The 57,671-nt window shown below is 68.4% G+C and carries 44 protein-coding genes (1 of these 44 running past the window's edge); 26 read left to right on the top strand and 18 right to left on the bottom strand.

The window, feature by feature from the left end; genetic code table 11:
• The 3 genes in view from BO221_RS57505 to BO221_RS44920 are tightly spaced (at most 36 nt apart) and all read right to left on the bottom strand, a layout consistent with a single transcriptional unit that may run on beyond the window.
• Positions 1-1,164, bottom strand: the 5' portion of a protein-coding gene (locus BO221_RS57505) for a zinc-ribbon domain-containing protein (RefSeq protein WP_143196053.1). Its footprint begins 1,134 nt before the window's first position; the window shows 1,164 of its 2,298 coding nt (coding positions 1-1,164); it begins with the start codon at positions 1,162-1,164; the stop codon falls past the left edge of the window.
• A 36-nt stretch (positions 1,165-1,200) separates the two neighbouring features.
• A complete protein-coding gene (locus BO221_RS44925) occupies positions 1,201-1,584 on the bottom strand; it encodes a helix-hairpin-helix domain-containing protein (protein WP_073567093.1) in 384 nt (127 codons plus the stop codon).
• A 3-nt stretch (positions 1,585-1,587) separates the two neighbouring features.
• Entirely contained in the window at positions 1,588-2,817 is a 1,230-nt protein-coding gene (locus BO221_RS44920; protein WP_073567092.1) for an aspartate kinase, read from the bottom strand.
• A 156-nt stretch (positions 2,818-2,973) separates the two neighbouring features.
• Here BO221_RS44920 and hutH point away from each other — a divergent pair, with 156 nt between their 5' ends.
• From hutH to BO221_RS53185, 4 genes are all read left to right on the top strand, one after another.
• On the top strand, positions 2,974-4,500 hold the full coding sequence (hutH, locus tag BO221_RS44915) for a histidine ammonia-lyase (RefSeq protein ID WP_073567091.1): 1,527 nt from the start codon (positions 2,974-2,976) through the stop codon (positions 4,498-4,500).
• A gap of 224 nt (positions 4,501-4,724) precedes the next feature.
• On the top strand, positions 4,725-5,957 hold the full coding sequence (locus BO221_RS44910; RefSeq protein ID WP_143196052.1) for an AAA family ATPase: 1,233 nt from the start codon (positions 4,725-4,727) through the stop codon (positions 5,955-5,957).
• A 6-nt stretch (positions 5,958-5,963) separates the two neighbouring features.
• Positions 5,964-6,764, top strand: a complete 801-nt coding sequence (locus BO221_RS44905) for a hypothetical protein (RefSeq protein WP_073567089.1) — start codon at positions 5,964-5,966, stop codon at positions 6,762-6,764.
• A 23-nt stretch (positions 6,765-6,787) separates the two neighbouring features.
• Entirely contained in the window at positions 6,788-7,372 is a 585-nt protein-coding gene (locus BO221_RS53185) for a hypothetical protein (protein WP_083682439.1), read from the top strand.
• Between the two features lie 10 nt (positions 7,373-7,382).
• Here the strand turns inward: BO221_RS53185 and BO221_RS44895 are convergent, their stop codons facing one another.
• Positions 7,383-8,363 carry an MBL fold metallo-hydrolase gene (locus BO221_RS44895; RefSeq protein ID WP_073567088.1) on the bottom strand — a complete coding sequence of 327 codons (981 nt, stop codon included), beginning with the start codon at positions 8,361-8,363 and terminating at the stop codon, positions 7,383-7,385.
• Positions 8,364-8,578: 215 nt separating this feature from the next.
• Here BO221_RS44895 and BO221_RS56785 point away from each other — a divergent pair, with 215 nt between their 5' ends.
• The gene (locus tag BO221_RS56785) at positions 8,579-9,883 is read left to right on the top strand and encodes a hypothetical protein (protein ID WP_233166548.1); all 1,305 of its coding nucleotides are present in this window, start codon (positions 8,579-8,581) and stop codon (positions 9,881-9,883) included.
• A gap of 15 nt (positions 9,884-9,898) precedes the next feature.
• On the opposite strand, the gene BO221_RS44885 is transcribed toward BO221_RS56785, so the two are convergent.
• Positions 9,899-11,182: a hypothetical protein gene (locus BO221_RS44885; protein ID WP_073567087.1), complete on the bottom strand. Its 1,284-nt coding sequence runs from the start codon at positions 11,180-11,182 to the stop codon at positions 9,899-9,901.
• Positions 11,183-11,323: 141 nt separating this feature from the next.
• Here BO221_RS44885 and BO221_RS44880 point away from each other — a divergent pair, with 141 nt between their 5' ends.
• The 3 genes from BO221_RS44880 to BO221_RS44870 all read left to right on the top strand — a co-directional run bounded on the left by BO221_RS44880 (position 11,324) and on the right by BO221_RS44870 (position 13,797).
• Positions 11,324-11,572 (top strand): mersacidin/lichenicidin family type 2 lantibiotic, encoded by a 249-nt coding sequence (locus BO221_RS44880; RefSeq protein WP_073567086.1) that lies wholly within the window; start codon positions 11,324-11,326, stop codon positions 11,570-11,572.
• Positions 11,573-11,638: 66 nt separating this feature from the next.
• On the top strand, positions 11,639-12,811 hold the full coding sequence (locus BO221_RS44875; protein WP_073567085.1) for a macrolide family glycosyltransferase: 1,173 nt from the start codon (positions 11,639-11,641) through the stop codon (positions 12,809-12,811).
• A complete protein-coding gene (locus BO221_RS44870) occupies positions 12,808-13,797 on the top strand; it encodes a HEAT repeat domain-containing protein (protein ID WP_073567084.1) in 990 nt (329 codons plus the stop codon). The genes BO221_RS44875 and BO221_RS44870 overlap by 4 nt, the downstream gene beginning before the upstream one ends.
• Positions 13,798-13,802: 5 nt before the next feature.
• Here BO221_RS44870 and BO221_RS44865 read toward each other — a convergent pair whose 3' ends face one another.
• Positions 13,803-15,785 (bottom strand): hypothetical protein, encoded by a 1,983-nt coding sequence (locus BO221_RS44865; protein ID WP_073567083.1) that lies wholly within the window; start codon positions 15,783-15,785, stop codon positions 13,803-13,805.
• 205 nt (positions 15,786-15,990) lie between these two features.
• On the opposite strand from BO221_RS44865, the gene BO221_RS44860 reads away from it, so the two are divergent.
• From BO221_RS44860 to BO221_RS44850, 3 genes are all read left to right on the top strand, one after another.
• The gene (locus BO221_RS44860; protein WP_073567082.1) at positions 15,991-16,362 is read left to right on the top strand and encodes a VOC family protein; all 372 of its coding nucleotides are present in this window, start codon (positions 15,991-15,993) and stop codon (positions 16,360-16,362) included.
• A 130-nt stretch (positions 16,363-16,492) separates the two neighbouring features.
• Positions 16,493-17,854 (top strand): cytochrome P450, encoded by a 1,362-nt coding sequence (locus tag BO221_RS44855; protein ID WP_233166547.1) that lies wholly within the window; start codon positions 16,493-16,495, stop codon positions 17,852-17,854.
• Positions 17,855-17,866: 12 nt separating this feature from the next.
• Positions 17,867-18,439, top strand: a complete 573-nt coding sequence (locus BO221_RS44850; protein WP_073567081.1) for a GNAT family N-acetyltransferase — start codon at positions 17,867-17,869, stop codon at positions 18,437-18,439.
• A gap of 38 nt (positions 18,440-18,477) precedes the next feature.
• On the opposite strand, the gene BO221_RS44845 is transcribed toward BO221_RS44850, so the two are convergent.
• Positions 18,478-19,584: an MBL fold metallo-hydrolase gene (locus tag BO221_RS44845; protein WP_073567080.1), complete on the bottom strand. Its 1,107-nt coding sequence runs from the start codon at positions 19,582-19,584 to the stop codon at positions 18,478-18,480.
• A gap of 14 nt (positions 19,585-19,598) precedes the next feature.
• Positions 19,599-22,016, bottom strand: a complete 2,418-nt coding sequence (locus tag BO221_RS44840; protein WP_073567079.1) for an ABC transporter permease — start codon at positions 22,014-22,016, stop codon at positions 19,599-19,601.
• 291 nt (positions 22,017-22,307) lie between these two features.
• On the opposite strand from BO221_RS44840, the gene BO221_RS44835 reads away from it, so the two are divergent.
• The 6 genes from BO221_RS44835 (at position 22,308) to BO221_RS44810 (ending at position 29,287) form a co-directional block, all read left to right on the top strand.
• The gene (locus BO221_RS44835) at positions 22,308-22,853 is read left to right on the top strand and encodes a hypothetical protein (protein ID WP_073567078.1); all 546 of its coding nucleotides are present in this window, start codon (positions 22,308-22,310) and stop codon (positions 22,851-22,853) included.
• A gap of 52 nt (positions 22,854-22,905) precedes the next feature.
• Positions 22,906-25,065, top strand: coding sequence for a polyphosphate kinase 1 (gene ppk1 / locus BO221_RS44830; RefSeq protein ID WP_073567077.1), 2,160 nt, complete (start codon positions 22,906-22,908; stop codon positions 25,063-25,065).
• Between the two features lie 167 nt (positions 25,066-25,232).
• Positions 25,233-26,159 carry a hypothetical protein gene (locus tag BO221_RS44825; protein WP_073567076.1) on the top strand — a complete coding sequence of 309 codons (927 nt, stop codon included), beginning with the start codon at positions 25,233-25,235 and terminating at the stop codon, positions 26,157-26,159.
• A 46-nt stretch (positions 26,160-26,205) separates the two neighbouring features.
• The gene (locus tag BO221_RS44820; RefSeq protein WP_073567075.1) at positions 26,206-26,709 is read left to right on the top strand and encodes a type IV pilin protein; all 504 of its coding nucleotides are present in this window, start codon (positions 26,206-26,208) and stop codon (positions 26,707-26,709) included.
• Between the two features lie 68 nt (positions 26,710-26,777).
• Positions 26,778-27,479, top strand: a complete 702-nt coding sequence (locus BO221_RS44815) for a YebC/PmpR family DNA-binding transcriptional regulator (RefSeq protein ID WP_073567074.1) — start codon at positions 26,778-26,780, stop codon at positions 27,477-27,479.
• 11 nt (positions 27,480-27,490) lie between these two features.
• The gene (locus BO221_RS44810) at positions 27,491-29,287 is read left to right on the top strand and encodes a tyrosinase family protein (RefSeq protein ID WP_233166546.1); all 1,797 of its coding nucleotides are present in this window, start codon (positions 27,491-27,493) and stop codon (positions 29,285-29,287) included.
• A 13-nt stretch (positions 29,288-29,300) separates the two neighbouring features.
• Here the strand turns inward: BO221_RS44810 and BO221_RS44805 are convergent, their stop codons facing one another.
• Positions 29,301-29,864 carry a hypothetical protein gene (locus BO221_RS44805; RefSeq protein ID WP_073567072.1) on the bottom strand — a complete coding sequence of 188 codons (564 nt, stop codon included), beginning with the start codon at positions 29,862-29,864 and terminating at the stop codon, positions 29,301-29,303.
• 33 nt (positions 29,865-29,897) lie between these two features.
• Between BO221_RS44805 and BO221_RS44800 the strand changes: the two genes are divergently transcribed.
• Complete coding sequence (locus BO221_RS44800) at positions 29,898-31,124, top strand: MFS transporter (protein ID WP_073567071.1); 1,227 nt, start codon at positions 29,898-29,900, stop codon at positions 31,122-31,124.
• A 3-nt stretch (positions 31,125-31,127) separates the two neighbouring features.
• Here the strand turns inward: BO221_RS44800 and BO221_RS44795 are convergent, their stop codons facing one another.
• The 4 genes from BO221_RS44795 to BO221_RS44780 form a co-directional block, all read right to left on the bottom strand.
• The gene (locus BO221_RS44795) at positions 31,128-31,625 is read right to left on the bottom strand and encodes a tetratricopeptide repeat protein (RefSeq protein WP_143196050.1); all 498 of its coding nucleotides are present in this window, start codon (positions 31,623-31,625) and stop codon (positions 31,128-31,130) included.
• A 125-nt stretch (positions 31,626-31,750) separates the two neighbouring features.
• Complete coding sequence (locus tag BO221_RS44790; RefSeq protein ID WP_073567069.1) at positions 31,751-32,035, bottom strand: hypothetical protein; 285 nt, start codon at positions 32,033-32,035, stop codon at positions 31,751-31,753.
• 54 nt (positions 32,036-32,089) lie between these two features.
• Positions 32,090-32,401 carry a hypothetical protein gene (locus BO221_RS44785; RefSeq protein WP_073567068.1) on the bottom strand — a complete coding sequence of 104 codons (312 nt, stop codon included), beginning with the start codon at positions 32,399-32,401 and terminating at the stop codon, positions 32,090-32,092.
• A 229-nt stretch (positions 32,402-32,630) separates the two neighbouring features.
• Positions 32,631-34,772 carry an alpha-amylase family glycosyl hydrolase gene (locus BO221_RS44780; protein ID WP_073567067.1) on the bottom strand — a complete coding sequence of 714 codons (2,142 nt, stop codon included), beginning with the start codon at positions 34,770-34,772 and terminating at the stop codon, positions 32,631-32,633.
• 80 nt (positions 34,773-34,852) lie between these two features.
• Between BO221_RS44780 and BO221_RS44775 the strand changes: the two genes are divergently transcribed.
• Positions 34,853-36,226, top strand: coding sequence for an SET domain-containing histone-lysine N-methyltransferase (locus tag BO221_RS44775; protein WP_233166545.1), 1,374 nt, complete (start codon positions 34,853-34,855; stop codon positions 36,224-36,226).
• Between the two features lie 6 nt (positions 36,227-36,232).
• Here the strand turns inward: BO221_RS44775 and BO221_RS44770 are convergent, their stop codons facing one another.
• Both BO221_RS44770 and BO221_RS44765 read right to left on the bottom strand, forming a co-directional pair.
• Positions 36,233-37,945 (bottom strand): hypothetical protein, encoded by a 1,713-nt coding sequence (locus BO221_RS44770; protein WP_369866136.1) that lies wholly within the window; start codon positions 37,943-37,945, stop codon positions 36,233-36,235.
• A gap of 122 nt (positions 37,946-38,067) precedes the next feature.
• A complete protein-coding gene (locus BO221_RS44765) occupies positions 38,068-39,591 on the bottom strand; it encodes a serine/threonine-protein kinase (RefSeq protein WP_158080027.1) in 1,524 nt (507 codons plus the stop codon).
• Between the two features lie 284 nt (positions 39,592-39,875).
• On the opposite strand from BO221_RS44765, the gene BO221_RS44760 reads away from it, so the two are divergent.
• Positions 39,876-44,978, top strand: coding sequence for a hypothetical protein (locus tag BO221_RS44760; protein ID WP_073567064.1), 5,103 nt, complete (start codon positions 39,876-39,878; stop codon positions 44,976-44,978).
• A gap of 42 nt (positions 44,979-45,020) precedes the next feature.
• On the opposite strand, the gene BO221_RS44755 is transcribed toward BO221_RS44760, so the two are convergent.
• On the bottom strand, positions 45,021-45,938 hold the full coding sequence (locus tag BO221_RS44755; protein ID WP_143196049.1) for a hypothetical protein: 918 nt from the start codon (positions 45,936-45,938) through the stop codon (positions 45,021-45,023).
• Between the two features lie 245 nt (positions 45,939-46,183).
• Between BO221_RS44755 and BO221_RS44750 the strand changes: the two genes are divergently transcribed.
• From BO221_RS44750 to BO221_RS44730, 5 genes are all read left to right on the top strand, one after another.
• Complete coding sequence (locus tag BO221_RS44750; RefSeq protein WP_073567062.1) at positions 46,184-48,007, top strand: AAA family ATPase; 1,824 nt, start codon at positions 46,184-46,186, stop codon at positions 48,005-48,007.
• A gap of 287 nt (positions 48,008-48,294) precedes the next feature.
• Positions 48,295-48,573 (top strand): hypothetical protein, encoded by a 279-nt coding sequence (locus tag BO221_RS44745; protein ID WP_073567061.1) that lies wholly within the window; start codon positions 48,295-48,297, stop codon positions 48,571-48,573.
• Between the two features lie 100 nt (positions 48,574-48,673).
• On the top strand, positions 48,674-49,045 hold the full coding sequence (locus BO221_RS44740) for a hypothetical protein (protein ID WP_143196048.1): 372 nt from the start codon (positions 48,674-48,676) through the stop codon (positions 49,043-49,045).
• Positions 49,046-49,724: 679 nt separating this feature from the next.
• Entirely contained in the window at positions 49,725-51,284 is a 1,560-nt protein-coding gene (locus BO221_RS44735) for an MDR family MFS transporter (protein WP_083682433.1), read from the top strand.
• The gene (locus tag BO221_RS44730; protein ID WP_073567059.1) at positions 51,281-53,701 is read left to right on the top strand and encodes a PEP/pyruvate-binding domain-containing protein; all 2,421 of its coding nucleotides are present in this window, start codon (positions 51,281-51,283) and stop codon (positions 53,699-53,701) included. The genes BO221_RS44735 and BO221_RS44730 overlap by 4 nt, the downstream gene beginning before the upstream one ends.
• Positions 53,702-53,932: 231 nt before the next feature.
• Here the strand turns inward: BO221_RS44730 and BO221_RS44725 are convergent, their stop codons facing one another.
• A complete protein-coding gene (locus tag BO221_RS44725) occupies positions 53,933-55,159 on the bottom strand; it encodes a hypothetical protein (protein ID WP_143196047.1) in 1,227 nt (408 codons plus the stop codon).
• A 96-nt stretch (positions 55,160-55,255) separates the two neighbouring features.
• On the opposite strand from BO221_RS44725, the gene BO221_RS44720 reads away from it, so the two are divergent.
• A complete protein-coding gene (locus tag BO221_RS44720) occupies positions 55,256-57,139 on the top strand; it encodes a WD40 repeat domain-containing protein (protein ID WP_073567057.1) in 1,884 nt (627 codons plus the stop codon).
• A 78-nt stretch (positions 57,140-57,217) separates the two neighbouring features.
• Here the strand turns inward: BO221_RS44720 and BO221_RS44715 are convergent.
• The coding region (locus BO221_RS44715) for an Ig-like domain-containing protein (protein ID WP_233166544.1) at positions 57,218-57,671 on the bottom strand (454 nt) is incomplete at its 5' end.

The following is a 57,671-nucleotide window of genomic DNA, read 5'->3' as shown; positions in this document are numbered from 1 at the left end:
CCCCGGCGGCGCTCCCGCCACGGAGGCCCTGTTCTCTTGAGCCTGAGCCGCCTCCGTCCTCAGCTCATCGACCGGGCGGTTCAGCTGCTCGAGGATCTCCTCGGGAAGCTCGATGGGCGTGTGCGCGGCGACCGCCACCATGGGCTCGGCCGCGGGCACAGGCGCGGGTGCGGGGGGCGCCGGGACCGCGGGGGTCTCCCGGGACGGAGCCCGGAGCTGGAGGCCCGGAGGATGCGCGGCCACGGGCGGCGGCTCCATCACCGCGCCGAACACCTGCGTCGCCCCGGTGGGGGCCGGGCCCGCCGCGGGCCTGGCCACGGGAGCCCTCTGCGGTTGGGTGCCGAAGGGCGGCGTCGTCGAGGCGGAGGGAGGCCGGGCCGGCTGGGGACGCGGAGCGGCCTGGGGCTCGGGCATTTCGATGTCGAGCTCCAGGAACTGCGCCGTGGAGGGAGCCGGCTGCTGAGGCTGAGGTTGCGGCACCGCGCCGAACACCTGGGTCCCCGTGGTGATGGGAGGAGCCGCACCCGCCGGAGTCTTCGCGGCGGGAGCGGGCTTCGCGGCGGGTGGCGGCTTCGCGGCCGGCGCGGGCTTCGCCGCGGCGGGGGCGGGCTTCGCGGCGGGTGGCGGCTTCGCGGCCGGCGCGGGCTTCGCCGCGGCGGGGGCGGGCTTCGCGGCCGGCGCCATGGGCGGCACCTGGGGCACCGCGCCAAACACCTGCGTCGTCATGGCGGACGGAGCTGGCCCCGTGGCCGGTGCGGGCTTCGCCGCGGGCGCCATGGGCGGTACCTGGGGCACCGCGCCAAACACCTGCGTCGTCATGGCGGACGGCGGCATCCCGGCGGCGGGGGCGGGCTTCGCCACGGGCGCCATGGGCGGCACCTGAGGCACCGCGCCAAACACCTGCGTCGTCGAGCTGGGCGGCGTGCCACCCTTGTGATCGCCGTAGATCAACGTGGCGTTCAGGTTCGGCTGGGTCGCCGGGCGAGGCTGCTGCACCGCGCCAAACGCCTGAGTGGCCTGGGGAGCCGGAGCAGCCGCCGAGGCCGGCGGAGTGGCGATGAAAACGTGGCTGCAACGGGTGCACTGCACCGGTACACCCCCGGGCGGAAGCAACCGGGGGTCGAGCGCGTACTGCATCGAGCACTGGGGGCAGGCGATCTCCACACACGGTATCTACCACACGCCCTGGGGCGCTGGCGCCTACCGTAACTCCGTTGTCGCCTGGAGGGCTTCCAACCGGGCCGCGCCCACGCCCGGCACCTCCGCCACCTGTTCCCAGGACGCGAAGCGGCCCCCGGCCTCACGGGCCCGCACGAGGCGCCCGGCGAGTGAGGGCCCCACTCCGGGCACCTTCGCGAGCTCGGCCTCGGAGACCGCGTTCAAATCCAACCGTTGCCCCAGCAGCAGGCGCTGCGGGGCGGAGGGCACCGTACCCTCTCCGCACACCGCGACACCCTCCACCACACGCACCGCGCCGGGCTCACAGTCCAGCGCGGGCGTGGAGTCCGGCCAGCGGCCGCGTGCCAGCACGCCCAGGCCCAACAGCCCGAGCGCTGCCACCGCGAGTGCCCCCGTCCGGTTCACCGCTCAGCTCGCCGCGGGAGTCTTGTCCAGCCCGAACGCCGTGTGCAGCGCCCGGACGGCCAGCTCCGTGTACTTCGATTGGATGAGGCAGGACACCTTGATCTCCGAGGTGGAGATGAGCTGGATGTTGATGCCCTCGGCCGCGAGGATCTGGAACATCTTGGCCGCCACGCCCGAGTGGTTGCGCATGCCCACGCCCACGATGGAGACCTTGGCCACGTCGCCGTCCGTCTCCACGCTGCCGGCATTGACCTCGCGGGCCACCCGCTCGACGACTTCCTTCGCCTTGACCAGGTCCGTCTTGCCCACCGTGAAGGACAGGTCCGTCTTGCCCTCCCGGGAGGCCGTCTGGACGATCAGGTCCACCACGATGTTCTGCGAGTCGAGCGCCCCGAAGATCCGCGCGGCCACGCCCGGCACGTCCGGCACGCCGCTGATGGCGAGCTTCGCCTCGTTCTTGTCGTAGGCGATGCCGCTGACAACCACGTTCTCCATCGACTTGTCCTCCTCACACACCAAAGTTCCCGGGTCGTCCGTGAAGGAGGACTTCACCCAGAGCGGCACCTTGTACTTCATCGCGAACTCGACCGAGCGGATCTGCAGCACCTTGGCGCCCACGCTCGCCAGGTCGAGCATCTCCTCGTAGGAGATGCGATCCAGCTTGCGCGCCGCGGGGCACACGTTGGGGTCGGTCGTGTAGACGCCGTCCACGTCCGTGTAGATCTCACAGGCGTCGGCCTTGAGCGCCGCGGCGAGCGCCACCGCCGTGGTGTCCGAGCCGCCGCGTCCCAGGGTGGTGACGTTGCCCTGCTCGTCCTGGCCCTGGAAGCCGGCCACCACCACGATGTGCTTCTGTTTGAGCGCCTCGACGATCTTCTCGGCGTCGATGCGTTTGATGCGCGCCTTGGAGAAGATGCTGTCGGTGACGATCTGCACCTGGTAGCCGAGGAAGCTGGTGGCCAGGCCGCCCTGCGCCTGGATGGCCAGGGCCACGAGGCCGATGGACACCTGCTCGCCGGTGGCCACCACCACATCCTGCTCACGCTCGCTCGGCCGGTCGGTGATCTGCGCGACGAGTTTCAACAGACGGTTGGTCTCTCCGGACATCGCGGAGACGACGACGACCACGTCGTTGCCCGCTTTCTGGGCCGCGATGCAGCGGCGCGCCACGTTCTTCATCCGATCGGTATCGCCGACCGAGGTTCCGCCGTACTTCTGGACGATCAAGGCCACGTTGGCTGGTTCCTCCTGGAACGGCGCGTCAAGCTAGTGAGGTGGCCCCCGGCTGTCAAAAGCTCCCTGAGCGGACGGGCTGCACACCGCCACCTGTTGGGGTATAGGGGTGCGCTCTTGGCCGTACCGCCGCACCCGTAGCCTGGAGCTCCCGACATGTACCGCCCCCGCCTTCTCATCGATGGTGACACCCTCCGGCTGGAGGACATCCTGCAGGTTGCCCGCAACGAGGCGATCGTCCAGCTGACGCCCGAGTCCGAGGCCTGCGTCAAGGCCTCGCGCGATCTGGTGGACCGGGTGGCCGCCGGGGACACCCCCGCCTACGGCATCAACACCGGCTTTGGCACCCTGGCCGAGGTGCGCATCGACAAGAAGGACCTGCGCGAGCTGCAGCGCAACCTGATCCTCTCGCACGCGGCCGGCGTGGGCACCCCCATGCCGCTGCCCGAGGCGCGCGCCCTGCTGCTGCTGCGGTGCAACGTGCTGGCCAAGGGCTTCTCGGGCATCCGCCTGGAGACGCTGCAGCTGGCGCTGGACATGCTGAACAAGGACGTAGTGCCGGTGGTGCCCGAGCGCGGCAGCGTGGGCGCCTCGGGAGACCTGGCGCCGCTGGCGCACCTGGCGCTCGTCTTCATCGGCGAGGGCGAGGCCTTCTATCAGGGCCAGCGGATGCCGGCCCGTCAGGCGCTGGAGCGCGCCGGGCTGAAGCCGGTGGTGCTGGAGGCCAAGGAGGGCCTGGCGCTCGTCAACGGCACGCAGGCCATGTGCGCCGTGGGCACCCTGCTCCAGCTGCGCGCCGAGTCGCTCGCCACGTTGGCGGACATCGCGGGCTCCATGACGCTGGAGGGCCTGCTGGGCAGCCACAAGCCCTTCATCCCGGAGATCCAGGACGTGCGTCCGCACGAGGGTCAGAAGGCGTGCGCGGCGCACCTGCGGACGCTGCTGGTGGGCAGTGATCTGGTGGAGACGCACATCAACTGCAGCAAGGTGCAGGACCCGTACTCGCTGCGCTGCATGCCGCAGGTGCACGGCGCGGCCCGCGAGGGGCTCGCCTTCGCGCGGCGCATCCTCGAGGTCGAGGTGAACAGCGCCACGGACAACCCGCTCGTCTTCGTGGAGGGCAACCGGATCGTCTCGGGCGGCAACTTCCACGGGCAGCCCATCTCGCTGGCCATGGACGTGGCGGCGATGGCGCTGACGCAGCTGTCCTCCATCAGCGAGCGGCGCGTGGAGCAGCTGGTGAACCCGGCGCTGTCCAACCTGCCGGCGTTCCTGGCGAAGAACTCGGGGTTGAACTCGGGCTTCATGATCGCCCAGGTGACGAGCGCGGCGCTGGTGGCCGAGTCGCGCGTGCTGTGCCACCCGGCCTCGGTGGACTCGATTCCGTCCTCGGCGGGCCGCGAGGACCACGTGTCGATGGGCATGACGGCGGCGCTGAAGGGCCGGCAGGTGGCGGACTTCACGCGCACGTGTCTGGCCATTGAGATCCTGGTGGCGAGCCAGGCGCTGGACTTCCGGCTGCCGGTGAAGGCGGGCCGGGGCCCCCGCGCGGCGCACGAGCTGGTGCGCAGCCGCGTGCCCACGATGGAGAAGGATCGGGAGATCCACCGCGACATCGAGGCCGTCTGCGAGCTCATCGACTCGGGCGAGCTGTTCCGGGTGGTGCGCGCCGCCACGGCGTAGTCACGGCCACGGACCAGGGCGGTGGGCATGGAGCCCGCCGCCCCAGACTCCGGGCGAGAGCGTGCCAGCGCGCTCAGATGCTGTTTCCGCCACAACATGGCCGCGGACTCACTCCTATGTGGCTCGTGACCTTCTGACGTCAGCATCCTTGACCCGTCTGGATGCGTGTGTTCCGGTCCTGAAGCCGCGCCGTTCCTCGTGGCGCTCTGGTGCAGGACTGGACGATGAACAAGCTGACGAAGCTCTCGATCAAGAAGTTTCGGAACGTTGCTCCGACCACACTCGAGTTCCGTCCTGGTCTCAACGTGCTCCTCGGCAAGAACGCGGCAGGGAAGACGACCCTGCTTCGCTTGCTGTCAACGGCTGTTGGAAGCCAAGACGAGGTGCTCAGAGACGATGTGCTTGAGGTGAGCTATCGCGTTTCAGGCACGTCGCTCGACTTCGAGCACACGATCACGAGAACGCGAGTGGATGAGCCGGTGCTCCCCACCGAGCCTGGTCGGCCAATGCAAGCAGGGCTCTCCAACCTCCAACAAACCGACGCGTTCGTTTTTGAGAAGAATGGCTCGATCGTCGAGAAAGCCAGAGTGCTCTCAAACGAAGTCACGCTGGAAAGAGCAGGCCAGCAAAGCCGTGTAGATCTGCGGCTCATGCGCCGGAGAGATCCTTTCACATCCTTGTATTTTGGCCTGCTGAGCACAGAACAGGCCGCCACGGCCAATGATTTGGTGAAAGACATCATTTCATCGCGACTCAGAAGCGCAGGCCGCATGGACGAAAGTCTTGAGCGACTTAACGCGCTGCTTGATCTAGAGGTAAAGAGAGAGGACTCCAGCAAAAGTTCGACGTGGAACATCGAGGACGTTCCGCGCTCGATGTACTTCATTCTTTCGGACTCAATGCCAGAGGGCACATCAGCGACGTTCTCACTGGAGTTTCTAGAGCGTGCCGCGCGCGTACTTGGCTACGAATCAGCAACCGCTCGATTCGATGTCGAACGCCTCAGCCCAGAACCAAGTCAACAAATTGTACGCTTGAGCAATCTCCGGTTCTTCTTCAAACGACCTGGCGAGGAAGTATCTCATGACCTGCTCAGCTATGGTCAAAAGCGATTGCTCTCCTTCTTTGCCCACGCAGACGCATCGCAGGACATGATCGTCGCAGACGAACTCGTGAACGGCCTTCATCACGAGTGGATTTCCGCATGTCTGAACGAAATTGGTGATCGGCAAGCTTTTCTGACGAGCCAGAACCCATTGTTGCTCGACTTCTTGCGATTCGACAGCGCTGAGGAAGTTCGTCGCACCTTCATCCTCTGCGAGCGAACCAGTGGTGAATCAGGTTCACAACTCATCTGGCGCAATCCCACTGAGGAAGAAGCCGATTCATTCTTCTCGGCGTACCAGACGGGAATCCAGCGCGTCTCGGACATATTGCTCACCAAGGGGCTCTGGTGACACGTCATGGAAGTCCGTGCCCGCATCCTCGTCCTGACAGAAGACTCTGGTAAACAGGCCCAGCCAACAATCCAGAAGCTCTTGAAGGAGGCCCTCAAACTCCTCGTCGAGAGCGTCGACCTGAATCCGGAGCGTATCCGGCTCGAGCCACTGCCCGAGAACGAACGCGCGCTCCTCGCTGTTCGTGCCAATCAATGGAAGGAGCAGCAACCGCCGACCATCGAGACGATTCGTCTTCTCGAATTGATCGCAACCCGGCTGGTGGAGCCGGCGGGATTCGTTGTCTTCCACTTCGATACCGACCGCGTGTGGGCCGAGCGTCACAACAGCGAGAACCGCCAGAAGTTCGAGACGATCATCCGAGAGCGCGTGCGTCGCATCCTGCGCGGTGAGGTTCCGGCTCCGCGGTTCGGCTCTCAGCGCCCACGGCCCACGCTGACGGCCGAACAGATTGAGCTTGCGCTGAAGCGTCTTCTCATTCTGTCCCCCTGCTACAGCATCGAGTCCTGGCTCTACCAGTCAACGAAGGAAATTCTCGCGCACTGCCAGGAACGCCACGATTCCGAGGCGCATGTGCTGCGCATTCAGTCGTGGGCCGCAGACAGAACGCTCCTCGATGACGTCTCGCGACCCAAACATGAGGCCCTGACATGCGTGGGTGATCTTCATAACGAGGCTCTCGCCAAGGCCTTCCCGGCTGAAGAGGTATGGCTTGCCGAGCGGTCGTTCTTCGAATCCGTCGAGCGACTTCGAGCCTGCTCAACCCTGGTCGAAGCGATCGGATATGGCGGGCATCACGTCCAATAAACCTGGGCTGCTATGCTCGGAACATGAATTATGCGACCACTGTGGCGGCCCTGCGTGAGAGGGCACGGGCCGGCCTCTCGCTGGACGAGTCGATCGTCTTCCTCCATGACGCGGGACTGCCCATCGTCCACAGCATCAAGGCGATCCACGAGGTCTTCGGTCTGCCCTTGGGCGAAGCAAAGCACGTGACCGCCGGGCACCCCGTATGGGCCCCGATGGCCAAGGCGACCCAGCGGCTCCATGACGACCTGGAGATGTACGCGGACTTCATCCAACAGACAGAGGGGAACAAACGGGACGCCAGGGCCCAGGCCTACCGGCGGGTGATCACCACCCTCTTCCCGAAGCTCGGCCTGGAGCCCATCCCGGAGGACTGGTCAGGCGTCGACCCCGTCCTGCCGCTGCTCGAGCGCATGCGTCAGGAAGGTGCCGTCGTGCTGGTGAAGTGGGATGGCGAGCGGACCGCGCCGGGTGACAGCGGGCCCTACTCGGTCCTCGTGTCAGGGGCTCGGCTGGCGGGGGAGCTGCTGCGAGCCGACACCCATTCCCTCGAGGAGGCGCTCGCCAGGGTCATCTTCGAGTACGCCCTGCGCTACTGGGAGGTCTGACCTCGCTCAATCACCGGCCCAGGCTGTAGTTGACGGGGACCCAGTCGTAGCCCTTGCCGTCGGCGCGCACATGGCCGATGCCCGGGAACGGGACGTGGGCGACGCCCACCCAGTAGCCCTGCTTCGCGGCCTCGGCGTAGGCCTTCTTTCGTTGAGCCGCCGCCGCCTTGGAGTCGGTGTCGAACTGGATGGTCACCGACGGCTCGGGGAACTGCACCGCGGCGACGTGCATCATGTCACCCCACAGCACGAGCTTCTGCCCCTTGCTCTCCACGGCGTAGAAGCTGTGGCCGGGAGTATGGCCCCGGGCCGCGATGGCTCGGATTCCGGGCTCCAGCTCGGTATCCCCATCGAAAGTCTGCAGCTTGCCCGCTTCAACATACGGGTTGAGTGAAGCCATCGCTCCCTGGAAAGGCGCCTTCTTGTCGTCCGGAGCCTTCTCCAGGTTGGTGGGGCTGAGCCAGTAGTCGGCATCGTGTTTGTCCACACGCACCACGGCATTGGGGAAGGCCCGCTTGTCACCCGCCATCAGCCCGCCCGCGTGGTCGCCGTGGATGTGGGTGATGAGTACCATGTCGACCTGCTCCGGCTGGTAGCCCGCCGCCCGCAGGTTGGTGAGCAATTGATTGCCAACAGTCGGGCCGAACAGGGAACCGGCGCCTGTATCCACCAGCACCAGCCGGGAGCCGGTGTTGATCAGAAAGGCATTGATCGAGGTCTCGACGGGCTGGCTGACGTACGCGGCGGCCAGCAGCTTCTCGACCTGACCGGGCCGGGTGTTGGTCATGAGCTTGTCCACTGGAAGGGGGACGGTCCCATCGAACAGTGCCGTGATTTCGAAGTCGCCCAACATCATGCGGTAGAAACCCGGGGCCTGGGTTTTGACCTGCGGCGCGGCGGCCTGTGCGGCGGGAAGCATGAGCCCTCCGCCGGTGGTGGCCGTGAGGGCCGCGACGGCAAGGGTGTTCAAGAAGCGGGTACGAATCGTCATGGGGGTCTCCAAGTGCCGGATGAAAAACGCGGCGCACTAGATAAGAAGCCACCGGGCCGAGCGCGATTCTTTTTGTGCTCCCTCCCTCGATGGCGGGCTGTTTGCGCCACCCTCCCCCCATATGCCGCATGGACCCGGCTCGGCCTCAACGGGCATCACCTCCGCCCCTTCGTCCTCGCCGACAACCCGCGTCAAGTGGTGTACGAGTCGTCTTCATGCCCGACTGGAAGCGACTCGAGAAGCTCAATGGCGGTGACCGCATCTCCTACTCCGACCCGTGGCTCGACACGAAGAACGAGGTCTGGTTCTTCGCCGAGTCCTTCCAGCTCCGGGTGTGGAGTGACGGCGTCCTCCACAAGCACGAGAAGAAGGCGGACTCCATCACGGCTCCCGTCACGGAGCGCTTCACGCTCTACAAGCAGCGCGACACCCTCTTCGTGGACGTGGAGCTCCGGGGGGACCAGGCCGTGGTCCGCCGGGGCGTGTTGAACGGCCACTTCATCTCGACGTGCATCGCGCCCTCGGAGGTCGAGCCGCTGCTCGCGCGCTACCGGACGCTTGGCTTCCGGGATGGCTTCCCCTGGAACGCGACGAAGACGCTCGCGACACGGCGCGAGTATGTCAAGGGCGACACCGCCGGCTGGTCGGTGGAGGTGCATGGCAACGTCCTCACGGAGGAGGTGCACGAGAAGTCTCCCGCCCCGAGCCGCGAGGCCGCCATCGCGCTCGCGGAGAAGCGCATCCGCGCCCGGGAGAAGGCCGGGTTCAGGCTGTACCGCCTCGAGCTCGTCACCTCCGAGCACCCCAACCCCGAGCCCAGGCCCGCGAAGGGGGCTCCCACGCGGAAGCTTCCACCGAAGAAGGCCCCTGTCGCGAAGCCGAGGGATGCCTACGAGGCCGTGGATGCGGCCATCGCGATGCTCAAGGATCTGCACGAGCGAATCCCGACAGCGCACTTCGTCACCGAGTGCCTCGACCCGAAGACCGGCCGCGCGCGCGTCGCCTCGGTCGAGTCGCATACCGCCTTCTTCCTGCGCATGCACAAGGCGCGCGTCGGACGCTGGGCGAAGGCGAAGCCCCGCAAGCCGAAGAAGAACGAGTCCAGCTGGGACTACTTCGCGAACGAGTATGGCTCCATCACATGGATCCTCGACGGCGCGGCCGACGAGGGGCTCGAGATGTTCTACTGCGGAAATGTGACGGGAGGCGGCTGGAGCTGCCTGGAAATCGATAGCAACAGCGACTACTCCCTGGACGAGCAGGTAGAAGCCACGGGCAACGAGGAGCTCGAGAACCTCTTCGTGTTCCACGGGGGCTGGCACCAGGACAGGTCCTGGGCCTTCGATCAGCGCGTGAGCTCCCCCACCGGCGAGTACGCCGTCATCCCCTTCAGCGACAACCTCCAGGAACTGCCGAAGCGGGTGAAGCCCGAGCGCATCGTTCCGTTCGGGCTCTGGCTCTACAAGCGCGTGGCCGCACTGACGAAGATCGCGGAGAAGAACCTGCGCGAGCTGAGCTGAGCGGCCATGAGGGCCTCAGGCGTCATGAGGGGGCAATGGCTGGTCAATCAGCTTTCGCCATTCCGCGGTGACACCGAGCACGGGTTTCATCGTTTCGATCATCGCGGCATCGACATTCGCACGGTGGCTGGCGTGCGCCCGATCAGCGTTCGGTTTGCCGCTCTTTCCCGCCCCGGGAATATCGGGGTACCACCACTTCTGGCCGGTCGCGCGATCCTCGAAACCCCAACCCTGGGTGGTCCCCACCTTCTCCGCAGCAACGGCCGTGATTTTCGACAGCCGATCGGCGATCACCGTCTCTCGACTCTTCAGCGCCCATTCCGAGAATCTTTTCGCGCGATCCTTGATCGCTTTCTCGTACCCGCCCGGCTCGGGGGCAATGAGTGCTTGCTGCTGAAATACGAGCAACTGGAGCCCGGCGCCCGTCAGATAGTTGGCCACGAGCGAGGCGCCGTAGACCTCCATGTTGTTCACCAGCCGCACGGAGAGCGTCTCCGCCTCCTGGAGTTGCACCTTGTTCCCCGTGGTGTTGTAGAGATTCACCAGGTCGGCGACGGTCCGTATCTCGACCTCAATGGCCTTCTTCCACTGCTCATTGAGCGCCTCATGAACGGCCTCCACGAACTTCTCGTAGACCTCCCCGAACCACGCCGGGACGCTCGCCATCTTCCCGAAGATGAGATTGAATACCTTCGTCCCGATTGACTTGCCGATGCCTCCAACCAGGGCTTTCGCCAGCTCGAGGGCGATGTCACCCAATATGTCGGAGGACTGCTTCACGTCGAGTTCCCTTGGCACGATGGCAGCCGGTGCCTTGGACCCAGACGAGGGAAGCGCGACAGACGCTTCGTCGTCCGCCACCACGGTATCCACGTCGGGCCCGCCTCGCATGCGGCGACGGTTTATCTGGCCGTCCTTCACATGGACGCACAACAAGAAATAGTAGAACTCGGCGTGGGTCGTCCGTCGCCGCAACACGACGGTCCCGGCTGGAATGTCGAGGAAGTCTTCCCGCAGGAAGCTCGCGAAATCCTCTTCCACGAGACGCTCGTCACCCAGCAGCGGACCATCGATATCGGCCCTCCGGACGAGGTAGTTCCGCTGCCGCGCGGAATGACGAGGGTGTTGCTCACTCGTGGCCAGGGACGGAGGGGGACTTTCCGTCGTGGACCGTGCAACGATATCCGCCGCGATGTCTCGACGCTCGTCCACTCCCAGTGCCTCCGAGACGGATTCGAGCTTCTTTTCGATGTACTCGAGGGCACGCGTCGGATCGTGGATCTTCTTGTAATATATCATACTCCGAGTTTCACCCGCACCTCACTCCGAGTCAAAGGAAACCAGCAGCCCCGCGCAGGGGGCGGGTGAGTGTCACATCTCCCTCCGGGTGACTCTCTCCGGGCGTGCCCTTGTTTCCCTCGAGGCCCTCAGGAGAACACCATGAACAACGCCATGATCGTCCGCGCATGGAAGAACCCGGAGTACCGCGCGAGCCTGCCACGCGAACAACGAGCCACCCTTCCGGAGAATCCTTCGGGCAGACCGCTCACGGAACTCGAGGACGCTGACCTGGATGCCGTTATTGGCGGGGAGAGTGTGAGGCTGCCAGTCACCGCCCCGGAAGCGTGCTGCATCCTCACCCAGCAGTGCCCCACGTTCGCGATGGCCTGCCGCGACCTGGAGAGCTGATGGACAGGCGCTCGTGTCCGGGAGGGTGTATAGGAAGCAGGCCGCTCTCAGGCACGGAGGTCGCGCATGGCCAGAGGTGTCTTCTTCAACGTCCCGATGCACGGGCACGTCAACGCAACGCTGCCCGTGGTGCGGGAGCTGGTGAATCGAGGCGAGGAGATCTCGTACTACCTCACCGAGGCGTTCCAGCCCCAGGTCGAGCGGGCGGGAGCGCGGTTCCACGGCTACGACAGCACGCTGGAGAGACCGGGAGGGGTGGGACTCCTCCCGGCCCGCATGGCGGGCGAGAGCCGCCACGTGCTCCCCCAGATCCTGGAAACCGTGCGCGCCGAGCGTCCCGACTACGCGGTCTATGATCCCATGTGCCTCTGGGGGCGGATGGCCGCCCAGCTCCTGGGGATTCCCGCCATCTCGTTCCGTCCCACCGTGGCCAACAACGGCAGCCCGTCGGGCCCCTTCGCGGCCTTCATGCGCAACCGGGCGGCACTGTTCCCGGGGGTGTTCGAGCAGGCGGGCAAGGAGCTGGCGGCGCTGATGCAGGAGTACGGCCTGCCGCCCCTCGACATTCCGCGCATGCTGAACCACGCGGAGCCGCTGAACCTGGTCTGCGTGCCGCGCGCCTTCCAGCCCCAGGGCGACACCTTCGACGAGCGCTTCGTTTTCGTGGGCCCCTCCATCCAGCCACGCGGAGACACCGGGGACTTCCCCTTCTCGCATCTCGAAGGAGGCCCGGCGCTCTACATCTCGCTGGGAACGGTCTTCAACAACTGGCCGGACTTCTACCGGATGTGTTTCGCGGCCTTCGGCGGGACGCACTGGCGCGTGGTGCTCGCCACGGGGCACGCGGTGAACGCCGCGCAGTTGGGGCCCATCCCGGACAACTTCCTCGTGCGCCCCTCGGTCCCACAGTTGGAAGTCTTGGAGCGCACGTCGGTCTTCGTCACCCACGGTGGCGCCAACAGCCTGATGGAGGCGTTCCATTACGGCGTGCCGGTGGTGGTGATTCCGCAGATGGCGGAGCAGCCCCTGAATGCCCAACGGGTCGCCGAGCTGGAACTGGGGCTGGCGCTGGAGAAGGAGACCGTCACGGCAGAGCAGCTCCGTCAGTCGGTAGAACGGGTCTCCAGCGAGCCGGCTCTCCGGGAGAAGGTGCGGACGATGCAGCAGGAGGTCCGCGCCTCCGGTGGCTACCGCCGCGCCGTCGAGGCCATCCTCGAGTTCCGCGCCCGCCGCTCATGAAGCTCGTTCCAGACGTGAAGCAGGTGCTCCGCCAGCGCGTGGAGAGCGTGCGCGAGGATGGTGTGGCCGTGCGGGTCCTCGTGGAGCGGATGATGCAAGGTCCCTCGGACGACGAGCGGACGTCCGTCATCCGGAAGCTGCTTCAGGTGGTCGCCAAGGACCTCTCTCCCGGCATCCGCGCGGCGATGCCGGAGGAGGGCTGGGCATTGCTCGACAGCAGCCCCGAGGCCGAGGTGCGCTACCGCGCCGCCGAGCTGTTGCGGGGAGAGGGTGAGGTGCCGGGCCTGTGGGCCGTGCTGCTCGAAGCGATGCGCGGACAGGATGGCTTCCATCAGCGGTATCTGGCGATCTCACACCTGCGCGAGCTGGGCATGCGCCCGGATGCACTCCCGGTGCTGTACGAGGTGCTGCGCGCGGACCCGTCACCGTATCCTCGCGAGGAGGCGATCCAGGCACTCGGCGACCTCCTCCCCACCGTCCCCGAGGTGGCGGAACAACTGCTGGAGGCACTGACGGACGCCAACGAAACCGTCAGGAACACCGCGGCCTCGGTGCTCCCCAAGCGTGGGGCTCTGACGGGCCCCCTGGGCACGAAGCTGCTGCGGGCCGCGGAGGATCCGCGAATCCCCAGGTCCACGCGCGTCTGTCTGGCGCTGGGCCTGGCGGAGCGAAAGCTGCGTCCCGTCCTCCCCACGCTGCTGCACATGCTGCAAACCGCGGAGACGTACGAGAGGCTCACCGTCCTGGAAGCACTCGAGCTGCTCGGCTCGCTCCCGGCCGAGGCGGAGCCGGTGCTTCGCTCGCTCGCGGCGGCGGGAGACGAGATGCAACGGCTGCTCGCGGCCAAGGCGCTGATGTCCATGGGCGCCGAGCCCGCCCTGCTCCAAACCCTGCTGCGCGACCTGCTGCCAGAGGCGAGCGGAGACTGGGAGCGCTTGAAGGAAACCCTCCTACGGGCGAAGCGTCCCGAGTTTGTTTTGGACTGATGCGCTCAGGGGGAGCGCCACAACTTCTGACACAGCGGAGACTTCACGATGGCCTTGAACAGCTCCTCCAGGGTGAGGATTTCCTCCCAGAGCAGCCCTCCGCGCAGCACGCGGGTTTCGCTCTGCGGCCGGTATTTGGGCCGTCCCGCCTTGAGGGCGCTGTAATACCCCTTCGTGATCTCCCGTCCGCGCTGTCGAACGACCACGGCGTTCTTGGGGCCCGGGCCCGGCGTGATCACAGGCTGTGATTCCACCAATTCCCGCTGCTCGAGATCCGACAGGAAGGTCTTCACGTTCTGCCGTGTGCGGGCCTGGTTCAGACCCACCGGAAAGGCCGTCTGGAGGCGGAAGAACGGCATGCTCTTCGTAGGAAGCGGCTTGAGGGGGAGGCTCACCGTCTGGCTGACGGAGGCCATGCGCTCTCCACCACTCTTGCAGTCCTTCTCCTCGAGGTAGATGGTGGGAATGCCCATGTACATGCCGGCTTCCAGACCACCACTGCGAATGCCAATCTGGATGACATCGAATTCGGACAGCAGCGCCAGGAGGAAGGCCATCTGGCTGTGCCGGTCTCCCGCGAAGCAGGACAGCCGCTTGAAGAAGTGGATCAGGTTGTCGTCCTGCTCTCCCTGCCACAGATTGTCCTGGGCCCTCCCAGGATCCTGCTCGTACCAATCCACGCGGAGCTCATCTCCAATGACCACGGGGATGAGCGGCCTTCCCGCCTGATCCTGCCCCGCCCGGCGCACGGCGAGGCAGATGCTCTCGTAGAGCTGCGCCGTCATGACGTGGTGGGGATTGCGCTTGGCGGCGTCGATCTTCTTCCAGTTGGCCTCGGTGACCTGGGCCGGTTGGATCCCCGCCTGCTTGAGCCGCTTCATCTCATCACCGTTGAGCCCGCGGCTCCAGATGAGCACCACGGTGCCTCGCTTCCCTCCCCTGCTCTTCGAGGCCAGAGCCAGCTTGTCGGCGAAGCGATTGACGAAGCCGGCGATCTCTCCATGCCGCTGCATGCCCAGACGAGCCACGTCGCGCACCTTCCTGGCGACGACATCGGGCCCGCTCCGCTCGATCTCCGCCTGGATATGCCGGGTGGTCTGACCAATGGTCGTGAGGTTCAATCCCCCGAGCACTTCCCGGAAGGCGCGCTCGGTCGTGGATTGCCGCGTCAGACGCATTCCGGGGTTGTTGACGGCGATGTACATCTGGTTGCCGCTCATCTCCATCAGGCCATCCCAGAGCACGACCGTCGAGACCCGCTGCCCATAGCGCGTCCGGGCATCCTCGTACGCGGCGAGCTTGTCGCGCAGGCGGGTGTCCTTGGCGGCGTTGAGCGCGAAGCGCTGCTCCAGTTGATTGCGGACCTCCTCGAACTTCTTGGTCCGGGCGCCAACTCCCTTCTTGCGGAGACTCTTCTCGACCTCCTCGGCCTCCGTGTCCCCGTGCTCATTCCTCGCTTCCTCGACCGCCTCCCGCATCTCCTGCTCGATCTCGGCGCGCCTCTTCTCGACGTTGTAGGCGCGTTTGTCGATATTCACCTGCTGGGAATCGAGTGTCTGCTCCAGCTTCTGCATCGCCTCCCGCGACTCCGCCGACGCATCCCCCACCACCAGGATCAACCGCTGGGGGGAGACGCCAATGGAGGCGTAGAACTTCAAGAAGCCCTCGGCCTTGGAGACCTCGTCCGAGCTCACGAAGAAGGCCAGCGCGCTGTTTGGAAAGAGCAGCAGCGACACCGCGACGCCCGTGGTGTCTCCGGACTGATTGGGATTCTGGCTATAGCACGTCGTGAAGCCAGGCTGGTCCGACCAGTCCACCCGGCTCGCCACGGCCGAGGTGAGGTGCTGACGGCGCTCCTGCGGACCCGCGCTCAGGCTGTGCGAGGCGAGGACGAGACCGTCTGTCCCACAGTCCGGGCACCGCCGGATCTGCACCAGCGCATTGGTCTGGGTCTGCTTGTGGCCACACGTCCGACAGATCAAGAGCATGACAGCCACTATACCAGAAAAACCGTACTAACGGGGACTCTCTGGATGTGGGAGATTTCGTACAACACAGCTTGCTGTCGCTGAACTCCAGACAGATCAACCGCGCCGCCCCGGGGAGGGTTGCGACTCAGAAGCGCTCACAAAATGAGAATGAGATGGAGAAGCGCCAGCTCAGGAGCATACACCGGTGTGCTAAAGCGGCGGCATGCTCGACCACATCATGCTGCGAGTGAGGGACTACGCCGCGTCCAAGCGTTTCTATGACGCGGTGCTCGGCACACTCGGCTATCGGATGCTCCTGGAGTTCCCAGAGGCCGGCGGCTACGGAGACGACCAGAAGCCCTATTTCTGGATCGGTCCCTCGCAGGATCCCCACCCCCGCACCCATATCGCCTTCATGGCCAAGGACCGCGCCGCGGTGGATGCCTTCCACGCCAAGGCGCTGGAGATGGGCGCCAGGGATGATGGCGCGCCGGGCCTGCGCCCGCACTACCACCCGGACTACTACGGCGCCTTCGTCATCGACCCCGACGGTCACAACATCGAGGCCGTCTACCACGGCCCCGCCTCCCCATAGGCCACGCTTCCCCCCGGGCCCCTGTGCGCGTGGACCTGGAGCCATGCTTTGATGACGGCACGCCACGCTGGTGCGTGCACTCATGAAGTATCGGGGGGACATTCCATTGGGCCATGACGAATCCGCGGTCTTGAAGCAGCCGGCACTTCCCTTTCCACCCAAGGTGCCGGGCATTCCCCTCCTCGGCGCACTGCCCGCGCTGATGAAGGAGCGCCTCGACTTCCTGGAGGCGGCCCGCCAGCGGCATGGCGACATCTTCACCCTGGAGCTCGGCTTCACCGACGCCATCATCCTGAGCCACCCACGGCATACACAGCACGTCCTGGTGGATCACGCGCGCAAGTACTTCAAGGGCGGGGCCATCTGGGAGTCGATGCGGACCTTCCTGGGCAACGGGCTGCCCGTGAGCGAGGGGGACTTCTGGAAGCGGCAGCGGCGCATGATCCAGCCCGCGTTCCACCCGCAGCGGCTGATCGCCCTGACGGAGAAGATGGTGGCGGCCATCGACGAGAGCCTGGCGGGCTGGGAGCAGGCGGCCCGGACGGGCGAGCCCTTCGACATCGCCGAGGCCTTCTCGCGGATGACCATGAACGTGATGGTCCGGGCGATGTTCGGCAGCGGCCTGGAGGCGGACGAGGCGAAGCGGGTGGGCCAGGCGATGGCCTACATCATCGACTACATGATGCAGGGGATGGTGACGAAGTCCCTGCCCGAATGGCTGCCAGTCCCGGGCCGCGCCCGCTATCGGGAGGCGATCCGGTACATCGACGAGGTCGTCATGCGGGTCATCGAGCGGGGACGGCGGAGCGCCGAGGAGGACAACCTGCTCTCGCTGCTGCTACACGCGGTGGATGGGGAGTCGGGCGAGCGGATGACCAACACGCAGCTGCGCGACGAGGCGGTGTCGCTCTTCGTCGCCGGGTACGAGACCACCGCGGTGGGCCTGGCCTGGGCCTTCCATCTCATGACCCGCCACCCCGAGTCCTTCCAGCGGTTGCGGACGGAGGTGCGGGAGGTGCTGGGCGAGCGGGTGCCCGGCTTCGCCGATCTGCGTCAGCTCGGCTACGCCCGCAACGTTTTGCAGGAGGCGCTCCGGCTGTACTCGCCCTCGTATTGGATTCCCCGCACGTCGTCGGAGGAGGACGAGATCGACGGCTACCAGATTCCGGTGGGGAAGATGGTGGTGGTCTTCACGCACCTCATCCACCGCCACCCGGGCGTCTGGGAGGAGCCGCGGCGCTTCGATCCGGACCGTTTCACACCGGAGCGTTCCGAGGGGCGGCACAAGCAGGCGTGGATGCCGTTCGGCGCCGGCCAACGCATGTGCATTGGCAAGGAGTTCTCGCTGATGGAGGGGCAGCACATCCTCGCCCGCATCGCCCAGCGCTACGACGTGTCCGCCGTTCCAGGACGGGAAGCCCAGGTGCACATCGGCACCAGCATCCGCGCGAAGAACGGGGTGTGGGTGCACCTGAAGGCGCACGCACTCTAAGCTGGAGGAACCATGCTCACCGGTGCCTTGACGCTCCCCACCCTGGAAACGCCCCGCCTGCGCCTGCGCTGGATGACGGAGGCGGACATCCCCGCGCTCTTCGAGCTCTTCTCCCACCCCGAGGTGACCCGCTACTGGAGCTGGTCCGCGTACACCGAGCGGGCCCAGGCGGAGACGCTGTTGGAGAACATCCACAAGCACTTCGCCGAGCGCTCGCTCTTCCAGTGGGGCTATGCCCGGCACGAGGACGATCGGATCATCGGCACCTGCACCCTGGCGGAGCTGAGCGGGCAGCACCGGCGCGCGAGTCTCGGGTACGCGCTGAACCACGCGCACTGGGGCCACGGCTACGGGCGCGAGGCGGTGGCCCGGGTGGTGGAGTTCGGCTTCACCTCTCTCGAGCTGCACCGGTTGGAGGCGGACGTGGATCCGCGCAACACGGGCTCCATAGGGGTACTCGAGGGGCTGGGCTTCCAGCGCGAGGGCTACCAGCGCCAGCGCTACTTCCTCAACGGGGAGATCCAGGACGCGGTGCTGTACGGGCTGCTGCGGCCGGAGTGGCGGCCGGGTTTCGCCACCTCGTGAAGGAGCGCTCCTGGGCGTGAGGGCCCGGAGCGCCGCGCTCACGGCGTGGGCGCGGGCACCACCGGAACGGGGGCGGCCAGCACTGGAGGAACGTCCCGCCCCTCGCCGAAGCCCAGCACCCACCACTCGGGGGCCTGCCCTCCCCGCTCCACCAGCGCGCGCTTCAGATCCTCCACCGGCTCGTCCTCGCCGTCGTCCGCGAGCCGGAAGGTGCCGTAGTGCATGGGGACGCTGTAGCGCGCCCCCAGGTCCACGCTGGCCTGGACGGCCTCGCCCGGCGACACGTGGACCGGGGACATGAACCACTCGGGCTTGTAGGCACCGATGGGCAGCACCGCCAGACGCATGGGCCCGAAGCGCTCACGGGCCTCGGCGAACTGCCGGCCCCAGCCAGTGTCTCCCGCGAAGTAGGTGGCCCCATGCGGGCCCCGGAAGACGTAGCCCGTCCACAGCGTGCCGCCCCGATCGAACAGGCCCCGGTTGGCGAAGTGCTGGGTGCGCGCGCTCACCAACGTCACCTCCGGGCCCAGCGGGAACTCCTGCCACCAGTCCACCTCCGTCACCTGCCGCAGGCCCTTGTCCTCCAGGAAGGCGCGGTTGCCCAGGCCCGCGAAGATCCGCAGCCCGGGGAACTTCTCCTGGAGCCGCCGCAGCGTGGCCACGTCCATGTGGTCATAGTGGTTGTGGCTGAGCACCACCACGTCGATGGGGGGCAGGTCCTCGAAGCGGATGCCCGGCGGCCTCACGCGCTTGGGCCCCGCGAAGGACACCGGACTGCAGCGCTCGCTGTAGATGGGGTCCGTGAGGATGTTGAGCCCGTCCAGTTGCAGCAGCACCGTGGCGTGGTTGATGAACGTCACCCGCAGGCCACCGCGGGCCACGCGCTCGGGTGGAGGCGGGCCAGGAGGCACATCGTTCCACTCCTTCCACGGGCCCGGCTTCCGGTTCAGTTGCCAGTCCAGGAAGCTCCCCTTCTGCTCCCGGGGCTCCAGGTTGAGGAAGCGCTCCCCATCGAAATGGTCCGTCTTCGGCCCCTTCCACGTCGGAGCGGAGAAGATGCAGCCGCCGATGCCCACGCCACCCACGATGAAGGCCAACACCCCGGCCAGGGACAGCAGCAACCGGCGCGGCAGGGTTCTTTTCATGGGGCGTTTCTAACCTAATCGTGCCTGAGCGCGATGACCGGATCGATCCGGGTGGCGCGGTACGCGGGCAGGAAGCTGGCGACGAGGGCCACGCCCACCAAGAGCACCGTCACACCGGCGTAGGCCCACGGGTCGGCGGCCTGGACGGAGTAGAGCAGGCCCGCGAGCAGCCGGCTGGCCACGAAGGCCAGGACGAGCCCCAGCGCCACACCCATGGCGGTGAGCTGGAGGTACTGCCCGATGACGAGCCGCAGGACGGAGCGCGCATCGGCGCCCAGGGCCATGCGGATGCCGAGCTCGCGCGTGCGCTGCGAGACGGCGAAGGTCACGACGCCGTAGAGGCCCATCGCGGCGAGCACGAGCGCCAGGCCCGCGAAGGTGCCCACGAGCACCATCAGGAAGCGGGGCTGGGCCACCGCGTCGCCAAGGATGTTCTCGAGCGTGCGGACATGGGCCACGGGCAGGTTCTTGTCCAACGCCCGCATCTCGGCGCGCACGGAGGGGGCCAGCGCGAGCGGTTCTCCCCCGGTGCGCACCACGAGGCTCATGTCGTTGGGAGAACCCTGCGGATGGAGCACGTACACCTCGGGGAGGGGCTCCTTCGCGATTCCCTGGTGGCGGACGTTGCCCACCACGCCCACCACCTGCCCGCCCATGTCCCCGTTGCCGAAGTTCATGCCGAGCCGCACGGTACGGCCCAGGGGATCCTCGCCGGGCCAGTAGCGCCGTGCGGCCTCCTCGCTGATGACGACGCTCCACTGCCCCTGCTCGCCGTCCTGGGACGTGAGCAGGCGGCCCCGCTTCAGGGGGATGCGCAACACCTCGAAGAAGCCCGGGGTGATGATGCGAACCTGGGCGTATTGCCGCTGCTCGGGCGTGGGCTTTGGCCGGGACATGTCCCACATCGAGGTGCTCATGTTCCGGCCCGCCAGTGGCAGGTGGTAGGTGGCCGCCACGGCCTGGACGCCCGGCAGGGAGCGCACCCGCTCCAGGAGCGAGTCATAGAAGTTCACCCTGGATGCGCTCGAGGCGTACGCCTCCCGCTGGGGCAGGGACAGGTCCATCGTGAGCACGTGCTCGGAGCGGAAGCCTGGATCCACCTGCTGCAGGCGCATGAAGCTCTTGAGCAGCAGCCCCGCGGCCACCAGCAGCACGACGGCCAGCGCCGTCTCGGACACGACGAGCACGTTGCGCGCCCGGTGGCGCACGCCGGTGCTGCTGCGTCCCACCTCGCGCAGCGAGTGGCCCAGCTCGGCCCGGGCCGCCTGCAGCGCCGGGAAGAGGCCGAAGAGCAGCGCGGTGAAGAGCGACAGCCCGGCGCTGAAGACGAGCACCTTCCCGTTGATGGTCACCTGCTCCAGGCGCGGGATGTCCTTGGGCCCCAGCGCGACGAGCACATCCAGGCTCCAGCTCGCCACCAGCAGGCCCGCGGCCCCGCCGATCAGCGCCAGCACGAGGCTCTCCACCAGCAACTGCCGCACGATGCGGCCCGGAGTCGCGCCCAGGGCCAGCCGCACGGAGATCTCCCCCTCGCGGCTCACCGCGCGCGCCAGCAGCAGGTTGGACAGGTTCGCGCAGGCGATCAGCAGCACCAGCCCCACCGCGCCCAGCAGCAGCAACAGCGCCGGCTCCACCTCTCCCACCAGGTCCTTCTGCAACGCCACCACGGCGGCGCCGCAGCCGGTGTTGGTCTGCGGGTACTGCGCCTCCAGTTCCCGGGCCAGCGCCACGAGCTCCGCCTGGGCCTGCTCCACCGTGACGCCCGGAGCCAGCCGGCCGTAGACCTCCAGCCAGTGGGCCCCCCGGTTGAACGGGGCGATGAGATCTCCCTCCCAGGTCACCGGAATCCAGAGCTGGGACCTCGACGGGAAGTCGAAGCCCGGACGCATCACGCCGACCACCGTGTACGGGACCCCATCCACCTCCACGCTCCTGCCGAGCACCGCGGGGTCTCCCCCGAAACGCCGCTGCCAGAGCGCATGCCCCAGCACCACGACACGGCTGTGCCCCGGCGCGTCCTCGCCCGGCAGGAAGGTGCGGCCCACCAGCGGGGACGTGCCGAGCACCTGGAAGAACTCCGCCGAGACCGTGGTGCCCTGGAGCCGCTCGGGCTCGCCCCCCGCTCCCGTGAGGCTGAGATCCGTCGAGTCCGACGCCGCGAGCTCCTTGAACGAGCGGCTCTTCTCGCGCATGTCGCGGAAGTCGAGCACGGAGGTGTCTCCGTTCTTGCCGCGCGACACGGAGTACACGTGCACGAGCCGCTCCGCCTCGGGCATGGGCAGGGGCCGCAGCAGCACCGTGTCCACCACGCTGAAGATGGCGCTGTTGGCCCCCATGCCGAGCGCGAGCGTGAGCACCGCGATCAGGGTGAAACCGGGGCTCTTGCGCAGCCTGCGAAGCGCAAGCCAGAAGTCCTGGCTCAAGGTATCCATGCGAAGAGGGGCTCCAGGGTGGGGGTGTTCCGGCCAGACGATTCAGCAAGGAGGATGCCAGTCCACGGGTCCCCCACCCCGAGGCGCCACCAAGGAATTCCACCCAGGTGGGAGGCATCCCCGCCGCGTGCGCTTCCCAGAAGTGGGACATGTCATCCCATTTCCGGTGGGGCCTCGACGGGTGAACAGATCAGGGCCGGCGCGTTTGCTGAACTGAACGATCGCGAGCCTGCCCGCTTGGCGCCCCCGGGTAGCGGCACCAGATTTCTCTTCCACGACAGGAGAACCCCCATGAAGCCGCTCGCCGCGAACCGTCTCGTCCTCTCCAGGAAGCAGCACCGGGCCTGCACCCTGAGCATCACGAGGGCAGAGCTCGAGCAGCACCTGGGACCCCCGCTCGCCATCGACGACGAGGGGGATGGCCTGGGCCCCCGCTACCGGTGGGAGTGCCAGGGTGAGTGTGGCCTCGAGATGCTCATCGATCTCCCCCGCGACGGCGCGCAGGAGGCCGTGCTGTGGATGAAGCACCTGGAGGTCGAGCACGCGCTGGAGCACCTGGGCCTGTCCACCGAGCACGTGCTGTGGCGGGCGGACATGCTGGAGCCGCTGCCGCTGGATGGCTGGGCCGTGGTACGCCAGGACAATGCCGGCAACCGGTTCGACATCTGCGTGCTGTCCGTGCCGGATCACGCGGAGTGCCTGGCACGGCTGCTGGAGACGCGCGTCCCCGAGCAGTCCTATGCCATGGAGGGCCGGGGGCTGAAGCCGGCGCCCCGGCGGACCCCCTCGCGCGGCTGGGCCCCGCCGAGCCACGACGAGCACACCGCCTCCCTGTAGGTTCACGCGGCAACGCCTGATACACCGCTCCCCCGCCAATCCGAGAGCGGACATGCCCAAGCGCACACCCTCCAGCCGGAACAACACCAGCAAGCCCGTCGAGCGGGACATCATCCCGCCCGGTACGGACGTGCCGGACAGCGGCCTCTTCTTCAACCGCGAGCTGTCCTGGCTCGCCTTCAACAACCGGGTGCTCCAGCTGGCCGAGGACACCTCGGTGCCGCTGATGGAGCGCGTGAAGTTCTGCGCCATCTACGCGCGCAACCTGGATGAGTTCTTCATGATTCGCGTGGCGCGCCTGCACGAGCAGGTGCGCAACCGCGTGGCGCGCCTGGTGCCGGACGGGGCCACCCCGGGCGAGACGCTCGACAAGCTGCACGACCGCATCCTCGAGCAGGGCCGCCGCCACAGCGACTGCTTCGAGCGCCAGCTGCGCCCCGCCCTCGCCGAGAAGGGCCTGCGCATCCTCTCCATGAAGGAGCTCGACGCCGAGGCGCGCGCCCTGCTGGAGCAGCGCTTCCGCGAGCAGATCTTCCCCGTGCTCACCCCGCTGGCCATCGGCCTGGGCCGGCACTTCCCCTACATCTCCAACCTCTCCCTGAGCCTCGCGGTGCTGCTGAGGGATCCGGTGACGGAGACGGAGAACGTGGCCCGGGTGAAGGTGCCCAAGGAGCTGCTGCCGCGTTTCGTCCCGCTCAAGGGGGGCACCACCTTCGTGCCGCTCGAGGACATCATCGCCCACCACCTGGACGCGCTGTTCCCCGGAATGGAGGTGCTGGACCGGGGACTGTTCCGCGTCACGCGCGACGCGGACTTCACCGTGTCCGAGGACGCGGAGGACCTGCTGGTGGCCGTGCAGACGGAGCTGCGCCAGCGCCGCTTCGGCGACGTCATCCGCCTGGAGGTGCAGGCGGGGATGAGTCCCAAGATGCTCGAGCCGTTGATCGAGGCGCTCGCGCTGGAGCCCCGCCAGGTCTACGAGGAGCAGGGGCTGTTGGACTACACGGACCTGATGTCCGTGGTGTCCACGCCGGGCTTCGCCGAGCTGAGGGATCCTCCCTGGACGCCCGTCACCCAGCCCCGCCTGAAGGCCGAGAGTGACAGCGGCGAGGTGAGCACGGTGATGTCGGCCATGCGGCGGGGGGATCTGCTCGTCCATCACCCCTACGAGTCCTTCGCCACCTCGGTGGAGCGCTTCGTCACGGAGGCGGTGGAGGATCCGGACGTGCTCGCCATCAAGCAGACGGTGTACCGCACCTCGGACAAGTCACCGCTGGTGCCCGCGCTCATCCGCGCCACCGAGCGGGGCAAGCAGGCGGTGTGCATGGTGGAGCTCAAGGCGCGCTTCGACGAGCGCACCAACATCCAGTGGGCCCTGGCGCTGGAGGAGGCGGGGGTACACGTCGTCTACGGCATCCCCGGCCTCAAGACGCACGCCAAGGCCATCCTCATCGTCCGCCGCGAGGGCGAGCGCGTGCGCCACTACGTCCACGTGGGCACCGGCAACTACAACTCGAAGACGGCCCGCCTCTACACGGACCTGGGGCTCTTCACCACGGATCCGGAGATCGGCGCGGACGTGGCGGACCTCTTCAACTTCCTCACCGGCTTCGCCCGCCCCAAGTCCTTCCGCAAGCTGTTGGTGGCCCCCATCAACATGCGCGAGGGCCTGCTGGAGCAGATCCGCCGCACCATCTCCGAGCACTCCGCCGAGCGCCCCGCCCGCATCCAGATGAAGATGAACGCGCTGGTGGACCCGGCGATGATCCGCGCCCTCTATGACGCCTCGCGCGCCGGGGTGAAGGTGGACCTCAACGTGCGCGGCATCTGCTGCCTGCGCCCCAACGTCCCCGGCGTCTCGGACAACATCCGCGTCGTCTCCACGCTCGGCCGCTTCCTCGAGCACTCCCGCATCTACCTCTTCGAGCGCGGTGGTGGGATTCGCTGCTACATCGGCTCGGCGGACCTGATGCCCCGCAACCTGGATCACCGGGTGGAGGCCCTCACCCCGGTGGAGGATCCACAGTTGCTCGCCCAGGTGAGGGATCTGCTCGACCGGAGCCTCTCGGACAACACCCACGCCTGGGTGCTCGACGCGGACGGGTCGTGGAAGCGCCGCGCACTGGAGGGCGAGAAGCGCTGGTCCCAGGGCGAGCTGATGGAGCGCGCGGTGCGCATGGCGCAGGCCTCCACCGGACGGCCCCTGTCCTGACCTTCCACGTTTCCCGGCCTCCCCACTTCTGTTGCACCTGCAAGCATTCAATGGGGTGAATCGCGGGAAGACGTCTGGAGTGGGCCGGGCGGCAGCGGGCGGACGGACGATTGTGTTGGGCCCCCCGGAGAGCGGATGATGGAGGCCCCGTCGTCCCGCGTGGGCCCATGTCAAACGATCAGCAGACCCCTGTTCCCCCAACCACGGATGAGAGCCTGGCCGATGCGGTGGCGCATGCTCACAAGAAACTGGAGCAGCCCGCGATCTGGCCCGGCAACGTGCCCTCCCAGCTCCAGGCGTTGGAGGTGCTGTGCGGCAAGCGGACGCTGGCGATCTCCCTGCCCAACGCCCGCAGGCTGCAGGAGAAGCTGACCCTGCCCGAGCGCGAGGCGCTCATGGACGAGGGCCTCGCCGATTCCCTGCGGGAGGCCGTCGCGGTGCGCTGGCGCCTGGCGGCGGCGCAGGATCTGCTGCTGACCGCCGGAGGCCGGGTGGATCGGGCGGCGCTCGAGGCGCTGCTCGCCGAGGTGGACCGGGTCCTGGAGGCACTGCGCGCCGCGACGCCCGCCACCCCGGACCTGGGGCTCGCCATTGATCGCACCTGGGAGACGCTGACCCAGGAGGCGGTGGACTTCTCCACCAACGTGAAGGCGGCCGCGGCCCAGCCGGCCGCACCCGCCCACCCGCATCCGGCGCCGAAGAAGCCCGCGGCCACCGGCAAGGTGACCTTCCAGCCGCAGGAGCCGGATTCGCAGAACGCTCCCAAGAAGTCGAACAAGGCGCTGTTCGTGGGGCTGGGCCTGGCGGTGGCCATGGTGGCCGCCTATCACGCCACCCAGGGCACGGCCACCGTGGCGCCCCCCGCCGCCTATACCCAATCGGGCTCGCCTCCGGACACCGTCGTCATCCCCAACTCGTCCGACGGATCGATCCTGGTGCGCTCGCTGCGCACGGGACCCGCCACGCCGCAGCAGGAGGCGTGGTTCAAGCAGCAGGAGGCCAGCGGCATGCAGCTCAAGCCCCAGGGTCCGGGCGCCTGGCTCCTCGTTCCCACCGCGAAGGCTCCGGCCACCGCGGGCAATGGCTCTCCTTAAGAATCCCGCGGTCCTCTCTTTCCCATCGCCTCGAAGGGGGCATGTCATGGCGAACCGAAAGCTTCACCCCGTCCACACCCGCCGGGGCTTCACCCTGATCGAGCTGATGATCGTCGTCTGCATCGTCGGCCTGCTGTCCACGGTGGCCCTGCCGGAGTTCCAGAACATCATGCTGCGCTCGAAGCAGGCCGAGCGGGAGCTGATGATGAACTCCATCATGCGCGTGCTGAACGAGTACACCTCCGCCCACAATGGGAAGTTCCCGGGAGGGGATGCGCCGGACCTGCCGTTCAACCCGGTGGAGGAGCCGAACGGCAAGAAGCAGCGCTTCAACATGGACCTGGGCCATTGGAAGGATCTGGGCTGGGCGCCCGACGGCCACCTCTATTACCGCTATGAGGTCCTGCTCAATGGCGATGGCGATCTGGTCATCACGTCCAAGGGCGACCTGAACAACAACGGGTTGGTCAGCTACAAGGAGATCAAGTTCCGGCTCCAGGGCGGCATGTGGCAGCGGATGTCCGAGACCGATTACGGCGACCACTTCTGAGCGCCGCCCGGCGGTCCGGGCCGCGGAGTTGATGAACGCGGCCCCGGAATGAGGTAGGAGCGCACTCCATGGGCGCTCAATGGAAGCACAAGGGCCGCACGGAGCACGCGGCCGCGAAGGGCAGGCTCTTCACCAAGCTGGTCAAGGAACTCATCGTCTCCGCCAAGGCCGGGGGGGCTGATCCGAACAGCAACCCCCGCCTGCGCATGGCGATGGACGCGGCGAAGAAGGCCTCGATGCCGCGCGACACGCTGGAGCGCGCCATCAAGAAGGGCGCGGGCCTGCTGGACGAGCCGGTGAACTACGAGCTGGTGACGTACGAAGGCTTCGCCCCGCACCAGGTGCCGGTGATCGTCGAGTGCCTCACCGACAACAAGACCCGCACCGCCGCCAACATCCGGCTGCTGTTCCGCAAGGGGCAGATCGCCACCAGCGGCGCGGTGTCCTGGGACTTCAACCGCCTGGGCGTCATCGAGGCCACGCCGCCTGAAGCGGGCGCGGATGCCGAGACGGCCGCCATCGAAGCGGGCGCGCAGGAGCTGGAGCCAGGCGAGGAGGGCGGCACGCGCTTCCTCACCGCGCCCACGGACCTGGACACCGTGAGCCGCGCCCTGACGGGCATGGGCTGGACGGTGAGCGCGCAGAACCTGGCGTGGGTGGCCAAGAATCCGGTGTCGCTCGAGGGAGAGGCGCGCACCGAGGTCGAGGCGTTCCTGGAAGCCATGGACGAGGACGACGACGTCCAGAACATCTACGTCGGCCTCAAGTGAGCCCCGCGCCGGTGGAGCCACAGGAGCGGGCCCGGGCACTGCTGAGCCGGGAGTCCTCCCCCACCCCGCTGCCGATGACGGCCCGGAGGGAGCCCTCGCTGTTCGGGCCTCCCTCCTTCCAGAACCGGTTCCTCCCCTTCCTGCCGTCCCACCTCCAGCTCGCGCTGTCCCTGGCGGCCCGTTTCATGGAGCTGGCCAACACGCGGCCGGGCGACGAAGGACTGGGAGCGGTGCTGGACGAGGCCGAGCGGCAGGCCCTCGCTGGCGACCCCGAGTGGGCGAAGTACGCGCTGCGCGTCTTCATCGCCCACCACCCCGAGGGCCGCCGGCTGTCCGTGCCGCCCCTGCGGGAGCGCGCCCCCCACCAGGTGCTGCCCTCGGGGCGCCCCGAGATTCCCCGGAAGGGCAACCCCGGCACGCCCGGCGCGGAGATGTGGCTGGACTACTTCCGCGAGGACAGCGGGCTCAACGAGCACGTGGACGCGTGGCCCGTGCTGTACCCGGCGGCGGGCCACCCGGACCCCGCGAGCCCCGAGCGCCGCGTGCACCCGGAGGGACGGGCGGAGCTGCTGGCGTCCCTGCGCCAGCAGTTGCTGGCCCGCTACGACACGGAGCGGCTGGGGTTCGGCATGCCGCGCACCGTGCCCCTGGGGGACTACGCCTCCCCCATCAACGAGGGCTATGACGCGGGGCTGCCCGGCTTCGCTCCCCGGCCGCCCGGCCTGAGCCCGAGGGACCTGCCCGGCTACGGTGTCACGGACCACGCCATGCGCCGCGACCTCCTCTTCACCGCGGCCTCCTCGGGGCTGTTGTGGCGGGACGAATCGCCCGTGGTCATCGAGCACGTGGAGCAACTGGCCGACACGGCCGAGTCCAACCCGGGCTCGGTGGACGGTGAGGCCTGGGCGGACCCGCTCGGCCCCTACGGCGCGCACCACCACCTGGGCCATGTGCTGCTCGGCTGCCTGACGGCGCCCCAGAACAAGACGGGCCTGCCCGGGGTGCTCACCTCCCCGGCCACCGCGGCGAGGGATCCGCTCTTCTACCGCTGGCACCGCCACGTGGACGACATCCTCGACGCCTGGCGGAGCACGCACCTGCCGCCGTACGACGTCTCCCACGGCCCCCAGGTGCTGGTGCGCAAGTGGCTCGGCGAGGGCATCTACCCGGCCCACCAGAGCCCGGACATCCTCCTGTGCTTCGTCAAGGACATCCCCGGCGGGACGTCCCCGGACTTCGACGGCCAGCGGTGGGGCGAGGCCACCTTCGGGGGAGAGTACTGGACCAGCCCTCCCCCCTCCTTCCGCGCGAGCACGCACGCGCTGAACACCTTCATGGCGCAACAGGTGGTGCGCCTGCCGGACGGGCGGGAGGTGGTGAAGCAGCACCTGTCCCACGAGCCCTTCCACTACTTCTTCCGGGTGGAGAACCTGCTGCCGCACGAGCAGAAGGTGACGGTGCGCATCTACCTGGCGGCGGATGCGTTCGCCGAGGATCGCCGCATGTGGATGGAGATGGACCAGTTCGACCACACGCTGCGGCCCTCGGAGCAGGCGGTCATCTTCCGGCCGGCGAGCCTCGCGTCCGTGGTGCACGAGCGCGGCTGGCCCGTGAACCTGCTGCTGCCGCGCGGCCGGCGCGAGGGCATGCTCTTCCGCTTCATGGTGATGCTCACGCCCTGGAACGAGGAGCGGGAACCGGGCGGCCCGTTCCACCGGCCCGTGCCTCCGGGACAGCGCATCGCGGACATGCTCACGCAGTCCCACCTCGCGACGCGGAACATCTGGATCCACCACGTCACGCCCTGAGGCACGGGCGGCGTCAGTAGTCGCCCTTGCGCAGCTGGAAGTGGAGGGCCTCGAGCTCCTTGAGCAGCTTCTCGCGCTCCTGGGTGAAGAGCTCGCGCGCGCGGGGCTTCTGCGCATCGCTCAGCCCCTTCTCCGCCTCCATGTAGGACAGCGTGTCGTTGTCCTGCATCTCGCGCAGCATGGAGCCGATGCGCTCCAGCCGATCGCGCCGGACGAGACGCGCCTGCTCGGCGTCCGGCGGCCCCGAGCTGCTGCCCTTTCCTCCGTGGGCGTCATGCGTCCCGCCGCCCATGTAGCCCCCGTGCCAGGGCCGGTTGTCCTTCTTGCTCTGGGCCCGCAGCGTTTCCAGCTGGTGATGGAGCCCGATGTTCTTCTCGTGGAGGGAGAACTCCAACTTCTCGAAGCGGTCCACCTGCTCGGCGGTGAGGGCCAGCTCGTCGCGGTGCTCGAGCAGCACCGTCACGGAGGACTTGAAGGCCAGGGCCGGAGCCTCCCCGTCCGCGCGCTGGGACGCGGTGGAGCGGGCGCAGGCGGCGAGCGAGAGGGACACCCACAGCAACAACATCGTGCGAATCATGTCCTCCATGGTGCCATGAAATAGAGTGCGGACATGGCCCCAGCCCCCTGGCCGCACCGCCGGATCGAGGCGCTCGTCTTCATGACGGTATTCCTCGACCTGGTGGGCTTCGGCATCGTCATCCCGCTCCTGCCCTTCTACGTCCAGTCGATGGGAGGCTCGGAGCTCACCGTCGGCGTGCTCCTCGGCAGCTTCTCCTTCACGCAGCTGCTCGCCACCCCGCTCCTCGGGCGGTTCTCGGATCGCTACGGCCGCCGGCCCATCATCCTGGTGAGCCTCGCGGCCAACGCGGTGGCCATGGGCCTCTTCTCCCTGGCCAGCTACCACCACCTGCTGCCGCTCCTCTTCGCCTCGCGGATCCTCGCGGGTGCCACCTCGGGCAACATCTCGGCGTGCCAGGCAGTGCTCGCGGACGTCACCCCCTCCGAGAACCGCGCCCAGGCGATGGGCCGGCTCGGGGCCGGCATCGGCCTGGGGCTCGTCCTGGGCCCCATGATCGGCGGACAGCTCTCCCAGTGGGGAGCGTGGTTCCCCCCGCTGGCGGCGGGAGCGCTCGCCCTGCTCGGCGCGATCGGCGTGCTCCTGGCCATGCCCGAGACCCATCCGAACCGCTCCACCGCGGCGAAGCCCCCCTCGCGGCTGAGCGTGTTCCACAGCTCGCCCCGGCAGCGCGCGCTGAGGCTCATGCTGCTGCTCTACTTCTTCGTCTTCCTCTCCATGACGACACTCCAGGTGGCCTTCGCCCTGCTCGCCCAGGAGCGGCTCGGCTGGGGCGCGAAGGAGGTGGGGTACGTTTTCGCCCTGGTGGGGGGACTGGGACTCGTCATCCAGGGGGGTCTCATCGGCCCGCTGTCCAAGGCCGTGGGCGAGGTGCGCCTGCTCATTCTCGGCACCCTGGTGCTCTGCGCCGGCATGCTGGGCGTGAGCGTCTCGGCCCAGCCCCTCTCCTTGATCGCCTCCGTCTTCCTGCTCGGCACGGGGCTCGGCCTCATCCAGCCCCTCCTGGGAAGTCTGGCCTCCCAGGCAGCCAATCCCTCGCTGCTGGGCCTGACCCTCGGGCTGGCACAATCCTCGGGAGGTCTCGCTCGCACGTTGGGGCCGGTGGCCAGCGGCGCGCTGTACAAGTCCCTCGGTGCCAGCGCCCCCTTCACCGCGGGAGCACTCATCGCACTCGGAGCGGCGGTGCTCGGGGCCCTGCTGAAGCGGGAGGGACTCGGAAGACACCCCGGCGCCGGAAGCGAGGCCCGGGAGAGCCGCTGAGCGTCACCGGGCGCCGAGGTGGCCGCAGGCATCCGCGTCACCCCCGTCACACGCGCGCCGGAGAAGCTTCGTGGCCTCGGCTTCGTTCTTCCCGGCGCACCCGCCCGTCTTGTGGCACATGGCGGCGTTGTAGCAGCCCGACATGTCGCCACCGTCGCATCCCCGCATGAAGAGCGAGTAGATGCGCTCCGGAGCCGCGCCCTCCTTCGACGCGAGGATGCCCAGCACGTTGCACGCCCGGGCGCCGCCCGCGTCACACACCCGTGTGTACAGCCCGGTGGCGCGCGCGATGTCCCCCTTCATCTCGGCCTCCATGGCCGCATCCCAACAGCCGCTCACCGTCCCGCCGGGGCACGCCTCGTCCTTGTTCCCGAGCGCGGCCTCGGACTCGAGCGCCTGACCCGCTCCGCTGTCCTGCCCGGACCCACCCGGTTGCGGCCGCGGCTGCTTCTCGGAACACGCCACCACCGGCAGCAGCGCCAACACCCAGAACATTCGCATCGCCTCTCCTCCTCGCGCGAGACGCCTCACCCGGCAAGGGTATACACCCGCGTGGAAACGGCAGCGGGCCCGGCCGCGCATCGCGCAACCGGGCCCACCGCGCTCATCTCGTCATTGGCCGCGAATCAGTTGCAGAACCAGCCGTCCTGCACCCAGCCCTTGCGGTTGAGCTGGCCATAGGCGAAGCCATACACGTAGTCACCGTTGCGGGACTCCGGCGTGAACGTCTCGCCGTATACCAGCGTTCCGGACCAGGGACCGTCGTTGGGGGCGGTGCGCAAGTACAGGCTCTGCGCGCAGACGGTCTGGCGCACACCCATGCGGGCGCGAGCGTAGGGGCCAATGGCGGCGGCGGCGGCACCCGCGGCGAGCAGCGCGACAACGGCAACAGCGGTGCGGTTCAAACGCATGATCGGTTCCTCGATTCAGTGAAAGGGATTGATGCCGGTCCGCAGGCGGTTGGACTACCAGGAGCCCCAGCCGCCGAGGCACTCGTAGCGCATATAACCCCAGTCGTTCGGGCCGTAGTCGAAGGACGCCGCCCAGCCGTTGTAGACGGGGTGCGCGCCGCGCGTGTGGCCCACCTTGTCACCGTAATACAGAGTCCGCTTGAAGCCATACGGGCCGCTCGCGCTGTTGTAGCCCGCGTAGAAGCTCGCGCTCTGACAGACATTGATGGCGTGGTCGGGGGGAACCTGGGCGAACGCGGCGGTGGACAGGACAGCGGCCGAGGCGAGAACGGCACCAACGAGGAACTTCCGATGGGTCAAAGCCATGACTGCTCCACGTGTGGGGGGAAGGAGTGCGGCGGTACGGATGCACTGCACTCTACACGTGAATCATCGCTTTGCAAGAATTAAAGAGAAAGCCTTGAGTTCCTCGATTTCACGGAGGTTTGAGAATCATGACATCGCAAGTTTGACGCATTAGGTCGAGAAAGCACTGACAGAAGGAGGAAGCCTCGTGGGAGACCTCCTCCTCCCTGTCGCACTCACCTTCCGTGTGTCATTGGCACTGGCTCACCATCATCTCGCCGCCCGTGAGGGTGGCGTTGATGCGGAAGCTGAACACGTAGGTACCCGCCTCCGGGATGGCGACGGACGACTCCGTGCCATTGCCCGCGGCGACCGCCATGGGCTGCTCCGTGGCGATCACCACCGCGGCGGAGTTCCGCACCGCGAACTCCTTGGACCAATCCGCGCTGGCGAACTTGAAGGTGTAGGCGGTGGGCGACGGCTCGTGGACCACCACCTGATAGAGATTGTTTCCCTTGTAGGCGAAGCGGCGGCTCGCCGGCGTCGCGCCGAAGTTGTCTCCGCCGGCGTAGCTGCCCCGGATGAACATCTCCTTGCTGAGGGGACCCAGGCCCTCGGCGGCCGGGGTGTGGCAGTCGGCCAGCGGTCCCTCGCCCGAGAGATCACTCCCCTCGCCCACCTGCGGACCCTCGGCCGTCGGCGAAACGATGTCGAAGAACCTGGCCTCGAAGGGCTTCAACCGGAGCTCGTAGTTGCCACCGGAGCCCACCACCTCGGCCCCATCCAGCAGCCCGGCGAGCGCCCCCGCGCTCCCGATGGCCGTGCCCGCCACCGTGACCACCGCCGGGTCCGCCTTGGTGTTCAACACGTACAGGACGTGGTCATCTCCCTTGTCCTTGCGATCGATGTAGATGTTCGTGTCCGAGAAGATGTGCGTGCGGCTGCCATTGGCCAGCGCCGGGTGGGCATCGCGCAAGGCCATCAGCGCGGCCACGTGATTCTTCAGGCTGGCCTGTTCGGCCGAGAGCACCGCGGGCGTGCCGCCGGCGGTGGACGCAACGCCTTCCACGACGGCGGTGGTCCGGGAGACATGGTCATCGCAGTGGCCGTTGACGGCGCAGGTCGAGTTGCTCTCGCGAGCCGCGAAACCCGGCAACTCCTGGCCGATCTCATCGCCGTAATAGAGGGTGATGGGACCGCTGTACGAGGCCATGAAGCTGAAGGCGGCCTTGTGCCGCGCCCAGTACGCCGCGTCCGTGGGATTCGCCAGGGTTCCGCGCTGGAGCAGATCACCGAAGCGGACCACGTCATGGTTGGTCAGCATCAGGTTCGGCATGGCATGGGCGGGATAGGCCAGGTGGTTCTGATAACCCGTGTGGAGGTTGCTCGCCGCGCGGTTGCCAGTGCCACTCTCCTCGACGGCGAGGGTCTGCACCAGGCTGTAACGCACGGGGAAATCGAACACGGACAGCAGCCCCGGACTGTCCGTGGAGCCATAACCCTGGCTGGAGATCTCCCCCGCGCTCCGCCAGATCTCCCCCACCATGTAGCCCAGCGGATGGACCGTCTGGCCGGCCCGGTTGGTGTAGCTCGTGTTGGCCGCGGCTTCAGCGACGGCGGTGCGAAGGTCGTCCCAGTACTGCACCGGCACCTGATAGGCCTGATCCAGACGCCAGCCGTCGATCTTGTACTCGGTCACCCAATGCGCGGCGACCTCCTTGAAGAACTCGAGGTCGGCCGGATAGACGGCGGACCGTCCGGTCTCCCCCTCGGCTCCACCGGTGGTGGAGACCTTGCGGCCCTGTGGCGAGGCGTACTCCTGCGCGTTGTTCTTGTAATGCCCGAACACGCCATCGAGGAACACATACAACCCTCGGGCATGGGCGGCGGCCACCAACTCCTTCAGCTTGTCATTGGTGCCGAAGTGGGGGTCGACGTTGAAGTAGTCCGAGGCGAAGTAGCCGGTGGCATCGAGACGATCGGACCAGTCACTCTGACCGGCCACGCGCACGCTGTTGAAGATCGGGGTGAGCCAGAGGGCATTGACGCCGGTTGATTGGATGTAATCGAGACTGTTGATGATTCCCTGCAGGTCCCCCTTGTGAGGGCTGGTGCCATAGCCGGTGTTGTAATCCGCCGTGCTGTCACCATCGACGAAGGACTCGACCATGATCTGATACAGACGCAGACCACACTCGGCCTCACCATTGCCCTTGAAACAGGCCAGGCGGCTGTCGGCCCGGCCCGCCGCGGTACCGACGGTCACCTTGTAGGCCGCGGGCTCGGGTGCCGGCGGCTCGGGATTGGGTTCTCCGCCTCCGCCATTGCCATCACGGCAGGAGGAAAGAACACCGGCGATCGCCAGTGCGAGGAAGGATTGACGCCAATGCATGAGGGGCTCCTTGGGTGGTAGGCCTGAGGTGTCGTTGTACGCGCTCATGGCGCGTGAGACCGTAGTACATATAGACCCGCATGACGCTCGCCCCTCCATCGGCCACTCCCCCGCCGTCAGAACTGAGGACCTCCCCCGAGGACTCGGATCAGAAGCTCGCCACCCTGCTGCGTTGGCTCGAGGACGGCGGAGCCCGCCTCCCCAAACTGCACATCGCCCGGCAGGAGAACGGTGAGCGCTCCGTGCTCGCCCGGTCCGACATCGCCGCGGGTGAAGCCGTCCTCCAGGTTCCTCGCGGCCACCTCATCACCCTCGACGTCGCCAAAAGCTCCGACATCGGGCGCCTCATCCAGTCCCACGTCAATCCAGACAACGAGGAGATCTACCTGGCCTCCTTCCTCCTCCAGGAGAAGCTCCGGCCTGACTCCTTCTGGAAGCCCTACGTGGACACCCTGCCCGAGGCCTTCCCCCACGTCCCCCTCTTCTTCGGTGACTCCGAGCACGCCCTCCTCAAGGGCTCCTTCCTGCTCACGCTGCTGGAGTTCCAGGGCTACTCGCTCCGGCAGGACCATGCCCTCCTCTGTCAGAAGGTCCCCGGCTACGAGCACTTCTCCCTCGAGGAGTTCGCCTGGGCCCGGCTCTCCGTGTCCTCCCGCAACTTCGGCCTCAAGGTGGGCGGCCTCCAGGGGCGCGCCCTCGTCCCGCTGGCGGACATGCTCAACCACCGCCGGCCTCCCGATGTCCTGTGGGACACCTCGGCCGATGGCCAGTTCTTCGTGATGACCGCCCAGAACGCCGTGGCCTCCGGCCTGGAAATCCACGACAGCTACGGCGCCAAGAGCAATGATCTGCTCCTGCTCCACTTCGGCTTCGTGGCCAGCGACAACGAGCAGGACGAGGTCTTCCTCTCCCTCGGTCTCCCCGAGGGCACCGCGATGGCCTCCGCCAAACAGAAGCTGCTCGGGCTCTCGTCCCCCACCGCGCGTCAGCCTTTCAAGGTGCCGCTCCAGCTCGAGCACGCGTCCACCCAGCGGATGTTCTCCTTCCTGCGCGTGGCCTGCGCCGCGCCCCTCGAGCTGCCCAGGCTCGCTCCCCGGCTCCTGACGGGCCTGGGCTCCATCAAGCCGCTGGGCATTGCCAACGAGGAGCGTGTCCTGCGTGCCCTGGGCGCCGCCTGCGAGGCCCGGCTCGCCGCCTTCGACACCTCCCTCGACGAGGACGAGCGGCTGCTCCGCGAAGAGGCGCTCTCCTACAATGCCCGCAGCTGCGTCCTCCTGCGGCGCGAGGAGAAACGGATGCTGCGCGCATGGAGCGAGCTGACCCGCACCGGTCTGGAGCTGCTGCGCATGCCCCGCGCGGAGCTGGAACGGCTCGCCGCGCTCCCCCAGTCTCCCTGGGGCTGGTTCGATCGCTACGTCCGCGAGGCCGTGCTGGAGCTCGTCCGCCGCGCGTAGACGGCCTCAGTCGCAGCGGTAGCAGAGCGTCCGCGAGCCGCTCGCCACCCAGGGCGCGGCGTGCTCCCTGCACACCGCGTCCGGCCGGGCCTGAAGCCCACGGACGACGTCCGCCAACGGCGAGCCCTCCTCCTTGGAGAAGCGCTGGTAGCCTTCCCAATCCGAAGCGGAGGCCTCCCAGAAGACACACAGGCCCGGCCCCTGCCTCACCTGCCCCGATACGAACAGCGGCCAGTGCCCGTTGGTACGGCTCCAGTCGTCCGGCACCCAGCCCAGCTCGACGTTGGTGAAGTTCGTCCGCGGCCACGAGGGGCTCAGATACCCTCCAAAGCTCTTGCCTTCCTCGCGCAGTACCTGGCGGGCGAGCGCGACGGCTCCCCGGTCCTCCAGCGCATCGAGGTTGGGCAAGGGAGGTTCAGCGCGCACGCGATCCCAGTAGCTCGGCACGTAGATCTTGAAAGCCCGGCCCCACCCGCGCGTCACCTCGAAGAGCCCCACGGCGACCAGCACGGCCAGCGCCCACTCCCATCGCCCCGCACGCGCCAGTCCCTTCTGGAACAGCCCCCCCACCCGGATGCTGATGACGAGCAGCCCCAAGCACAGCAGGAGCACCACGGCGTGGAAACCGTACTTGAGGAAGTAGTAGTCCACGCGCCACCCCGCGCCCAGGTAGGCCTGCTGCACCAGGGCGTTGACTCCGGCGAACAGCAAGGCGAAGTCGATCAACCGCCGCTCGACGGGCTCCTCTCGGGAGGAGAGGAAGCGCACGGCCAGCAACCCCACCACCGTCCAGCACTGCACCCGCAGCGCACGCGCGTACGAGTAGAACGTGATGCCTCCGGAGATGTCCTTCAGGGGCAGCAGCCGCCAATACGCGTACGTGGCGGCCGCGAGGAACACGAGCCCCAGCAGCACCACCCCGCCGCGGTACTTCGAACCGGATACGCGGGTGGCCTCCAGCAGCACGAGCAGGCCACTGGCGGCGAGGAGATCCCCAAGGTTCAGCCCGTAGGTGTAGCGATAGAACACCACGAACACGGCCAGCGCGGCGCAGCGAACCCAGGGGGACCTCGGAAGCGCATAGGCGAGCCACGCCAGCACGAGCGGTACCGTGCCGAAGAGGTGGGCATAGAAGCCATCCGACTGGTGGTAGTGCAGCAACCGCAACAGCAGGAACGGCCACGCCGTGACCGTGGCCACCCACAAGGTGGCCTGCGCCGCCACCATCGCGCGGCCCGAGCGCCAGAGCCGGCCGGCAACGAACTCGAGGCCCCCAGCGAGCGCCAGGGCCATGCTGACGGGCACCAGGTAGAAGCCAGCGCGGAAGCTGGTGAACGTGTCCAGACCGAAGAGCCACCTCAGCCCGTACGTCAGCGTGTGGAAGAAGGTGAAACCCTCGTAGGTTTTGGGCTTGTGGGTGACGAAGTCCATCTGCAGCGCGGCGTGGTTGCCGGCATCGCCTCCCCCTATCGAGACCAGACCGCCCAGGGCGGGGATGCCCAGAATCCGCCACGTCAAGCCCAGCGTGGTGATGAGGTAGAGCACCTGGATGAGCACGAGCGGCCCGTAGGTGGGCCACGCACGCCGCCAGGCGAGCACCTTCCACGTCACCCCCACCCCGCCCGCGGTTCCGGCGACGGCACCCACCCACAAAGGCAGGCCCAGCACGGCCCGGAACAGGTTCGCCAGGGCTCCGGGCAGCAACAACCACAGAAGCACGAGGAACAACAGCGTCCCGAGTCCTCGGGGAGACTCGTCAGGAGACTCTTCAATGGAGGAAGAAGGCTTCGCGTCGGCAATGTCCACGGGGCACGCCGTATCACAGACCCGCCCCGGGGGCGCTACCTGAGCAACGCCTGGCGCGCCGTCACACAGGGCAGCATGGCGCTCACGCCCAGCTCGGCGGAGAGGGCCTCCAGGACCCCCGGGGACAGCCGCGGATCCTGCCGCAACTGGCCGAGTACCCGGGCCGATTCCACCACTCCAGGACTGGCGTTCCGCACCTGGGCGACGAAGGCCGAGGCGCACAGCAGGGCCCTCGCGGCGCGCCCCGCGGGAGGCAGGGAGTCGTGCCCCGTGAGCAGCACGGCGGACAGCACCTCTCCCAACTCCGGGAACCCCTCCACCAGGGAACGCACCCGCGCCAGCGAGGGCATGACGAAACGCCGGGGCTCCTCCAACCGCGCCGCGAGCACGAGCGTGCGCGCCGCCATGACGGCCAGCGCCTCCTCGCCACAGCTTCCCCCCAGCGACGTCACACAGCGGCGGGTGAGCCGGACCAGCAGGGGCGCCATCTCCGCGCCCCCTCCCACCAACTTCAACGCCTCGTCGAGCAGCCGCGCCTGCAGTTGCTGCAACGTCATCGGTTCCGGTGCCTCCTCGAGTGCCGCGTCCGGCGGCGGAGGCGGCCCCACGGGGTACAGCATCGGCGGAGGCTCCGCCTGGACATGGCTCCCAGGCTCCATCCGGACGGCGTGGGGCACAATCTCCAGACGTTCGCCCTGCGCGTCCACCCCCTCCTCGTGAGACGAGCGGCGCCCGGGGAAGAGCCGGGTGAAGAGGCTGGCGATGTCCAGATGATCCACACAGAGCTGGCGCTCCTCGAGGAAGGCCCGCAGGGTGTCCGCGAAGACGCGCGCCGAGCCGAAGCGGGCCCCGGGCTCCGCGGAGAGGGCCTGGAGCAGCACGGTCCAGAGCGAGGGCGGACACCCCGGCAGCGGCTCGAGGACGCGCTCGTCGAAGGTGCCGATGTGGTGGAGGGCCTGGGGCGGCGGGCCCGCGAAGAGCGGCCGGCCCGCGATCAGCTCGTAGAGGATCAACCCGAGACGGAAGACGTCACCGCGCCCATCCGCGGGACGGCCCCGGGCCTGCTCGGGCGTGAGATAGGGCGGATTGCTCCGGGAAGCGCCCCCCGTGTCCACCAGCATCACCGCGCCTCCCTGGGAGATCCACACGTGGCTGGGATGCAGACCCCGGTGGCAGGCACGGGCCTGGTGGAGGCTGTCGAGCCCCTCGGCCACCTGCATGACGATGAAGCACATCTCCCGCAGGCCGATCACCATCCCCCGCGCCCGCGCCGCGAGCAGCGCGCCCAACGGCTCCCCGTCCACGAGCTCCAGCACCCGGCAGGGCCGCTCTCCGCTCAGGCCCGCGTCGAGCACCCGCACGACATTCGGGTGCCCCGGCCCGGTGGCCCGCGCCGGCTCCAGGAAGAGCTCCACGAAGGAGGCATCCCGGGCGACTCCGGGCAGCAGGCGCTCGAGGACGACGGGCGACTCCGGGCTCCCGGGCCCCGTGCTCCGGGCGAGGAAGGCCTCGGCCACGGGGTTCACCGCCAGTCTCCGGATGATCCGATAGCTACCCACGAGCGCCCCCCGGCGTCCCGCCGCCACCCGCGCACCGCCTCCGGCTCCCCTCGGAACCGGCCAGCCCGGGCCTCGCCTGGAAGCTAGGAAGCCCACCGCCTCCGGCACCCCTCCTCGCGGTACGGGTTGCCAGCCCCACAGCGAACGCTGGCTCGCCCTCCCGGCCTGCAAGCCGGGCAAAATTCCAAGAAAGTCGGGAACTTGAGGGGCTTCCGAGCACATGGTACGACCCCGAAAGGCGTGCGACTTTTCGCCTTGATTCCCCTCACGGAGCCCGTTTCCCCATGAGCGAGCGCAACGATCTGCCGAGGATGCCCACCTCGACGTCTCCTGGTGTGTCCTCCCCCGGTGTCCCCGTGGGCGCCGTCACTTTGGGAGGAACCCCCACGGGAGGAACCCCGACCCGTCCGGGTGCCACCGAGGCCCTCGCCTCCACCATCGCCACGCTTCCCGTGGCCTCCAGCCCCGAGCAGGACGCCCGCGAGCGCATCACCACCCTGGAGCGCGAGGCGCGTGCACTCGGCAACGAGCCCCAGGCCGCCCTCCTCTTCCATGAGATGGGCCGCCTCTTCGAGGATCCCCTCAAGAACCCGCGCAACGCGGCCATGGCCTACAACCAGGCCTACCGGCTCGCGCCCCGCTTCCTCGCCAACCTCCGCGCCGCGCGCCGGCTCTTCGCCGACGTGGGCAACTGGCAGATGGCCGTCCAGCTCCTCGAGGCCGAGCTGAACGCCACCGAGACCCCCGCCGATCGCGCCACCCTCCTCTTCGAGAAGGGCACCCTGCTCGAGGAGCGCCTGTCGCGCGAGGCCGATGCCACCGCCGCCTTCCAGCAGTGTCTGGAGCTGCGGCCCCAGGATCCCTCGCTGCTCACCCAGCTCGAGGCCATCTTCGCCGCGCGCAATGACCACGCCTCTCTCGTCGAGGTGTACCGGCTGCTGGCCGCCGCGCTGGAGACTCCCGCCCTGCGCGCCCACTACCTCACCGCCGCGGGCCTGGTGCTCGAGGAGCGGCTCAAGCGGCAGGACGAGGCCGCCGCCTGCTTCCGCGAGGCCTTCACCCTGGATCGCACGGATCTGCTCCTGCTCAACGCCCTCAAGCGCGTGGCCCTGCGCGAGGGCCGCGCCGAGGAGCTGCTCGAGGTCCTCACCGCCGAGGCCGAGGTGCTCGGGCCCCAGGGCGCTCCCGCCTGGCTCCAGCTGTGTAAAATGTACGAGCGGCTCGGGCGCAAGGAGGAGGCGCTGGCGGCGCTGCTCGACGCGCGCCGCGTGAGCCCCAACGAGTCCCTCATCCTCGCCGCGCTCGCCAACATCTACGAGACGCGCCAGCGCTTCGAGGAGCTCGCCGACGTGCTGCTCGCCTGGGTGGGCTGCATCAACGACGAGAGCGAGCTGGTGGCCATCAACCTGCGGCTGGCGGCCCTCTACGAGGAGGATCTCAAGCGCGAGGTGGACGCCATCTCCCGCTACCAGGCCATCCTCTCGCGCATCCCCGGCCACGCCGCCGCGCTCGCCGGCCTGGGCAAGCTCTTCTACCGCATGCAGAACTGGGAGGGCCTCGTCTCCGTCTTCGACGCCGAGAGCGCCTCCAGCCCGGATCCCAAGGAGAAGGCCGCGCGCATGTTCAAGGCGGCGGAGATCCTCGAGGAGCGGCTCGGCCGGCAGGAAGAGGCGATTCAACGCTACAACACCTGCCTCCAGCTCCAGCCGGGCTACCTCCCCTCCCAGAAGGCCCTCACCCGCCTCTACGAGCGCCAGAGCCGCTTCGCCGAGCTCGTGGCCATGTACGAGCAGGATCTGCTCCAGACGCAGGATCGGGATCAGCTCATCACCACGCTCAACAAGGTCGCCGTCATCTACGAGGACCGGCTGAGCGATCTGGACCACGCCATCGAGTGCATGCGGCGCATCCTCGACCTGGCGTCGGACCACCTGCCCACCATCCGCAACCTGTCGCGGCTGCTGGAGCGCGCCGGGCGCTTCCAGGAGCTCATCACCAACCAGGAGCTGGAGGCGTCGCTGGTGGGAGACACCAAGCAGGTGCTCTCGCTCTACCACCGCAACGCGGAGATCCTGGACGAGCACCTGAAGGATCGCGCGGGTGCCATCGCCGCCTACGAGCGGGTGCTGACGCTCACGCCCTCGTACCTGCCGGCGCTCAAGGCGCTGGGCCGGCTGTACGCGCAGGAGGGCAAGTGGGATCTGCTCATCCGCATGTACCGGGCCGAGGCGGAGTTCGCCCCCACGGCGGAGACGGCCGCGTCGCTCATCTACAAGATCGGCGAGCTGTGCGAGCACCGGCTCAAGGACGAGCACCAGGCCGTCGCCTCCTACCAGGAGGTGCTGACGCTGGCGCCGAGCCACTTCCCGGCGCTGCGCGCGCTGGCGCGGCTCTACAAGACCCAGGGCGCGTGGGAGAGCCTCATCGAGGTGCTGCGCGCCGAGGCCGCCAACCGGACGGATCCGATGGAGCGGGCCAACGCCCTCTACCACGCGGCCACCATCTGGGAGGATCAGCTCAAGCGGCCGGAGATGGCCATCGAGGTCTTCCAGGAGGTGCTGCGGATGGCGCCGGGCCACGCCGCCACGCTGCGCGCCCTGGAGCGGCTGTTCCTGGCCGACGAGGACGTGAAGGAGCTGGTGGCGCTGCTGGACCGCGAGACGCAGATGGCCCAGACGCCGGGGGCCAAGGTGGCCGCGTACATGAAGCTGGCGCGGCTGTACCTGGACCACTTCCAGGAGCCCGCGCGCGCGGCCCAGTGCTGCGAGGCGGTGCTGGCGCTGGAGCCCGGCCACCTGTCGGCCCTCAAGACGCTGGAGCGCATCCGCGCGGGTGACCGGGCGCGCCGCGGCGAGCTGCGCCTGCGCCTGGCCGAGGTGGTGAAGGATCCGCGCCTGGGCACCGCCCTGCGGGTGAACGCCGCCACGGACCTGGACAAGGGCACCGACCTGGAGGCCCTGCGCCGCGCCGTGGCGGAGAACCCCCGGGACGTGCGGCTCGCCTTCTACCTGGAGCGCGCCCTGCGCCAGGCGGGCGACGCCGCCGGCCTGTCCGAGCTCTACATGCGCCGGCTCCAGGTGGTGGGCGAAGAGCTGGAGCGCGTGGAGCTGATGCTGCGCTGCGCGGAGCTGGACGAGTCGCGGCTGAACAACCCCCACCGCGCCGAGCAGGCCTACCGCGCCGCGCTCCAGTTGCAGCCGCAGTGCCTGCCCGCGATGCAGGGTCTGCGCCGCCTGCTGTCCCGCAAGGGCGATGCCGCCTCCGCCCGGGTCCTGTTGGAGAGCGAGGCCCGCGTCGCGAAGGATCCCCGCAGCGCCATCGAGGCCTTCGTCGCCGCGGCCCGGATCGCCGCGGGCCCGTTGCAGGACTCGGAGGGCGCCATCGCCCTGTACCGCCAGGCCCTGGAGAAGGATCCGCTGGACGCCCAGGCGACCGCGGGCCTGGAGGATCTGCTGGCCGCGCGCGGTGGCGCGGCGGACCTGGCCACGCTGCAGGAGCGTCGCGCCGAGGCCCGGCTGGCCCAGCAGGATCCCGCCTCGGCCGCTGCGGCCTTCTTCGGCGCGGCCAAGACGCACCTGTCCTCCCTGGGCAACCGCGCCCGCGCCCTGGAGCTGCTCGAGCGCACCCTGTCCGTCCAGCCCGCCCACGCCGAGGCCCTGGAGCTGCGCGCCCAGTTGCTGCTGGAGGAGCACCGGTACGCCGACGCCGCCGCGATGCTCGCCCAGCGCATTCCGCTCGGGGGTGAGCCGGCCCACGTGGCGAAGCTGCACCTGACGCTCGGCGCGCTGTACCAGGACCAGCTGTCCGAGCCGAGCCGCGCGGCCATGCACCTGCACGCCGCGCGCGAGGGCCTGCCGCGCAACACCGAGGTGCTGGAGCGCATGGCCACCCTCTTCCAGCTGGTGCGCAACTGGCAGGGCGCCATGGACTGCCTGCGCCGGCTGCTGGAGATGGATCTCCCCATGGCCGAGCGCGCGCGCCACACCGTGACGCTGGCGCAGATCCACGAGCAGGGGCTGGGAGACGGCGCCTCCGCCTCCACGCTCTACCGCCAGGCCCTGGAGCTCACCCCGGGCGACATCACGCTGGTGGACCGGCTGGTGGTGCTCTACGAGCGCGCCGGCAACCTGCTGGAGCTGTCGCAGATGCTGGAGGCCCAGGCCGCCCAGGCCGTGTCCACCGGCGACACGAAGCGCGCCGCCTCGCTGCGGCTGAAGGTGGCGGACCTGTACGCCGGCCCGCTGGAGGAGCCCACCCGGGCCATCACCGTGTACCGGCACGTCGTCGACGCGGACCCGGCCAACGTCCCGGCCCGCTCGGCCCTGGCCGCCCTGTACATGCGCGACGCGGCGGCCTCGCAGCTCGCCATCGAGGAGAACCGGCAGCTGCTGAAGCTGGATCCCACCCGCGTGGAGAGCCTGCACGCGCTCTTCCGCCTGTGGGAAGGCACCCGGCAGACGGACAAGGCCTTCTGCGCCGCCGCCGTGCTGCACTTCCTGCGCTCGGCCAACGAGGCGGAGGCCACCTTCTACTCGGAGATGCGCAGCCGCCTGCCCACCGAAACGCAGGAGCGCCTGAGCGTGGCGGACGTGGACGCCGGGCTCATGCACCCCTCCTCCCGCGGGCCGCTGCTCGAGGTCATGCGCTCCGTGGGTGATCAGCTCAGCAAGCTGCACCCGGCCCAGTTCGAGCTGCTCGGGGTGGACCGCAAGACGGACAAGCTCAAGCCGGACCATGCCGTCTTCAAGGCCGTGCGCACCGTGGCGCAGGTGTTCGGCGTGGAGGAGTTCGAGGTGTACCAGGCCCGCCGCGGCCTCATCGGCCTGGAGACGACCGAGCCGCTGAGCGTGTGCGTGGGCCAGGACGTGGTGCGCCGCTTCAACGCCCGCGAGCAGAAGTTCCTCTTCGGCCGCGCGGTGCTGGGCCTGCTCAACAAGACGGCGGTTCTCTCCAAGCTGTCGCGCGGCGAGACGCAGGACTTGTTCGGCAACTCCATCCGCATCTTCGCCCCGCTGTTCACCGCGCTGGGCCGCAACAACGAGGAGATGGTGCGGCAGTACCGCCGGGCCTACTCGCGCAAGGCGCTCAAGTCGCTGGAGCCGGCCGCCCTGGATCTGGGCCCCCAGTCCCGGGTGGAGCTGGAGCCCGTGCTGGCGGGCATGGCGTACTCGGCGGACCGCGCCGGCGTGCTGATGTGCGGCGACGTGTCGGTGGGCCTCACCATGGTGCTGCGCGAGGACCCGAACTTCGCCACCGCCCGTCTGGACAACGCCGAGCCCCTGCTCCAGGCCCTGCGCGAGCGCGCCGACCTGCAGCAGATCCTCAACTACGTCCTGTCCGACGACTTCCTGCGCCTGCGCCAGCGCGTTGCCCTGGCGCTGCCGTAAGCTGAAAAAGACCCGAGATGAGGGGCACCCCCCTCCCGCCCCTCACCTCGGATCAACCTGCAAACCCTCTGGCGCACGCTTCGGCGGCAACACCCGCTGGATGGCGAGCAGCGCCTCGCTGTCCAGGGCCACCCCCGCGAACAGGGTGGGTGTCCACGCCCCCTGCCAGAACGCGGCCTGTGTCGGCGGCCCCTGGCGCCAGGCATCCTCCTTGCGGAAGTTGGCCCCGGCGTTGAGGTACAGAACCCACACCTTGAGCGTCAGTCCGGCGTAGACGTTGGCCGGAAAGCCGTTGCCCCCCAGCCCCGCCATGACGCCCAGGCTGAACGTCTGGTGGCGATCCCGGCTGTTGAAGTCCACGGGCAGGAACGCGACCGCGCCCAGCACGTCCACCCGGGGCGCATCCGTGCCCACCGGTGCTGCCCCCGGAGAAGCCCCGCCGCCCCCCGGCCCGAGCTGGACGTCCTCGAGCCGCCTCAGCCCCACGCCGCCTCCCACCATGAAACGGAGCAGCTTCCGCTCGTTCCCGAGCTCCTCCAGCGCCTCCGCATGCTCCGCGGCCATGGACAACAGCGTCTCCTGCCGCACGACGGCCTCGTTCAGCTCCCTGTTCTTCTCCTCCACCGCCCGGACGAGCCGCGCCCGCTGCTCTTTCAATTGCGTGGAAGCCTTTTCATCCGGCCCGATCTTCCCGAGCTGCTCATCCAGGGCCGCGCGCTCCCGGAGCAACCGCGCGATCCGGCTGCTGTGGGAGGCAATCTCGTTGCGCAGCTCGGTGACGACCAACTCCGGATAGCGGACCGGAGGCGGAACCGGAGCCACGGGCGCCAAGGGTACGGCGGGCACCACGGACACGGGCTTGTTCTGCGCCAGCGCCGGCAACGTCCACAGGCAGACAAATCCCAGGCAGCAATGAACGAACCTCCCCGATACGTGTTTTCCTCCATGTGTCGCGGACATCGTCTCCCCCCCCGTGAAACAAGAGCACCCGGCCCGGGCCGGAAAGGAGCGGGTCCTGCCCCCGCGCCTTCACGAGCACTGTGCACCCACGGCGTGATTGGCGCGTGATGCGAGGCTTTGAAACCACGCTCCAAAGCGTGACCGCGGCGTGACAGCGGCATGTCCGCACGCATGCACCTGGCTCACATCAGTCTTGCGGCCTACATCACGGTGCGTGAACAATCCCACTCTTCTGGAGGGGGACCATGCAATCCGTTGCCACGCGTATCGAGGTGCTTGGCCGTGCCCGGTTGACCCTGCCCACGGGCGCCGTACACATGGAGCGCAAGACGGCGGCGTTGGTGACCTATCTGGCCATCGAGGGTCCCACCCAACGCAGCCGGCTCGCCAGCCTTCTGTGGCCGGATGCACCCGACAGCGCCGGCAACCTCCGCCAAAGCCTGCACAGGCTGCGGCGTCCCCTGGGTGCACAAGGCCTCGAGGGAGTCGATCCCATCGGGTTGTGTGAGGGCATCCTCGTCGACGCCCTCCTCTTCCAGAAGCACTTCGAGGCCCGCGAATACTCCAAGCTCATCCACCAGGGCGAGCTGCTCGCCGGCTTCACCTACGACGGCTGTGACGAGTTCGAGGATTGGCTCCGGATCCAACGCGCCCGGTTCCACTACCAGCAATGCCGTGCCGCGGAGACCGAGGCCCTCCGGATGGAGCAGGACGGCCAGTTCGAGGCCGCGCTCGACGTGGTGCGGCGGCTGCTCCAGCTGCAGTCCACCTCCGAGAATGCCTGGCAGGCGGCGATCCGCCTTCATCTCCAGCTCGGGGACCGGTCCTCCGCCCTGCGGGCCTATCGCGACTGCAAGGAACAACTCCACCGGGAGCTTGGCATCGATCCCTCCCCGGAGACCCGGGCACTCGTCCAGGACCTCGAGCGGCCCACGGAACAGGAGCATTCCCGGACCCGTCCCCCCGAGGACAGGTCCCTCGATGACCTCTGCCCTCCGCACCTGCTCGGCCGCGACAACGAGTGGGCCCTCCTGGAAGAGGCCTGGGCCGCGGGCCGTCCCGTCTACGTGTTCGGCGAGGCGGGCATTGGCAAGACGCGGCTGGTCTCCGATTTCTGCAGTGCCCAGGAGGGCTCCTGGCTCCTCGTCGCGGCCAGGCCGGCTGATCCGTCCGCTCCCTACGCGACGAGCGCCCGGCTCTCCCGCTTCGTCCTGGGGCTCGAACCACAACGGCCCCTGGAGCCCTGGGTGCGGCAGGAGATTGCCCGGCTCGTCCCGGAACTCGAGCCCAGCGCACCGCCCCTGCCCTCCAGCCCCGAGGAGAAGGCCCGGCTCGCCGAGGCGCTCGCCCGGCTGATCCGCACCCACTGCGGAAAGATGTCGGCCCTGGTGCTCGACAACGCACACCGCGCGGACGCGGCCAGCCTGGAGCTGCACCTGCGGGTGCAGGATCTGCTGCTGGAGCCGGGGCCCGAAGGCGAAACACTGCGGATGCTCACCTGCTTCCGCACGGGCGAGCTCTCCCCCGCCTTCGAGGACAGGCTGCGCGAGCACCGGGAGGCGGGACTCGCGGCATGGCTCTCCCTGGAGCCGCTGACGCTGGCATCCGTCGGCGAGCTGATCGACGACATCGGCGTCCCCGAGCTGAAGTCGATCGTTCCACAGATGGCGAAGTACACGGGTTGCAATCCGTTCTTCGTCATCGAGACGGCCCGGAGCCTGCTCGCCGCTGGCTTCGACGGACGATTCCCCGCCGCACCACCCACGTCCGACCGCGTGACGTTGATCGTCGAGCAGCGGCTCAAGCGGTTGTCCCCGGATGCGCTCCGGCTGGCGCGCACGGTGGCGCTCGCGGGAGCGGACTTCAGCCTGGAGCTGGCCGCGTGCGTGCTGGGATTGAACCTCGATCAGCTCGCCGCCCCCTGGAAGGAACTGGAGGAGGCGAAGGTGCTTCGTGGCGCCACCTTCACCCAGGGCGTGCTGCGCCGGATCGTCATCGAGACGCTCCCCCAGCCGGTGCGTGAGGCCGTCCTGCGGCGCATCTCCGCCTGGCTGCAACAGAGGCGATGACCTCCGAGTGCCAAGGAGATTCGGACGCGGAGCTGTAGCAAGGGGTGTAGCAAAGCCCCGCTCAGCGCGGGTCGAGCAACCGATGTCCGGGTTGTTGACACGTCAGCCCTCCGCGTTGACACGTCAGCCCTCCGCGTTGACATGTCAGCCTTTGACGCCGGGGTGAAAGCCTTCCTCCATTCCCTCTCCGAAAAGGACCGCGCGTGCTCCTTCACTCCAGGATGACGCTCTGGGCGTAAAAAGCCCGGGCGCTCCGGGTTGGCCTGGCGGTTGCTTGGTACTCCGCCATGCGACCCTATATCGTGACGTTCAACCTGCTGGCCGACTCTTCCGGGCGTTCCCCGGTCGCCGTCAAACTCGAAAGAGACTATCCGAGCGCGAAGAAGGTTACCGAAACCTCCTACTTCATCGCGTCGAACCAGGACCCGGGAACCATCTACGACGATCTCAAGGGGGCGCTGGGCACCCAGCACATGATCTACATCTGCGCGCTCCACTGCCCGTATTTCGGCTACGGGACGTCGGACCTGAACCAATGGTTCACGGACAACGTGGAGTGGAACTGAGTCCGGCTGCCGAGCCCGGTTTCGGCCGGTTGAGTCGAACCTACTCCTAAAAAGGAGGCGGGTTCACTTCCATGGTCATCACTCGCAAGGAAGAGATGCTATGAGTATAGCAAAAGCCACATCAGTACAGATCGACCCCTCTTCTCCGCCCGCCGTTTCCAGGCGGATGATCCTGGCCGCAGGCCAGACCCAGAGCCGGGATTCTGACTACAGCTGCGTCGTCACGAATGACACGGGCAATTACTACATTGTCTATCTGCTGCATGACAATGGCTGGGTCGCGGAACTCTGGGCGCAGCCCCCCGGCCAGACCGTGGCCATTCCGCCCACCTGGAAACTTCGCATCATGACCGCCGACGGCCGGGATGCCTACACGGGCACGACTGGTGGCGGCCAGACCTACTACTATTGCTGGTCAACCACCACGCAGGCCAACAGCACGTTCCACTTCAGCAACATGTCGTACGGGTGACGGACAATCCACCACCTCAACCAGGCTGTTTGGTGTTGCCTCACAGGTTCCGCCGTCCTGTTTCTCCTGAGACAGGTAGGCGTGACTGGCGAGACGCCCGCAACGAGGGGCTGGAGGCCCTCGTTGCGTCGGACCCTCCCGGAGCCCCCTCCTTCTCGCCCCAAGCGGATGTGACAGCGGCGCGGCGGCAAGCGTGATGGCTGCCGCAGCCAGTTCTGCGCCCTCGATTCGGATTGCACCTGAGCGCCGGGTAGGCCCCACACCAACGGAGGCCCCTTCGTGATGGGTGCGGCCCTGCGGGAGGGTCCTCATGAAGACAACCAGCCCCAAAGCCCTTCGATGCGACGGCTTTCGCGACCTTCGAGAAAACAGCCTCGGAGGTCCTGGACTGCTCATGACCGGCGAACCGCACGAAGCACGGGAAAGCCACGCCACCGCGGCAAGCCCATTCACACATCCGTGACAATCCCTGGACATGAGCCAGTCCGTCGTCTATAAGTAAACACCCGTGTACATGGACGGCCCTACCGGGCGCAGGAAGACGACACGCCGCGCACCCCCGCGGCGCACGCGACGAGCGTCGAGCCCCCCAGACGAAGGTGACACGTCTCACCTCTCCCCATCGCTGACGCGAGGCCGAGACGCACGCAATCGTCGATGAAGGCGGCACCTGAGCCGCATGGCCTACCGGGTGAGCCCCCTTCCGGACGGCACCACGCACCTCTTCTTCACAGGGCGGCAACGCTTCCGTCGCATGCCCACGGGCTTCAGCCGCCGCGCACCCCAGACCATGATCACGCCCCTCGCGCCGTCTCCCAGTGCCCCGCCCGCTCCGCAGGGCCGCAAGGCCGTTCTCTCCGCCATCATGCTCTCGCTGTTCCTCTCGGCGATGGACCAGACCATCGTCGGAACGGCGCTCCCCCGCATCGTGGCGGACCTGTCCGGGCTCCACCTGTACTCCTGGGTTTTCACCGCGTACATGCTCGCGTACACCATCGCCGTCCCCATCGGGGGCAAGCTGGGGGATGTGCTGGGGCGCAAGGTGATGATGCTGGCGGGCATCTCCTTGTTCCTCGCCGCCTCCGCCCTGGGAGGGATTGCGCGCAGCATGGAGGTGCTTGTGCTCGCGCGCGGGCTCCAGGGCCTGGGCGGCGGGTGCATCTCCGCGAGCTCCTCGGCGCTCGTGGGAGACCTGTTCCCCCCGTCCGAGCGCGGCCGCTACACGGGCCTGCTCAGCGGCGTCTTCGCGCTGGCGAGCCTGGTGGGGCCGATCCTGGGCGGCGTGGTGGCTGACCACTGGAGCTGGCGCGGCATCTTCCTCATCAACCTGCCGCTGGGGCTCATCGCCATTGGAGTGCTCGCCAGGCTGCCCGGCATGGCGAGCCACCGCGGGCGCTCCCTGGACTGGCTGGGGGCGCTGACCCTGATCGGAGCCATCGTGCCGCTGATGCTGGCGGTCCCGGCCCGCGAGGGAAGCGCGGAGCACGCCGCGGCGTCCATCCGGCTGATCCCCCTGATCGTGGGGGTGCTGATGCTGGGATTCTTCGTGCTCGTCGAGCGCCGGGCCAGCGAGCCCATCGTGCCGCTCGAGCTCTTCCGCCGGCCCGTCTTCGCCCTCTGCATCGCCACGGCGTTCGTCTCGGGGCCGGCGCTGTACGTGGGCGGTGTCTTCATCCCGCTGTTCATGCAGGGCGTGCTGCACTCGAGCGCCTCGGCCACCGGAATGGTGATGATGCCGATGATGCTGGTGCTCGTGGTGGGAAGCATCATCGGCGGGCAGCTGGTGTCGCGCACCGGCGTGTACCGATGGATCGCCGTCTGTGGGCTGGCGCTGTCGACGGCGGGCACGTTCGCCCTCTCGCGGCTGAACCCCTCGACGACGCCCTCGTTCATCATGGCGGCGCTGGCGCTCATCGGCTTCGGGTACGGGTTGACGCTGCCCACGCTGTCGCTGGCGGCGCAGAACGCGGTGGAGCACCGCCACCTGGGAGTGAGCGTGTCCCTGCCGTCGTTCGCGCGCAACCTGTCGGGCACCCTGGGCGTGGCGCTCTTCGGTGCGCTGATGGCACGGCGCCTCGAGGAGGGCATCGCGCCCGCGGTGGCGCACGTCTTCCTGGTGGCCACCGGCGTCCTCGCCACCGCCACCTTCATGGGCTTCTTCCTCCAGGACCTCCCGCTGCGGCGCACCAACGAGGAGCCTGAGGAGAGCAGAACCGTTTCAGGAGAAGGACAAGCATGAGCACGCAGGGACCGAGGTTGATTCCACTGGAGCGGAGCGAGGGCGACGAGGTGGGCGGGAAGGCCTCTGGCCTGGCGAAGCTCATCCGGATGGGGCTGCGAGTCCCCGAGGGCTACGTCATCGTCGGAGCCACTCCGGGGCAGCTGCCCGAGGGCCTGGAGGAGGCGTGCGCGAAGCTGGGCGATACCGCCCTGGCGGTGCGCTCGTCGGCGCGGGGTGAGGACGGCGCGGAGACGTCCTTCGCGGGCCAGTACGAAACGGTGTTGGACGTGCGGGGCGCTCAGGCCCTGCGCGAGGCGGTGGAGCGCTGCCTGCGGTCCGCGCACGGCGTCCGGGCGGATGCCTACCGTGACGGGTTGAGCGCCGCTGGCGAAACCCGTATGTCCGTGGTGGTGCAGCGCATGGTGGACGCCCGCGCCGCCGGCGTGCTCTTCACCGTGGATCCCGTCAGCGGCGCCAGGGACCGGGTGGTGGTGAACGCCGTTCCCGGCCTGGGCGAGGCGCTCGTCTCCGGCCAGAGCGCCGCGGACCAGTTCGTCCTCTCGCGCGACGGGAAGGTGCTGGAGTCCCAGGCGCGGGGCGAGACTCCCGCCATCGACGCGGCCATGCTCCAGGCCCTGCTCTCCGACGCGCTCACGGCCGAGGCGAAGCTCGGGCACCCGGTGGACATGGAGTGGGCCATCGCCTCCGACGGCACGCTGTACTGGCTCCAGGCCCGGCCCATCACCACCCTGGACGCGCCGGATCTCAACGAGCTGGACTCACCGCCCCCTCCCCCGGACTGCGTCCTCACCACCTACAACGTCAGCGAGGTGATGCCCGGGGCGGCAACGCCGCTGACCTCGAGCGTGTTGGGGCGGCGGCTCGATACGATCATGAGCGACATGTACGTGCGCTGCGGCGTACCGCCCGAGGAGCTGGAGGGGCGGCCGCTGGTGTTCAACTTCTACGGCCACCAGTTCATCAACATGAACACCATGTACTTCCTGGGGACGCAGGTGCTGGGGGCGAGCAAGGAGGACATGGACTACGCGCTCGCCGGGTGCGTGCTGCCGGACGTGGACCTGGGCCCGAACGCGCCGTTCCACCGGCGGCTCTTGAATACCGTGCGGTACTTCCGGCTGCTGTTCCAGGCCCGCGAGCGGCTGGACACCTTCACACGCCAGACGGCGGACTTCCGCTGGACACCTGGCCAGGACATGGCCACCGCGTACCGGCGGCTCTACGAGGCGGTGGATGTCGTCCGCGAGGCCTTCGCGGTGCACATCCACACCTCGACGTTCTCCAGCGCGCTGCTCTCCCTCATCCTCCGGGTGCTCAGCGGTGGGAAGCGGGCCGAGGCGCAACACAACGCGGACGCGGCGGCACTGCTGGCTCACTCGAGCGAGGGGGCCACGAACGCCCACGTGGCGTCGAGCTCCCTGGGGATGGCGGAGGCGATGGACAAGGTGACGGCGGCGCTCTGGGCGGACGCCGAGGCGTCGGCACGGTTCGTCGCCCTGGGACAGGACGAGGCGCTGGCCTGGCTGCGCGAGGGCGCACCCGAGCCCATCCGCACCGCGTTCGCCGGCTTCCTGCGTGACCACGGGCACCGCTGCATCCGCGAGATGGAGCTGCACGCGCGGGACTGGCAGGAGGATCCTCGGCCGCTGGTGCTCAACCTCCAGCGCGCGGCGAGCGTGCCGCGGACGGCCCCGCCGGCGCGGAAGGAGGACAGGACCCAGGAGGTGCTCGCGCGGCTGACCCCCGGGGCTCGCCGGTTCATCGGCTGGCTGTTGCCCAGGGCCCGGGAGGCCGTGGTGCTCCGCGAGCGCTCCAAGTCCCTGAGCGTCCGGTGCACCCGGCAGCTCCGGTACGGCTACCTGGAGATCGCCCGGCAGTTGGTGAAGCAGGGGCGGCTGCCAGACGAGGAGCTGGTGTTCTTCCTCACCCACGAGGAGCTGGGCCAGCTGGTGAACGGCGAGGAACGGGCACTGGTTCGCCGCGCGCAGCACCGGCGCAGGCTGCATCCACAGAAGATGGCACTGGAGTTCCCGCGCGTCATGAGGGGCAAACCCGTGCCCCTCGCGCCCTCGAGCGAGGGAGGAGACGCCGAGGCGGCGATGCACGGGACACCGGTGAGCCGCGGCATGGTGGTGGGGTTGGCGAGGGTGGCGCGAACGCCCGAGGAAGCCGTGGAGATGCGCGAGGGGGAGATCCTCATCGTGCCGTACACGGACGTGGGCTGGGCACCGTACTTCTGCCGGGCGGCGGGACTGGCCACGGAGATCGGCAGCCCGCTCTCGCACGGAGCGGTGGTGGCGCGGGAGTATGGGCTTCCGGCGGTGGTGAACCTGCCGGGCGCCACGAAACGCTTCAAAACGGGCGACACGGTGCGGCTGGACGGCAACACCGGCGAGCTGCGCCGGTTGGGGTAGCGAGACGGAGTGCCAGCGGCACCGGATGCACCCCACGTCGCCAATCCGCGCGTGCCGCTGGCAGCCTCGCTGCTGTGCATGAAGATGCTTGCACCCTTAAGCCTGCCTCCACACCAGCCACCGAGTTGGCTGGCGCTTGGACGCTGTGGCTGCCCGTCGTCACCGGCGCCATCGTGAGGCCCCGATCTTCGATGAGCTGCCCAGGGACCCGGGGATGTAGCAAAGCCCCGCTCAGCGCGGGTCGAGCAACCCCGCGTCCCTGATGTTCTCGAGCCCCTTCAACCAGACCGATTCGTCCGTGTCGGCGTTGTACACGCTGACCGCGCCGCCTCGCGCGTACAGGAGGAGCGTCCGCCCATCTCCGCTGATGTCGTGCGTCCCCTCGAAGCCTTGGGCATTCAGCGCACGGACCTCGTCCCGGTCGAGCGAGTACTCGTACAGCTGGGAGACGCCCGTGGAGTAGTAGTTGCTCTCGATGAAGTACACCGTCCCGCGCCGCGCGCTCACCGCCTCGAGCCCAAAGCCACTGCAGTAGGTATCATGCGTCCGCCAGACCCGCTCCTGCCCGGTGCGCAGGTCGAGGCGACGATAGGTGCCGGGATTCGACTCGTCGCAGCCCCCTTCATCGGTCACTCCTTCGCGATAGAAGACCATCGTGTCCCCCAGCAGCATGGGCGATAGCATTCCTTTTCGCTTCTGCTTCATGGGAGGCCCCAGCTTCCAGGGCTTCGTGCCCGTGGGGTCCATCGTGGCGATCCGGACTCCACTCCGCTCATGCCTCATCACCGTGCGCGGCTCCCCCAGGACCAGGTCGTTGCCCGCCGTGTCCGTCACATGCGCCGGCAACACACGAATGCCCTCGGGCCGGGGCCCGAAGCTCCAGCTCCACCACTCCGAGGTGGTCACCGTCCCGTTGGACACGAGCACGCGAGAGCCGTCGGCCGTGAACAGCTCAGGAATCTGAGAGTGGTGAACGTGGTTGCTGGTCCACTGCGCCGGCGCTCCGGGGGTGACGGCCACGACCCCCTCCAGGTCCCCCATCACGAGCAGGCCGCCCTGCTTGACGCGCCCCGCCTTGTCGGTGGGCACCTCGAGCTTCCGGCCCGACAGCGTCATGCTCACCAGACGGGACGACGAGGTATCGCCCGAGACCGAGGCGGCCATTGCCCAGCGTCCCGTGGGTGGGTGCACGGCGAGGAACCAGAGCGAGCACGGCTCCGTCTCCCGGAACAGCTTGCCCTTCTCGGGTCCGCCCAGCATCCGGCGCTCCTCCACCTGCTGGCACTCCGCGAGGGTTCGCGAGCCCCCCGAGTCGACGTAGACGACCTTGCCAGGAACGAGGGCAATCAACGGCACCGGGGACACCGTTGCGTTTGGAGATGCGGAGGGTTCGGCCCACGCCGTCGCGGACGTGGCCAGCAGTGCTGTGAGCACCGTGCTGCGTAAGATGCCGTGCATGCATCTGATGACGGACGCAGCTGTCTTGTATTCACCCCGAGTGCGATGCTCTTCATCCTCCGGGGGCCGTAACACGGGCGTGTTAGCGTCGCCGCCATGACGGAAGATCCGCGGCGCGCGTTCGAGGTCCTGAGCAGCCTGGCCACGCTGAAGGAGGCGGCCGGCAAGGGGGAGCTGGCCGCCCATCGGAAACGGCTGCTGGCGCTCTCGGCGGAGTTTCCACCCGGCTCCCCCTCCGCCACGGCGCTGGAGGGGCTGGCCGCGGCGCTCCAGATGGATCTCGCCTTCCTGCGGGTCTACCCAGACGCTCTCTTCGCGGTGCTCCACTGGCGTTGCTCCCATCATGACAGCCCCGAGCTCACCGGGCTCGCGCGGCGCTGGAGCGAGGAACACGCCCAGGGAGGGCCACACGGTGTGTGGGTGCGTCCCCTGGGACCACCCCCCTTCGTGCCGGGCGGTCCGCTGCTCGCCGAATTGCGCACGGCGCGCCCCCACCGGCTCCTCTCGCCGATGACCGCCGAGGGACATGTCCTCCTGGATGAGCGGATGGCCTACCGCCACTGGGACATCGAGGAGGGAACGCTCGTCGACAGGCGGGACGTGGTGATTCCAGAGCCTCCCCTGAAGCTCGTTACCCGCGCCTGGGAGAGCGCCGCGCTCCACGATGTGGCCACCGACACGCACCGCTGCGAGCTCGAGATTCCAGTGGACGCGAACGCCAATACGGGGAGCTTCTCGCCGGACGGGGCCCTGTTCGCCCTCGTCGGACACGGGGATGAATATGCCTTCGGCTTCATGCACCTCTACGAGGCGGCCACGGGGCGGCTCTTGCGGAAATGGGAGGGGCCGCGGCCATTCTGGGACAAGCCCGTGTTCTCCCCGGATGGCCGGCGCCTGCTCGCGCCGAGTCGCGCGGGCCTCTTCCTCCTGGACATCGAGACCGGCCAGGAGGAGTGCCTGCCCATCCACGACGCGGAGGGCGCGGCACTCTCGGGGGATGGCCGGAGACTGGTGACCACGGATGGCCAGGTGGTGCGGGTCTGGGATCTCGCGCGGCTGCGTGCACTGGAGCCCAGACAGGCCGAGCCGTCAGCGCCCATGGCCTTCTCACCGGATGGCCGGCGCCTGGTGATGGGTGCCTGGCTCCACGACGGAGCCACCGGGCAGCGCCTCCGGAAGCTCGATATCCAGCGGGGGAACTACCTGGAGGGCGGACCACCAGAGCACTGGTTCGCCTGCGGGACCCGGCGCATCATCTCCCTGGAGGGGGGCGTACACGTCTGGGACACGGAGAGCGGCGAGCGGCTGGCCCATCGGACAAACGTCCTCTACGTGATTTGGTTCCTGACGGCATTCAGCGCCGATGGCCTGTGCTACGCGGTCGCGAAGAAGGACTCTTCCAACGCCGAGGTGTTGGATACCGACACTGGCGCGCTCCGAGCCCGGGTCGAGACGTCGCGGGGTGGCCTCGTGTGCCTGGCCCTCTCGCCGGATGGCCAATGGCTCGCTGGCGGCACCAAGGAGGGCACGATCGAGCTCTGGAGCGCCGCCGGTGGAGAGCGGCTCGTCACCCTCCCCGGCCATGGCGTCCCGGTGAACGCGCTGGCCTTCTCTCAGGACAACCGCCGCCTGGTCTCGGCCGGGGACAACGAGGCGCTGCGGCTCTGGGAGATTCCCAGCGGCGTGGCGCTCGCGGTCCGCCCGCTCGACGCGCGGGACCTGGCCAACAGGCGTCTCCCGCGCCAGCGCTGGGAAGCAACGCCCGAGGCGCTCGGGGCGCTCTCCGGCTGGGAGGGTTTCGTGGGGCCACGCCCGGGGCCCTTCTCCGCCGGGGTTCACGGGGGAGTGACGATCTTCCTCCACCGGGAGAACCGGCGGCACGCGGCGGCGTTCCCCGTTGCCGGCCCCTGGCTGCCCCGCCCGGACGGCGCGATGTGGGCCTCCCCCTCGGCCCAGGTCATCCTCGAAGGCCGGGTCTGAGACGCCATGCGCGGCAAGTGAGCGAACCACGCCTCCGCGCCGCTCACGCTTCGTCGAAGCGCTCCAGCGAGGACACTCTCAGGCCCGCCGGGCCGCGCGCCGGCCCCGCCACGAGCCCCGGGCGAGCAGCAACAGCAGTCCCGCCCAGGCGAGTGAGGCCCCCTCCGCCGTCGAGGCGCAGCCTCCGCAACCGCCCGTCGGAGCCGTCACGGGAGGCTGGGTGACCGGGGCCGGCGCCACGGTGATGCGGACGGTGACGGGCTCGGAGGCGCCCTGCCCGTCGCTCACGCGGTAGGTGAAGGAGTCCGCCCCCTCGAACCCGGCCGAGGGCGTGTAGACCAGGGCCGGCGCGGTACCCGAGAGCGTGCCATTCGCGGGAGCCCCCACCACCTCGAAGGACAGCGCGTCGCCATCGCCGTCGGTGCCCTCGAGCCGCACGGACACCGGCTCGCCATGCGGGGTGGTGAACGACAGGGCCCTGGCCACGGGCATGTCATTCACCGGCGTGACGGTGARTGACATGCCCGTGGCC

The sequence above is a fragment of the Archangium sp. Cb G35 genome (genome assembly GCF_001896145.1).
GTDB lineage: Bacteria > Myxococcota > Myxococcia > Myxococcales > Myxococcaceae > Archangium > Archangium violaceum.
The sequence above is the reverse complement of the archived record's forward strand: the minus strand, read 5'-3'. Positions and strand labels throughout refer to the sequence as shown.

Coding starts and splice junctions, on each gene's coding strand:
- hutH (WP_073567091.1), top strand. CDS start 2,974: ATGTACCGCCCCCGCCTTCTCATCGATGGTGACACCCTCCGGCTGGAG.
- BO221_RS44910 (WP_143196052.1), top strand. CDS start 4,725: ATGAACAAGCTGACGAAGCTCTCGATCAAGAAGTTTCGGAACGTTGCT.
- BO221_RS44905 (WP_073567089.1), top strand. CDS start 5,964: ATGGAAGTCCGTGCCCGCATCCTCGTCCTGACAGAAGACTCTGGTAAA.
- BO221_RS53185 (WP_083682439.1), top strand. CDS start 6,788: ATGAATTATGCGACCACTGTGGCGGCCCTGCGTGAGAGGGCACGGGCC.
- BO221_RS44895 (WP_073567088.1), bottom strand. CDS start 8,363: ATGACGATTCGTACCCGCTTCTTGAACACCCTTGCCGTCGCGGCCCTC.
- BO221_RS56785 (WP_233166548.1), top strand. CDS start 8,579: ATGCCCGACTGGAAGCGACTCGAGAAGCTCAATGGCGGTGACCGCATC.
- BO221_RS44885 (WP_073567087.1), bottom strand. CDS start 11,182: ATGATATATTACAAGAAGATCCACGATCCGACGCGTGCCCTCGAGTAC.
- BO221_RS44880 (WP_073567086.1), top strand. CDS start 11,324: ATGAACAACGCCATGATCGTCCGCGCATGGAAGAACCCGGAGTACCGC.
- BO221_RS44875 (WP_073567085.1), top strand. CDS start 11,639: ATGGCCAGAGGTGTCTTCTTCAACGTCCCGATGCACGGGCACGTCAAC.
- BO221_RS44870 (WP_073567084.1), top strand. CDS start 12,808: ATGAAGCTCGTTCCAGACGTGAAGCAGGTGCTCCGCCAGCGCGTGGAG.
- BO221_RS44865 (WP_073567083.1), bottom strand. CDS start 15,785: ATGCTCTTGATCTGTCGGACGTGTGGCCACAAGCAGACCCAGACCAAT.
- BO221_RS44860 (WP_073567082.1), top strand. CDS start 15,991: ATGCTCGACCACATCATGCTGCGAGTGAGGGACTACGCCGCGTCCAAG.
- BO221_RS44850 (WP_073567081.1), top strand. CDS start 17,867: ATGCTCACCGGTGCCTTGACGCTCCCCACCCTGGAAACGCCCCGCCTG.
- BO221_RS44845 (WP_073567080.1), bottom strand. CDS start 19,584: ATGAAAAGAACCCTGCCGCGCCGGTTGCTGCTGTCCCTGGCCGGGGTG.
- BO221_RS44840 (WP_073567079.1), bottom strand. CDS start 22,016: ATGGATACCTTGAGCCAGGACTTCTGGCTTGCGCTTCGCAGGCTGCGC.
- BO221_RS44835 (WP_073567078.1), top strand. CDS start 22,308: ATGAAGCCGCTCGCCGCGAACCGTCTCGTCCTCTCCAGGAAGCAGCAC.
- ppk1 (WP_073567077.1), top strand. CDS start 22,906: ATGCCCAAGCGCACACCCTCCAGCCGGAACAACACCAGCAAGCCCGTC.
- BO221_RS44825 (WP_073567076.1), top strand. CDS start 25,233: ATGTCAAACGATCAGCAGACCCCTGTTCCCCCAACCACGGATGAGAGC.
- BO221_RS44820 (WP_073567075.1), top strand. CDS start 26,206: ATGGCGAACCGAAAGCTTCACCCCGTCCACACCCGCCGGGGCTTCACC.
- BO221_RS44815 (WP_073567074.1), top strand. CDS start 26,778: ATGGGCGCTCAATGGAAGCACAAGGGCCGCACGGAGCACGCGGCCGCG.
- BO221_RS44805 (WP_073567072.1), bottom strand. CDS start 29,864: ATGATTCGCACGATGTTGTTGCTGTGGGTGTCCCTCTCGCTCGCCGCC.
- BO221_RS44800 (WP_073567071.1), top strand. CDS start 29,898: ATGGCCCCAGCCCCCTGGCCGCACCGCCGGATCGAGGCGCTCGTCTTC.
- BO221_RS44795 (WP_143196050.1), bottom strand. CDS start 31,625: ATGCGAATGTTCTGGGTGTTGGCGCTGCTGCCGGTGGTGGCGTGTTCC.
- BO221_RS44790 (WP_073567069.1), bottom strand. CDS start 32,035: ATGCGTTTGAACCGCACCGCTGTTGCCGTTGTCGCGCTGCTCGCCGCG.
- BO221_RS44785 (WP_073567068.1), bottom strand. CDS start 32,401: ATGGCTTTGACCCATCGGAAGTTCCTCGTTGGTGCCGTTCTCGCCTCG.
- BO221_RS44780 (WP_073567067.1), bottom strand. CDS start 34,772: ATGCATTGGCGTCAATCCTTCCTCGCACTGGCGATCGCCGGTGTTCTT.
- BO221_RS44775 (WP_233166545.1), top strand. CDS start 34,853: ATGACGCTCGCCCCTCCATCGGCCACTCCCCCGCCGTCAGAACTGAGG.
- BO221_RS44760 (WP_073567064.1), top strand. CDS start 39,876: ATGAGCGAGCGCAACGATCTGCCGAGGATGCCCACCTCGACGTCTCCT.
- BO221_RS44755 (WP_143196049.1), bottom strand. CDS start 45,938: ATGTCCGCGACACATGGAGGAAAACACGTATCGGGGAGGTTCGTTCAT.
- BO221_RS44750 (WP_073567062.1), top strand. CDS start 46,184: ATGCAATCCGTTGCCACGCGTATCGAGGTGCTTGGCCGTGCCCGGTTG.
- BO221_RS44745 (WP_073567061.1), top strand. CDS start 48,295: ATGCGACCCTATATCGTGACGTTCAACCTGCTGGCCGACTCTTCCGGG.
- BO221_RS44740 (WP_143196048.1), top strand. CDS start 48,674: ATGAGTATAGCAAAAGCCACATCAGTACAGATCGACCCCTCTTCTCCG.
- BO221_RS44735 (WP_083682433.1), top strand. CDS start 49,725: ATGGCCTACCGGGTGAGCCCCCTTCCGGACGGCACCACGCACCTCTTC.
- BO221_RS44730 (WP_073567059.1), top strand. CDS start 51,281: ATGAGCACGCAGGGACCGAGGTTGATTCCACTGGAGCGGAGCGAGGGC.
- BO221_RS44725 (WP_143196047.1), bottom strand. CDS start 55,159: ATGCACGGCATCTTACGCAGCACGGTGCTCACAGCACTGCTGGCCACG.
- BO221_RS44720 (WP_073567057.1), top strand. CDS start 55,256: ATGACGGAAGATCCGCGGCGCGCGTTCGAGGTCCTGAGCAGCCTGGCC.